Source organism: Chelatococcus reniformis (genome assembly GCF_014640075.1).
GTDB classification, from domain to species: domain Bacteria; phylum Pseudomonadota; class Alphaproteobacteria; order Rhizobiales; family Beijerinckiaceae; genus Camelimonas; species Camelimonas reniformis.
The window spans coordinates 1-54,802 of record NZ_BMGG01000010.1; the positions used below are offsets into that span (position 1 = coordinate 1).

Annotated in this window: 55 protein-coding genes and 1 riboswitch (1 of these 56 cut by a window edge); of the genes, 34 read left to right on the plus strand and 21 right to left on the minus strand. The window is 70.9% G+C overall.

Going from position 1 to position 54,802, the window contains the following annotated elements:
- The 5 genes from IEW34_RS24620 to IEW34_RS24645 all read left to right on the plus strand — a co-directional run.
- Positions 1–422 (plus strand): transposase (locus IEW34_RS24620; RefSeq protein WP_244642194.1); only part of this gene is annotated, 422 nt, incomplete at its 5' end.
- A gap of 187 nt (positions 423–609) precedes the next feature.
- On the plus strand, positions 610–789 hold the full coding sequence (locus IEW34_RS24625) for a hypothetical protein (RefSeq protein ID WP_188611892.1): 180 nt from the start codon (positions 610–612) through the stop codon (positions 787–789).
- Positions 790–938: 149 nt separating this feature from the next.
- Positions 939–1,370 carry a VOC family protein gene (locus tag IEW34_RS24630; RefSeq protein ID WP_188611893.1) on the plus strand — a complete coding sequence of 144 codons (432 nt, stop codon included), beginning with the start codon at positions 939–941 and terminating at the stop codon, positions 1,368–1,370.
- Between the two features lie 444 nt (positions 1,371–1,814).
- Positions 1,815–2,822, plus strand: a complete 1,008-nt coding sequence (locus tag IEW34_RS24640) for a L,D-transpeptidase family protein (RefSeq protein ID WP_188612177.1) — start codon at positions 1,815–1,817, stop codon at positions 2,820–2,822.
- Between the two features lie 193 nt (positions 2,823–3,015).
- Positions 3,016–3,735, plus strand: coding sequence for an extensin-like domain-containing protein (locus tag IEW34_RS24645; RefSeq protein WP_188611895.1), 720 nt, complete (start codon positions 3,016–3,018; stop codon positions 3,733–3,735).
- A gap of 78 nt (positions 3,736–3,813) precedes the next feature.
- Here IEW34_RS24645 and IEW34_RS24650 read toward each other — a convergent pair whose 3' ends face one another.
- A complete protein-coding gene (locus IEW34_RS24650; RefSeq protein ID WP_188611896.1) occupies positions 3,814–4,656 on the minus strand; it encodes an alpha/beta fold hydrolase in 843 nt (280 codons plus the stop codon).
- Positions 4,657–4,821: 165 nt separating this feature from the next.
- Positions 4,822–5,235, minus strand: a complete 414-nt coding sequence (locus tag IEW34_RS24655; protein WP_188611897.1) for a VOC family protein — start codon at positions 5,233–5,235, stop codon at positions 4,822–4,824.
- Between the two features lie 137 nt (positions 5,236–5,372).
- Positions 5,373–5,586: riboswitch (cobalamin riboswitch) on the plus strand.
- A 140-nt stretch (positions 5,587–5,726) separates the two neighbouring features.
- On the opposite strand from IEW34_RS24655, the gene IEW34_RS24660 reads away from it, so the two are divergent.
- Genes IEW34_RS24660 through IEW34_RS24690 form a run of 7 tightly spaced genes read left to right on the plus strand, consistent with a single transcriptional unit; the run spans position 5,727 to position 14,119 of the window.
- Complete coding sequence (locus IEW34_RS24660; protein ID WP_188611898.1) at positions 5,727–6,131, plus strand: DUF1636 family protein; 405 nt, start codon at positions 5,727–5,729, stop codon at positions 6,129–6,131.
- On the plus strand, positions 6,128–7,162 hold the full coding sequence (cobW, locus tag IEW34_RS24665) for a cobalamin biosynthesis protein CobW (protein ID WP_188611899.1): 1,035 nt from the start codon (positions 6,128–6,130) through the stop codon (positions 7,160–7,162). The genes IEW34_RS24660 and cobW overlap by 4 nt, the downstream gene beginning before the upstream one ends.
- Positions 7,163–7,187: 25 nt before the next feature.
- On the plus strand, positions 7,188–10,532 hold the full coding sequence (gene cobN, locus IEW34_RS24670; protein WP_188611900.1) for a cobaltochelatase subunit CobN: 3,345 nt from the start codon (positions 7,188–7,190) through the stop codon (positions 10,530–10,532).
- Positions 10,529–11,914 (plus strand): precorrin-3B synthase, encoded by a 1,386-nt coding sequence (gene cobG, locus IEW34_RS24675; protein WP_188611901.1) that lies wholly within the window; start codon positions 10,529–10,531, stop codon positions 11,912–11,914. Before cobN ends, cobG begins: the two co-directional genes overlap by 4 nt.
- Positions 11,911–12,546, plus strand: a complete 636-nt coding sequence (locus IEW34_RS24680) for a precorrin-8X methylmutase (protein ID WP_188611902.1) — start codon at positions 11,911–11,913, stop codon at positions 12,544–12,546. Before cobG ends, IEW34_RS24680 begins: the two co-directional genes overlap by 4 nt.
- Before the next feature lie 8 nt (positions 12,547–12,554).
- A complete protein-coding gene (locus IEW34_RS24685; RefSeq protein ID WP_188611903.1) occupies positions 12,555–13,346 on the plus strand; it encodes a precorrin-2 C(20)-methyltransferase in 792 nt (263 codons plus the stop codon).
- Positions 13,343–14,119, plus strand: coding sequence for a precorrin-3B C(17)-methyltransferase (locus tag IEW34_RS24690; RefSeq protein WP_188611904.1), 777 nt, complete (start codon positions 13,343–13,345; stop codon positions 14,117–14,119). The genes IEW34_RS24685 and IEW34_RS24690 overlap by 4 nt, the downstream gene beginning before the upstream one ends.
- Here the strand turns inward: IEW34_RS24690 and IEW34_RS24695 are convergent.
- Positions 14,086–14,880: a cobalt-precorrin-6A reductase gene (locus IEW34_RS24695; RefSeq protein ID WP_188611905.1), complete on the minus strand. Its 795-nt coding sequence runs from the start codon at positions 14,878–14,880 to the stop codon at positions 14,086–14,088. The two genes, IEW34_RS24690 and IEW34_RS24695, sit on opposite strands and share 34 nt — an antisense overlap.
- Here IEW34_RS24695 and cbiE point away from each other — a divergent pair.
- Genes cbiE through cobM form a run of 3 tightly spaced genes read left to right on the plus strand, consistent with a single transcriptional unit; the run spans position 14,879 to position 17,297 of the window.
- A complete protein-coding gene (gene cbiE, locus IEW34_RS24700; RefSeq protein ID WP_188611906.1) occupies positions 14,879–16,126 on the plus strand; it encodes a precorrin-6y C5,15-methyltransferase (decarboxylating) subunit CbiE in 1,248 nt (415 codons plus the stop codon). The two genes, IEW34_RS24695 and cbiE, sit on opposite strands and share 2 nt — an antisense overlap.
- Positions 16,123–16,542 (plus strand): cobalamin biosynthesis protein, encoded by a 420-nt coding sequence (locus IEW34_RS24705; RefSeq protein WP_188611907.1) that lies wholly within the window; start codon positions 16,123–16,125, stop codon positions 16,540–16,542. Before cbiE ends, IEW34_RS24705 begins: the two co-directional genes overlap by 4 nt.
- Complete coding sequence (gene cobM / locus IEW34_RS24710; protein WP_188611908.1) at positions 16,539–17,297, plus strand: precorrin-4 C(11)-methyltransferase; 759 nt, start codon at positions 16,539–16,541, stop codon at positions 17,295–17,297. The genes IEW34_RS24705 and cobM overlap by 4 nt, the downstream gene beginning before the upstream one ends.
- A 17-nt stretch (positions 17,298–17,314) precedes the next feature.
- Here the strand turns inward: cobM and IEW34_RS24715 are convergent, their stop codons facing one another.
- Entirely contained in the window at positions 17,315–18,448 is a 1,134-nt protein-coding gene (locus IEW34_RS24715; protein ID WP_188611909.1) for a cobalt-precorrin-5B (C(1))-methyltransferase, read from the minus strand.
- 26 nt (positions 18,449–18,474) lie between these two features.
- Here IEW34_RS24715 and IEW34_RS24720 point away from each other — a divergent pair, with 26 nt between their 5' ends.
- Positions 18,475–19,809 carry a cobyrinic acid a,c-diamide synthase CobB gene (locus tag IEW34_RS24720; RefSeq protein ID WP_188611910.1) on the plus strand — a complete coding sequence of 445 codons (1,335 nt, stop codon included), beginning with the start codon at positions 18,475–18,477 and terminating at the stop codon, positions 19,807–19,809.
- 1 nt (position 19,810) lies between these two features.
- Positions 19,811–20,554 (plus strand): adenosylcobinamide-GDP ribazoletransferase, encoded by a 744-nt coding sequence (locus IEW34_RS24725; protein WP_244642196.1) that lies wholly within the window; start codon positions 19,811–19,813, stop codon positions 20,552–20,554.
- On the opposite strand, the gene cueR is transcribed toward IEW34_RS24725, so the two are convergent.
- Positions 20,531–20,995 (minus strand): Cu(I)-responsive transcriptional regulator, encoded by a 465-nt coding sequence (gene cueR, locus IEW34_RS24730; RefSeq protein WP_188611912.1) that lies wholly within the window; start codon positions 20,993–20,995, stop codon positions 20,531–20,533. The genes IEW34_RS24725 and cueR overlap by 24 nt on opposite strands.
- Before the next feature lie 99 nt (positions 20,996–21,094).
- Here cueR and IEW34_RS24735 point away from each other — a divergent pair, with 99 nt between their 5' ends.
- Positions 21,095–23,500, plus strand: coding sequence for a heavy metal translocating P-type ATPase (locus IEW34_RS24735; protein ID WP_188611913.1), 2,406 nt, complete (start codon positions 21,095–21,097; stop codon positions 23,498–23,500).
- A 51-nt stretch (positions 23,501–23,551) separates the two neighbouring features.
- On the opposite strand, the gene IEW34_RS24740 is transcribed toward IEW34_RS24735, so the two are convergent.
- Positions 23,552–24,670: a CaiB/BaiF CoA transferase family protein gene (locus tag IEW34_RS24740; protein ID WP_188611914.1), complete on the minus strand. Its 1,119-nt coding sequence runs from the start codon at positions 24,668–24,670 to the stop codon at positions 23,552–23,554.
- A 238-nt stretch (positions 24,671–24,908) separates the two neighbouring features.
- On the opposite strand from IEW34_RS24740, the gene IEW34_RS24745 reads away from it, so the two are divergent.
- Positions 24,909–25,130, plus strand: coding sequence for a hypothetical protein (locus IEW34_RS24745; protein ID WP_210324576.1), 222 nt, complete (start codon positions 24,909–24,911; stop codon positions 25,128–25,130).
- A 232-nt stretch (positions 25,131–25,362) separates the two neighbouring features.
- Complete coding sequence (gene olsB, locus IEW34_RS24750; RefSeq protein ID WP_188611916.1) at positions 25,363–26,352, plus strand: l-ornithine N(alpha)-acyltransferase; 990 nt, start codon at positions 25,363–25,365, stop codon at positions 26,350–26,352.
- Between the two features lie 145 nt (positions 26,353–26,497).
- Here olsB and IEW34_RS24755 read toward each other — a convergent pair whose 3' ends face one another.
- The 3 genes from IEW34_RS24755 to IEW34_RS24765 form a co-directional block, all read right to left on the minus strand.
- On the minus strand, positions 26,498–27,385 hold the full coding sequence (locus IEW34_RS24755; RefSeq protein ID WP_188611917.1) for an SDR family oxidoreductase: 888 nt from the start codon (positions 27,383–27,385) through the stop codon (positions 26,498–26,500).
- A gap of 115 nt (positions 27,386–27,500) precedes the next feature.
- Positions 27,501–28,625, minus strand: a complete 1,125-nt coding sequence (queG, locus tag IEW34_RS24760) for a tRNA epoxyqueuosine(34) reductase QueG (RefSeq protein ID WP_308424395.1) — start codon at positions 28,623–28,625, stop codon at positions 27,501–27,503.
- A 23-nt stretch (positions 28,626–28,648) separates the two neighbouring features.
- Positions 28,649–29,341 carry a glutathione S-transferase family protein gene (locus IEW34_RS24765; protein ID WP_188611919.1) on the minus strand — a complete coding sequence of 231 codons (693 nt, stop codon included), beginning with the start codon at positions 29,339–29,341 and terminating at the stop codon, positions 28,649–28,651.
- 464 nt (positions 29,342–29,805) lie between these two features.
- Here IEW34_RS24765 and IEW34_RS24770 point away from each other — a divergent pair, with 464 nt between their 5' ends.
- Entirely contained in the window at positions 29,806–30,609 is an 804-nt protein-coding gene (locus tag IEW34_RS24770) for an undecaprenyl-diphosphate phosphatase (protein WP_188611920.1), read from the plus strand.
- Positions 30,610–30,621: 12 nt separating this feature from the next.
- On the opposite strand, the gene nth is transcribed toward IEW34_RS24770, so the two are convergent.
- Positions 30,622–31,386 carry an endonuclease III gene (gene nth, locus IEW34_RS24775; RefSeq protein WP_188611921.1) on the minus strand — a complete coding sequence of 255 codons (765 nt, stop codon included), beginning with the start codon at positions 31,384–31,386 and terminating at the stop codon, positions 30,622–30,624.
- A gap of 45 nt (positions 31,387–31,431) precedes the next feature.
- On the opposite strand from nth, the gene IEW34_RS24780 reads away from it, so the two are divergent.
- Together IEW34_RS24780 and IEW34_RS24785 are read left to right on the plus strand one after the other, a co-directional pair.
- On the plus strand, positions 31,432–31,944 hold the full coding sequence (locus IEW34_RS24780; protein ID WP_308424396.1) for a DUF2244 domain-containing protein: 513 nt from the start codon (positions 31,432–31,434) through the stop codon (positions 31,942–31,944).
- A gap of 132 nt (positions 31,945–32,076) precedes the next feature.
- Entirely contained in the window at positions 32,077–32,745 is a 669-nt protein-coding gene (locus tag IEW34_RS24785; RefSeq protein WP_280516330.1) for a nitroreductase, read from the plus strand.
- Between the two features lie 105 nt (positions 32,746–32,850).
- Here IEW34_RS24785 and IEW34_RS24790 read toward each other — a convergent pair whose 3' ends face one another.
- A complete protein-coding gene (locus tag IEW34_RS24790) occupies positions 32,851–33,747 on the minus strand; it encodes a crotonase/enoyl-CoA hydratase family protein (RefSeq protein ID WP_188611922.1) in 897 nt (298 codons plus the stop codon).
- Positions 33,748–33,834: 87 nt separating this feature from the next.
- Here IEW34_RS24790 and IEW34_RS24795 point away from each other — a divergent pair, with 87 nt between their 5' ends.
- Entirely contained in the window at positions 33,835–34,473 is a 639-nt protein-coding gene (locus IEW34_RS24795; RefSeq protein ID WP_244642197.1) for a TetR/AcrR family transcriptional regulator, read from the plus strand.
- Positions 34,474–34,565: 92 nt separating this feature from the next.
- On the opposite strand, the gene IEW34_RS24800 is transcribed toward IEW34_RS24795, so the two are convergent.
- Positions 34,566–35,657, minus strand: coding sequence for a MerR family transcriptional regulator (locus IEW34_RS24800; protein WP_188611923.1), 1,092 nt, complete (start codon positions 35,655–35,657; stop codon positions 34,566–34,568).
- A gap of 230 nt (positions 35,658–35,887) precedes the next feature.
- On the opposite strand from IEW34_RS24800, the gene IEW34_RS24805 reads away from it, so the two are divergent.
- Positions 35,888–36,256, plus strand: a complete 369-nt coding sequence (locus tag IEW34_RS24805) for a hypothetical protein (RefSeq protein WP_188611924.1) — start codon at positions 35,888–35,890, stop codon at positions 36,254–36,256.
- Between the two features lie 37 nt (positions 36,257–36,293).
- On the plus strand, positions 36,294–36,584 hold the full coding sequence (locus IEW34_RS24810; RefSeq protein ID WP_188611925.1) for a hypothetical protein: 291 nt from the start codon (positions 36,294–36,296) through the stop codon (positions 36,582–36,584).
- Positions 36,585–36,731: 147 nt separating this feature from the next.
- Here the strand turns inward: IEW34_RS24810 and IEW34_RS30360 are convergent, their stop codons facing one another.
- Positions 36,732–37,415, minus strand: a complete 684-nt coding sequence (locus tag IEW34_RS30360; RefSeq protein ID WP_210324577.1) for an NUDIX hydrolase — start codon at positions 37,413–37,415, stop codon at positions 36,732–36,734.
- A 113-nt stretch (positions 37,416–37,528) separates the two neighbouring features.
- On the opposite strand from IEW34_RS30360, the gene IEW34_RS24820 reads away from it, so the two are divergent.
- The gene (locus tag IEW34_RS24820) at positions 37,529–38,656 is read left to right on the plus strand and encodes a GGDEF domain-containing protein (protein WP_188611926.1); all 1,128 of its coding nucleotides are present in this window, start codon (positions 37,529–37,531) and stop codon (positions 38,654–38,656) included.
- Here the strand turns inward: IEW34_RS24820 and IEW34_RS24825 are convergent.
- The gene (locus IEW34_RS24825) at positions 38,646–39,158 is read right to left on the minus strand and encodes a methylated-DNA--[protein]-cysteine S-methyltransferase (protein ID WP_188612181.1); all 513 of its coding nucleotides are present in this window, start codon (positions 39,156–39,158) and stop codon (positions 38,646–38,648) included. The genes IEW34_RS24820 and IEW34_RS24825 overlap by 11 nt on opposite strands.
- Before the next feature lie 32 nt (positions 39,159–39,190).
- Positions 39,191–40,759: a bifunctional transcriptional activator/DNA repair enzyme AdaA gene (locus tag IEW34_RS30745; protein WP_188611927.1), complete on the minus strand. Its 1,569-nt coding sequence runs from the start codon at positions 40,757–40,759 to the stop codon at positions 39,191–39,193.
- A 337-nt stretch (positions 40,760–41,096) separates the two neighbouring features.
- Here IEW34_RS30745 and IEW34_RS24835 point away from each other — a divergent pair, with 337 nt between their 5' ends.
- Positions 41,097–41,303, plus strand: a complete 207-nt coding sequence (locus tag IEW34_RS24835; protein WP_188611928.1) for a hypothetical protein — start codon at positions 41,097–41,099, stop codon at positions 41,301–41,303.
- A gap of 148 nt (positions 41,304–41,451) precedes the next feature.
- Here the strand turns inward: IEW34_RS24835 and purU are convergent, their stop codons facing one another.
- The 5 genes from purU to IEW34_RS24860 form a co-directional block, all read right to left on the minus strand.
- Positions 41,452–42,303 (minus strand): formyltetrahydrofolate deformylase, encoded by an 852-nt coding sequence (gene purU / locus IEW34_RS24840; protein WP_188611929.1) that lies wholly within the window; start codon positions 42,301–42,303, stop codon positions 41,452–41,454.
- A 243-nt stretch (positions 42,304–42,546) separates the two neighbouring features.
- Complete coding sequence (gene glnT, locus IEW34_RS24845) at positions 42,547–43,854, minus strand: type III glutamate--ammonia ligase (protein WP_188611930.1); 1,308 nt, start codon at positions 43,852–43,854, stop codon at positions 42,547–42,549.
- A gap of 53 nt (positions 43,855–43,907) precedes the next feature.
- Entirely contained in the window at positions 43,908–45,236 is a 1,329-nt protein-coding gene (locus IEW34_RS24850) for an FMN-binding glutamate synthase family protein (protein ID WP_188611931.1), read from the minus strand.
- 58 nt (positions 45,237–45,294) lie between these two features.
- Entirely contained in the window at positions 45,295–45,984 is a 690-nt protein-coding gene (locus IEW34_RS24855) for a protein GlxC (RefSeq protein WP_188611932.1), read from the minus strand.
- A gap of 3 nt (positions 45,985–45,987) precedes the next feature.
- Positions 45,988–46,884 carry a class II glutamine amidotransferase gene (locus IEW34_RS24860; protein ID WP_188611933.1) on the minus strand — a complete coding sequence of 299 codons (897 nt, stop codon included), beginning with the start codon at positions 46,882–46,884 and terminating at the stop codon, positions 45,988–45,990.
- A 239-nt stretch (positions 46,885–47,123) separates the two neighbouring features.
- On the opposite strand from IEW34_RS24860, the gene IEW34_RS24865 reads away from it, so the two are divergent.
- The 5 genes from IEW34_RS24865 to IEW34_RS24885 all read left to right on the plus strand — a co-directional run bounded on the left by IEW34_RS24865 (position 47,124) and on the right by IEW34_RS24885 (position 53,120).
- Positions 47,124–48,365 (plus strand): FAD-dependent oxidoreductase, encoded by a 1,242-nt coding sequence (locus IEW34_RS24865; RefSeq protein WP_188611934.1) that lies wholly within the window; start codon positions 47,124–47,126, stop codon positions 48,363–48,365.
- A gap of 160 nt (positions 48,366–48,525) precedes the next feature.
- A complete protein-coding gene (locus tag IEW34_RS24870) occupies positions 48,526–48,834 on the plus strand; it encodes a sarcosine oxidase subunit delta (protein WP_188611935.1) in 309 nt (102 codons plus the stop codon).
- Positions 48,831–51,725 (plus strand): 2Fe-2S iron-sulfur cluster-binding protein, encoded by a 2,895-nt coding sequence (locus tag IEW34_RS24875; RefSeq protein WP_188611936.1) that lies wholly within the window; start codon positions 48,831–48,833, stop codon positions 51,723–51,725. Before IEW34_RS24870 ends, IEW34_RS24875 begins: the two co-directional genes overlap by 4 nt.
- Positions 51,726–51,729: 4 nt before the next feature.
- Positions 51,730–52,431, plus strand: a complete 702-nt coding sequence (locus IEW34_RS24880; RefSeq protein WP_188611937.1) for a sarcosine oxidase — start codon at positions 51,730–51,732, stop codon at positions 52,429–52,431.
- Positions 52,428–53,120, plus strand: coding sequence for a helix-turn-helix domain-containing protein (locus IEW34_RS24885; protein WP_188611938.1), 693 nt, complete (start codon positions 52,428–52,430; stop codon positions 53,118–53,120). The genes IEW34_RS24880 and IEW34_RS24885 overlap by 4 nt, the downstream gene beginning before the upstream one ends.
- A 58-nt stretch (positions 53,121–53,178) precedes the next feature.
- On the opposite strand, the gene IEW34_RS24890 is transcribed toward IEW34_RS24885, so the two are convergent.
- The gene (locus tag IEW34_RS24890; RefSeq protein WP_188611939.1) at positions 53,179–54,003 is read right to left on the minus strand and encodes a dienelactone hydrolase family protein; all 825 of its coding nucleotides are present in this window, start codon (positions 54,001–54,003) and stop codon (positions 53,179–53,181) included.
- 96 nt (positions 54,004–54,099) lie between these two features.
- Between IEW34_RS24890 and IEW34_RS24895 the strand changes: the two genes are divergently transcribed.
- Positions 54,100–54,802, plus strand: partial view of a GlxA family transcriptional regulator gene (locus tag IEW34_RS24895; protein ID WP_188611940.1) — the 5' portion only. Its footprint extends 320 nt past the window's final position; only the first 703 of its 1,023 coding nucleotides appear in the window; its start codon is at positions 54,100–54,102; its stop codon lies beyond the right edge, outside the window.

Here is a 54,802-nt window from a genome sequence, read left to right on the forward strand (position 1 = left end):
ACACCTGCCCGGGCGGGAAGGAGCTCCACCAGTATCGCCGTCCCTTCAGCATCGACCGCGAGGGTGTCGATCCCGAAGGCTTCATACGCTACCGCGCCAGCAAGTTCGATTGCGACGCCTGCTCGCTGAAACCGCAGTGCTGCCCAAACACGCCGGCCCGCAAGATCCTGCGCTCGATCCACGAGGGCGCCCGCGACATGGCCAGGGACATCGCGCAGACCGACGCATATGTCACCTCGAGGCGCGAGCGGAAGAAGGTCGAGATGCTCTTCGCGCATCTCAAGCGCATCCTGAAGCTCGATCGGCTGCGATTACGCGGACCGAACGGCGCCAGAGACGAGTTCCACCTCGCCGCAGCAGCCCAGAACCTCAGGAAGCTCGCCAAACTCCTACCGAACGGGCCGCAGATCAGGCCCGCATGAGAGGGCCAGCCTCGATCGACCAAATCCGCCACGCGGCGGCTGCGCTCAAATGACCGACTTTTTCAACGACATCGGCGCCGAGCGGCCGGACGTCGATGAGGACGCCTCTATACGTGCGGCCGGTTCGTCCTCCTCACTGCTATAGATGCCGCAAATGGGATATCTCCCGGCAGAGTAGGAGCAGACTATGGCCGAACGATTTGAACGTCACCGCCAAGCCTGGACGCATGAGGAGCTCGAAAAGCTGAAGCTGCTCGCCAAGAAAGGCATGGCACTGAAGGCGATTTCGAAAGCGATGACGCGCAGCGAGGAATCCATCAAAGACCGCGCCAAGCTCGATGGCATCGGCATTGCCAAGCTCCGTTAGGTCATGCTCACGGCACGGTCTTGAGTGCCGCGCCAGGACTGTCTGGGGCGCAAGCCGAACGTCCGTAGTCGGGCGATGATTTCTGCGCCGCTCCTGTCGGATCAGCGCAGGCTGGCGCGTTCTAGGTGAGCGTACCGCGGAGGAATGCCATGCCCCAGACGATTTTCGTGAACCTGCCCGTTGCCGACCTCGCCCGCTCCGTCGCTTTCTACGAGGCCGTAGGCGCCACTCGGCACCCCCGCTTCAGCGATGAGACCGCCACCTGCATGGTTTTTTCCGAGTCCATTCACATGATGCTGATGACCCATGCAAAGTTCGCGGAGTTCTGCCCGCGGCCGATCGCGGACGCGCGTCAGATGATCCAGGTGCTGCTCTGCCTCTCAGCGGCGAGCCGCGCGGAGGTGAACGGCAAGGTCGAGGCCGCGGTCGCTGCCGGCGGCAAGGCCGACCCCAGCAAGATCGACGAGTATGAGATGATGTACGGCCGTAGCTTCGAGGACCCCGACGGCCACCTATGGGGCATCAACTGGATCGACCCCGCCTTGACGGGGAGCCCCCAAGGCGCGGCCGCAGCCGCCTGAGCCCACCCCGTGCTATCGCGACCGCCAACCTTCCTGGCTCGATACATCGGTAGGACGCTTCGCGCCCGCCGTCTGCTATGAGCCAAAATGTCCGCTCGCGGCTTCGAGCCGATGGTCCGCACCTGGCGCATCGCAGACATGAGACCACCTTACTATCCAGCGCGAGCATAGGTTGAAGACCAGGGGCATCTGGGGTCTTGTCGGCCACCCCAGCTACCTCCGCATGATCGTGCTGCCGGTCGCTCGCCTTTCGCTCTGGGCACCGGCGTTCGTCGAAGCTCATGCCGCGTGTCGGGGGTGACCTTGCGGCCGCTGTCCGGGCTTTATTGATCGCTGCCACAGGAGCGCCAGCGCGCCCAGCAGCCGCCGGCGCAGCATTGCCGGGTGAGCGCCGTGATGCAGGAGCGAGGCGGAACAACCCGGGCCGCCGGCCGTCTAAATCTTATGGTCGTGCCCCCGCCTCGAACGCTGCCCAAGTCTCTCCACGCAGCCGCTTCAGCGCTGGTCCTGCTCCTCGCCCTCGCCACCGGCCCCGCTGTCGCCCTTACGGCCGAGGACCTGAGCCGCGCCACCCTCGGCGCCCCTGCCAAGTCCGACAAGCAGCCGGATCCCTTCATCGCCAAGGCCCAGGTGCTGCTCAGCCGGCGCAGCATTTCGCCCGGGGTGATCGACGGCGTCGACGGGGAGAACTACCGCAAGGCCATCGCCCAGTTCCGCCGGCAGAACGGGCTCGGCGCGGGCGAGGAGATGGACGAGCAGACCTGGCAGGCGCTGGGGGGCGAGGCGGCGGGTGATATCGCGACGGACTACACGGTCACGGAGGTCGACGCCGCGACCGACTTTCCCCGCAGGATCCCGCGCGACTATGCCAGGCAGGCGGCGATGAAGCGGCTCGCCTATACCAGCCCGGACGAGATGCTGGCCGAGCGCTTCCACATGAGCGAAGCGCTGCTCGGGGCCCTCAATCCCAAGGCCGACTTCGGCAAGGCCGGGGAGCGGATCCGTGTCATGTCGGTGGCCCGCACGCCGCCGGATGCGGCGGTGGAGCGGATCGATGCGGTCAAGAGCACAGGCATGGTCATTGTCTACGGGCCGGGCGAGCAGATCCTGGCGAGCTATCCCGCCACCATCGGCAGCAGCGAGACGCCGTCGCCGACGGGCGAGTACAAGGTGCAGCGCATCGCGCGCAATCCGACCTACCACTACGACCCGGACAAGAACTTCCGGCAGGGCCGCAATAGAAAGAAGCTCATCCTGCCGCCCGGTCCGAACAATCCGGTGGGCAGCGTGTGGATCGCCTTGTCGAAGCCGACCTTCGGCATTCATGGCACGCCCGAGCCGTCTCAGGTGAGCAAGACGTCGTCGCACGGCTGCATCAGGCTGACGAACTGGGATGCCGAGGAGCTGGCTGGGCTGGTGAAGCCGGGTGTGCCCGTGCGTTTCGTGGAGTAGGGCCCTGTTCTTTGAGTGGATGGATGGCCGGGTCAAGCCCGGCCATGACGAGGCTGGGGCGGGAAAGCCTTTATCCTCGGCGTCGTGGCTGGGCTTGACCGGGCGAGCCATCGGCTCCAGGTCCAAGACCTCACGTGCAGGGTACGCGGCGCGGATGGCGTGTGCGATCGTTGCAGCTGTTGCGCAGGTGGCCGTGGCGCAGGCACGTCCGGTCAAGCCCGCGCCAGCACCTGCCACGGCGCCGCTGCCTCCACCGCGGCCGCCGGAGCTGGCGCCGCGGCCCCGCCCTCCGGACGGCCCCGGCGCAGCGGCACCGGCGGTCGACCCCGCGGCCTTCGCCGCCTGCCTCAAGGATTTCGCGGATCGGGGAGGGGAGGCTGCCGCCCCCAAGCCCACGGACAAGCCCACGGACAAGCCCGCCGACATGGCCGGCGCCTGCGCCATCCCGGCGCCGGTGACATTTGCGCGCCTGCGCCTCTTCGACGGGTCCGTCGTCACGCTCGACAGTGCGGTGACCGTGCGCTGCAGCCTGGCCGTCGAGCTGGTGACTTGGATCCGCGATGATCTGACCGCCATCGCCAGGCGCCACGGCGCAGCCCTGGCGCAGCTGACCGGCGTCGGCGGCCACGCCTGTCGCCCGCGCAACGGCCAGGCCGGCGCGCCGATCAGTGAGCACGCCAGCGGCAACGCCTTCGACATGCGGGCCCTCAAGCTCGCCGACCGGCGCGTCATCGAGCTCACGGACCCGGATGCAGCCACCAAGAGCCTCCGCGACGAGGTGAAGACGAGCGCCTGCGCCCGCTTCACGACCGTGCTGGGCCCGGGGGCCGACAGCGCGCACGCAAGCCATCTTCACGTGGACTTGCGCGAGCGCCGCGGCGGCTTCCGGATGTGCCAGTGGAACGTGGACTGATAGACGGTGCCGGTCCTCGACCGGCACCGGGGGAGGTCTTCAGGCCCGGGCCGGGCCGATCGCTTCCGATCCCACCCGTTACCCCTTGATGAAGGCGAGCAGGTCCGGGTTGAGGACATCGGCATGGGTGGTGAGCATGCCGTGAGGGAAGCCTGGATAAACCTTCAAGGTGCCGTTCTTGACCAGCTTGACCGAGAGGCGGCCGGCAGCGTCGATCGGCACCACCTGGTCGTCGTCGCCGTGCATCACCAGGCTCGGCACGCCGATCGCCTTCAGGTCCTCGGTCTGGTCGGTCTCGGAAAAGGCCTTGATTCCCTCGTAGTGGGCTTTGGCGCTGCCCATCATGCCCTGCCGCCACCAGTTCCAGACGACGCCCTGCGAGGCGGTCGCGCCCGGCCGGTTGAAGCCGTAGAACGGGCCGGAGGCCACATCGAGGAAGAACTGGGAGCGGTTGGCGGCGAGCCCGGCGCGCAGGCCATCGAACACCTCGATCGGCAGGCCGCCCGGATTGGCCTGCGTCTTCAGCATCAGTGGCGGCACGGCGCTGACCAGCACCGCCTTGGCGACGCGGCCCTGCGGCTCGCCGTGCCGCGCGACATAGCGCGCCACCTCGCCGCCACCGGTGGAGTGGCCGATGTGCACCGCATTCCTCAGGTCCAGGTGCTCGGCCACGGCGGAGGCGTCAGCGGCGTAGTGGTCCATGTCGTGGCCCTCGCTCACCTGGCTGGAGCGGCCGTGGCCGCGCCGGTCGTGGGCGACGACCCGGTAGCCGCGCTGGACGAAGAACAGCATCTGGCTGTCCCAGTCGTCCGCCGACAGCGGCCAGCCGTGGTGGAACACGATCGGCTGCGCGTCCTTCGGGCCCCAGTCCTTGTAGAAGATCTCGACGCCGTCCTTCGTCGTGACGAAACCGCTGCTCATGGTGTGCTCCTGTCGCTGATCGTCCGCGATGATCTGCGCGAAGGCCGCAGCGGGAGGCGCCGGGCCACCGAGCCGCGCGGGGCGGGCCGCACCGCGCAGCGGGAGATATAGAGGGAGGGCCCGCCCCTCGCACCTGCCGATCAGCGCCAGCCGCGGGATGCCCGCTCAGACGTCGAGCGAGCCCTCCGGCTCCGGCTGGTGGCAGCAGACGCACAGCTTGTTGCCGTCGGGGTCGCGGAAGTAGGCGCCGTAATAGTGGGGGTGATAGTGCGGCCGCAGGCCCGGTGCTCCTTCGTCCGTGGCGCCCCGGTTCAGCGCCAGCGCGTGGCAGCGGTCCACCGTGGCCCGGTCGCGCGCCAGCAGCGCCACCATCTGGCCGTTGCCGGCCGCGTGGGGGCGCCCGTCATAGGGGGCGCCGATGATGAACAGCGGCCGGTCGGCGTCGGCGGGACGCCAGAAGGCCCAGGCGGTGTCCGGGTCGGCATCGGCCATCGGGTAGCCCAGTTCGCTCATCAGGGCGTCGTAGAAGGCGAAGGCCCGGTCGAAGTCGGTGATCCCGACGGTGATGTGCGACAGCATGGGCAGCGCTCCTCGGCTTGGTCTTGTCGTTGCGATTCCCCCATCATCCCAGCACGTCATGACTGCGCGATGCCAGTGATGTCCCGTAGCCGGGCTCGGCCGTGGGCCGCCATTGACAAGGACCGCCGGCCTATCCCAAGTGGGGGCTTCGCGACGGTTACCTCCACGGCGTGCCGTGGAGTGGGAATGCGGTGCGGCCACGGGCGATCCCGCGCGTGGCCAAGGCCGCAGCTGCCCCCGCAACTGTAAGCGGCGAGCCTGACGCCAATGGCCACTGGACACCCGTCCGGGAAGGCGGCGTGGGCGCTTCAAGCCGCGAGCCAGGAGACCGGCCGTCGCACCCACGGAACCAGCCGCCGGCGGGGCGGCGAAGGAGTTCGCCATGATCCCGATTTCCATCAACGCCGATCGTCGCATGCATCGCCCGTGCCGCACGGGCTGACTGGCATGGCCACGGCCCAGGCCGCCCGCCGCCGCGCCCGGTTCGCCGCGTGAGCGCCGCCCCCGATACCGTCCTCTTCGTCTGCACCACCTGCCGGCGGCCCACGGGCGCGGCGGACGGCGGCTATGACGAGCCCGGCCCGGCGCTCGCCGAGGCGCTCGGCGCGCGCCTCGACGGCAGCGGCGTCACCATCGCGCCGATGCAGTGCCTGTCGGCGTGCAAGCGGCCGTGCGCCGTCGCCTTGAAGGCGCCGGGCAAATGGACCTACGTGGTCGGCGACCTCGACGGGGTGGAGCACCTCGACGACGTCGTTGCGGCCGCGCGCCTCTACCACGCCTCCGCCGACGGCATCGTGCCGTGGCGCGAGCGCCCGCTTCCCTTCCGCAAAGGCGTCGTCGCGCGCGTTCCGCCCCTCCCGGGCGCCGACCGGTCGACGCCGGAGACCCGTTCATGACCGAGCTCGCCCGCGTACCCTGCACCATCGTCACCGGCTTCCTGGGCTCCGGCAAGACGACGCTGATCCGCCATCTCCTCACCCATGCCGGCGGCCGCCGGCTCGCCGTCATCGTCAACGAGTTCGGCGACGTCGGCATCGACGGCGAACTGCTCAAGGGCTGCGGCGACGCAGCCTGCCCGGACGAGAACATCGTCGAACTGGCCAACGGCTGCCTGTGCTGCACCGTGGCCGATGATTTCGTGCCGGCCCTCGACCAGATCCTGGCGCGCGAGCCGAAGGTCGATCACATCGTCATCGAGACCTCGGGCCTCGCCCTGCCCAAGCCGCTGGTGCAGGCCTTCCACTGGCCGGCGATCAAGAGCCGGGTCACCGTCGATGGCGTCGTCGCCGTAGTCGACGGCGCGGCGCTCGCCGACGGGCGCGTCGCCGACGACCTGGAGGCGCTGGCCGCCCAGCGGGTGGCGGACGTTCAGCTCGACCACGACGATCCGGTGGAGGAGGTGTTCGCCGATCAGATCGCCTGCGCCGACCTGATCGTGCTCAGCAAGGGCGACCTCGTCGATGCTGGCGGCCTCGCCCGCGCCCGCACCGAGGTGGAGCAGGCGCTCGGGCGGCCCGTCACCATCGTCCAGGCGGCCCGCGGCGAGGTCGACCCGGCCGTGCTGCTGGGCCTGGGCGTCGGCACCGAGACCGATATCGACAACCGCAAGACCCTGCACGATGACGAGCTCGATCACGACCACGACGATTTCGACAGCTTCGTCGTGGCGCTGCCGGAGGTCGCCGACCCCAAGGCGCTGGCCGCGCGCATCGCCGCGACCGCCGAGGCGCAGAACGTGCTCCGGGTGAAGGGCTTCGCCGCGGTCGCCGGCAAGCCCATGCGCCTCCTGGTGCAGGGCGTCGGCCGCCGCGTCAGTCACCACTACGACCGCGACTGGGGGCCGGGCGAGGCGCGCGGCGGCCAGATCGTCGTCATCGGCCTCAAGGGCCTCGACCGCGCCGCGATCGAGCGCGCATTGTCGGCGTGATCCACCCGCCCGGGGGCGTGCGCCCATGCACCTGATCGCGACGACGACGGCCACGATCGACGACCTGATCGAGCCGGTCGATCTCGCCCAGGCGCCGGGCGACATGGTCGTCGTCTCCTTCACCGACAGCGACCTTGCCGCCCTCGCCGCCGCCTGGCGCCGGGGCGGTGAGCGGTTGCCGAGCCTGCGGCTTGCCCATTTGCGCGACCTGCGCCATCCGCTCTCCGTCGACCTGTGGCTCGACAAGGTGGCTGCGCACGCGCGGGTGATCGTGGTGCGCCTGCTCGGCGGGCTCGACTGGTGGCGCTACGGCACCGAGCGGCTGGCCGAGCTGGCCCGCGCCCGGAACATCGCGCTCGCCGTGCTGCCGGGCGAGGACAGGGACGATCCCGGCCTCGTGGCGCTGTCGACGCTGCCGGCCGCCGAGGCGGAGGCGCTGCTCGGCTATTTCCGCGCCGGCGGCGGCGGCAACATGGACGCGCTGCTGCGCCGCCTCGCCCGCCACGCCGGCGCCGACCTCGCTGCCGAGGCGCCCGCGCCGGTGCCGGCATCGGCCTTTTATCTGCCTGGGGAGGGGCTGGTCGCCGCCGAGACGATGACGGCCCGGCTCCCGCCAAGGGCGGCGCGCGTCGCCGTCGTCTTCTACCGCTCCCTCTACCTTGCCGACGACCTCGCCCCCGTGGACGCGCTGTGCGCCGCGCTGGTGCAGGCGGGCGCCGAGGCGGGCGTGCCGCTGGCGCCGGTGCCGGTCATGGTCGCCAGCCTCAAGGACCCGGCCTGCGCCGCCTTCGTGCGCGGCGCCGTGGCCGAGCTCGATCCAGCCGTGATCGTCACCACCACGGCCTTCGCCCTGGGGGCCGACGACGACGGCGCAGATCCCTTCGCCGGCAGTGACGCGCCGCTGCTGCAGGCCATCGTGGCGACGACGCGTCGCGAGGCCTGGCAGGCGAGCCCGCGCGGCCTCGCCGCCGCCGACCTTGCCATGCACGTGGTGCTGCCGGAGCTCGACGGCCGCGTGCTTGCCGGCGCCCTGTCGTTCAAGGACGCGGTGGCCCCGAACGGCGAGCTGTTCTTCACCGGCTTCACCAACCGGGCCGAACCGGACCGGGCGCTGGCCGTGGCCCGCCGCGCCGCCGCCCTCGTCGGCCTCGCCCGCACCCCGGCCGCGCAGCGGCGCGTCGCCGTCGTGCTGCCCGAGTACCCCGGCGCGGCCGGCCGCGCCGGCTACGCCGTGGGCCTCGACGTGCCCCAGAGCGTGCTGGCGCTGCTCGATGACCTCGCGGACGCCGGCTACACGATCGCCGGGCGCCCCGCCGACGCGCGCGCGCTCCTCGACCGGCTCGATGAGGACGCGAGCTCTTGCCCCGAGCCTGCGGCCGCCCTGTCGCTCTCCGACTACCGGCGCTGGTTTGCCGGCTTGCCGGGGGCCGCGGCGGCGGCCGTCACCGCCGCGTGGGGCGACCCGGCCGCCGATCCGGCGCTGGTGGCGGGCGCCTTCCACTTCCGGGTGGCAGCGTTCGGGCAGGTGCTCGCCGCCTTGCCACCCGAGCGCGGCGCGGCGGCGGACCGCCGCGCCGACTACCACGACCCGGCGCTGCCGCCCCGCCACGCGCTCCTCGCCTTCGGCTGCTGGCTGCGCCGGCACGCCGACGCGGTGGTGCACATGGGCGCGCACGGCACGTTCGAATGGCTGCCGGGCAAGGCCGTGGCGCTCGATGCGGCGAGCTTCCCCGAGTTGCTCCTCGGCCCGCTGCCGGTGATCTACCCGTTCATCGTCAGCAATCCGGGCGAGGCGGCGCAGGCCAAGCGCCGCATCGCCGCCGTCACCTTGGGCCACCTTCCGGCGCCGACCGTGGCGGCCGGGCTCGACGGGCCGCTGGGCGAGCTGGAGCAACTGGTCGACGAATATGCGCAGGCCGACGGGCTCGATCGGCGCCGGCGCGGCCGGCTGGCCCGGCTGATCGTGGAGGTGGCCGAGCGGGCCGGGCTTGGCCCTGGCGCAGGCCGCGACGGTGCCGAAGCCGAGGACGAAGCGCTGACGCGCATCGACGCGCAGCTCTGCGACCTCAAGGACATGGCCGTGAAGGACGGCCTGCACGTCTACGGCCGCGGCGCCTGCGGCCAGGAGGAGCGCGACGGTTTGCTGGCCGCGCTCGCGGGCCGGCGCGTCGCGCCGGGGCCGGCGGGCGCGCCGGCCCGTGGCCGAACCGATGTGGTGCCCACCGGCCGCAACCTGTTCACCGCCGATCCGCGCACCCTGCCGACGGCGACGGCGAGCGAACTGGCGCGCCTCGCCGCCGGCGAGGTGCTGCGCCAATACCGCCAGGCCCATGGGGATTGGCCGCGCAGCCTCGTCATCGACCTCTGGGGCAGCGCCACCCTGCGCACCGGCGGTGAGGAGATCGCCCAAGGCCTCGCCCTGATGGGCTGCCGCGCCACCCGAGATCCCGCGACCGGCCGCGTCAGCGGCGTCGAGGTGCTGCCGCCGGCCGTGCTCGGCCGGCCGCGCGTCGATGTCACTTGGCGCATCTCCGGCCTGTTCCGTGACCTGTTTCCGGCGCAACTGGCGCTGATCGACGCGGCGACGCGGGCCGTCGCCGCGCGCGAAGGGGAGGGGGCCGACAACCCGCTGGCCGAGACGGCCGTCGCCGGCGGCACCGCACGCATCTTCGGCACCGCGCCGGGCGCCTACGGGGCCGGTATCGAAGCGCTCCTGGCGAGCGGCCGCTGGGCCAGCCGCGACGAACTCGGGCGCGCCTACCTCGCCGCCGGCTCACACGCCTACGGCGGCGCCGACAGTGCCGGCCATGCGGCGCCGGCGGCCTTCGCGGCGCGAGTGGCGGGGGCCGACGCGCTCGTGCACGGCGCGGACGATCCCGGCCGCGACCTCCTGGAGGGCACCGCCGACGCCGGTTTCGTCGGTGGCTTCGCCGCGGCCGCCGCGAGCCTGGGCGCGGCGCCGGCTGTGTTCGTGCTCGATACAAGCAAGCCCGAGACGCCGCAGGCGCGGCCACTGGCCGGCGCGCTGGCGCGCATCGTGCGCGGCCGGGCCCTGAGCCCGCGGTTCATCGACGGCCAGCGGCGCCACGGCCCGCGCGGAGCCGCCGAGCTCGCCGAGACCGTCGACCGGCTCATCGATTTCGCCGCCACCACCGACGCGGTGCCGAGCGATCTGATCGACCGGCTGTTCGATGCCTACGTGGCGGACGACGCGGTGCGGGCCTTCCTGCTGGATCAGAACCCGCAGGCCGCGGCCGCCATCGCAGCGCGGCTCGCCGAGGCGCGTCGGCGCGGCCTCTGGCATCCCCGCCGCAACGACGTCGACCGGTGGCTGGCGGCGGCCGAGGGCCGGCCGGAGGCGGCCGAGTGACCGCGGCGTCGAGGCGCGGCGCCTGCCCGGCGCTGACGGCGCCCATGGCGACCGGCGACGGCCTTCTGGTGCGCCTCGCGCTGGATGGCTTCACGCCGGCGGCGCTGACCGGTCTCGCCACCGCGGCCGCGCGCCACGGCAACGGCCGCCTCGACATCACCGCCCGCGGCAACCTCCAGATCCGCGGCCTCGACGCGGGCTCCGCCGCCCGCCTCGCCGAGGACGTGGCGACGCTGGGGCTCATGCCCGCGGAAGGCATCCCCATGGCGCTGTCGCCGCTGGCCGGCCGCGACCCGCACGAGCGCGCCGACCCGAGGCCGCTGGCCGAGGGCCTGCGCCGGGCCGCGGCCGGCACGAGCCTTGCGGCGCGGCTGAGCCCCAAGGTGTCTATCGTGATCGACGGCGGCGGCGCCCCCTGGCTCGACGCCCTCGACGCCGACATCCGCCTGCATGCGCTGGCGCATGATCGCTGGGTGCTGGCGGTCGCAGGCGATGCCCGCAGCGCACACGCTGTCGCCGAAGGTGATTCGACCACCGCTATCGCCGCCGCGCTCGCCGAGCTGGAGCGCATCGCCGCCGCGGGCCCCGCGGCGCGGGCGCGGGATCTGGCGCTGCCTGATGCCGTGCGCGCACCAACGCCCGTCCCGGCGTCATGGCCGCGCTTGACCCGGCCATCCATCCACTCCGGACCGCAACAATCAGGCAGCCCTGACGGGCTGAGGTCGCCTGCTGCGATGGATGGCCGGGTCATGCCCGGCCATGACGCTCCGGTCGGTGACGCGCCTGCTGCTGCGCCATTCGAGCCGCTAGCCTTGCACCGCCTGGCCGGTGGCCTGCGGACGGCAGCGAGCGTTGGCCTGCCCTTCGGCGAGACCGACGCCGACACTCTGATCGCGCTCGCTGCTGCGGCAGAGGCCGCAGGCGCGGGTGAGATGCGGACCGTCCCGGGCCGACTGTTGACGGCCATCGGCCCCGCCGACCGCGTGCCCGCCTGGGTGCAGGCGTCCGCCGCGCTCGGCCTGATCACCGACCCGGCAGACCCGCGCCGCCATATTGCCGCCTGCACAGGCCGGCCGGCCTGTGCGTCCGGGCTGATCGACACCCGCGCCATGGCGCTCGCCCTCGCCGCGCGCTGGCCGCAGGCGGCGCGCGCCGGCGTGCATGTCTCCGGCTGCGGCAAGGGCTGTGCCCATCCGGCCCCGGCGGCCTTGACGCTGGTCGGTGTCGCCGCGGACGTCTGCGCCGTGGTTCCCGGTGGACGCGCCGGCGACGCGCCGACCGAGCGGCTCGACGTCGGCCGCCTGCCGGCTTATTTGGAGCGATTGTTCACCGCACCGCCCGCCGGCGTCAGCCGTGCAGCAGGGCCCGAGGACGGCCGATGAGCCACGCGCTCGACTACATCAAGGACGGCACCGCGATCTACGAGCGCTCCTTCGCCATCATCCGGGCGGAGGCCGACCTCGGTCGCTTCACAGCGGACGAGGCGGATGTTGCCGTGCGCATGATCCACGCCTGCGGCCAGGTGGAGGCTGCCCCCCACTTCGTCTTCGGCCCGGGCTTCGTCGCGGCGGCACGAGAGGCGCTCGGCCGCGGCGCGCCGATCCTGTGCGACGCGGCCATGGTGGCCCAGGGGGTCACCCGCGCCCGCCTGCCGGCGGACAATCCGGTGCTGTGCACGCTCCGCGATCCGGCCGTGCCGGGGCTGGCCGCCGCGTTGGGGACGACCCGTTCGGCGGCGGCGCTGGAGCTGTGGCGCCCGCATCTGGAGGGCGCCGTAGTGGCCATCGGCAACGCGCCGACGGCCCTGTTCCGCCTGATCGAGATGCTGGACGACGGCGCGCCGCGGCCGGCCGCCATCCTGGGCATGCCGGTCGGCTTCGTCGGCGCGATGGAATCGAAGGAGGCGCTGGCCGCCGATCCGCGTGGCGTGCCCTTCGCCATCGTGCGCGGCCGCATGGGCGGCAGCGCCATCACCGCGGCGGCGCTGAACGCGCTGGCGAGGGCCGGGCTGTGAACGGCGGGATGAATGGTCACCGCCCGGGCCGCCTGATCGGCGTCGGCGTCGGCCCGGGCGATCCGGAGCTGATGACGCTCAAGGCGGTGCGCGCCGTCGGCGAGGCAGATGTCGTCGCCCACTTCGCCAAGGCGGGGCGCGGCGGCAACGCCCGCGCCATCGTCACGCCGCACCTGCGGCCGGGCACGCGGCTCCTGCCGCTGCTCTATCCCGTCACCACCGAGCTGCACCGGCACAGCCCGGCCTATCGCGCCGCCATCGCCGCCTTCTTCGACGGCGCGGCCGAGGCGGTCGCGGCCGAGCTCGATGCCGGGCTCACGGTCGCGGTGCTGAGCGAGGGCGACCCGTTCTTCTACGGCTCCTACATGCACCTGCACGTGCGCCTGGCGCCGCGCTACGCCGTCGAGGTCATCCCCGGGGTCACCGGGATGTCCGGCTGCTGGTCGGGGGCCGGCGCCCCCATCGCCCAGGGCGACGACGTCCTCAGCGTGGTGCCGGGCACCCTCGACGAAGCCGAACTCGCCCGCCGCTTCCGCGAGAGCGACGCCGCCGTGGTCATGAAGCTCGGCCGCAACCTGCCCAAGGTGCGCCGCGCGCTCGCCGCTGCCGGACGCCTGGAGGGGGCGATCTACGTGGAGCGCGGCACCATGCCGAATGCCGCCTGCCGGCGGCTCACCGACAAGCCCGACGACACCGCCCCCTATTTCGCGGTCGTGCTGATCCCCGGCTGGCGTTCCGCCGTCGCCGCCACCGCCGTCGAGGCGACCCCGCCGGCGGCAGTCGCCCGGCTCGCGCCATGACCGGCGCCGTGGCCTCCGGCCGGCTGGCGGTGGTCGGCCTCGGGCCGGGGCCGCACGAGCTCTTGGCGCCGCTCGCCGCGACCGAGCTGGCGGCCGCGGCCGAGGTCTTCGGCTACGGCCCCTATGTCGACCGGGTGCCCGAGCGGCCCGGCCAGCGCCGTATCGCCTCCGACAACCGCGAGGAGCTGGACCGGGCGCAGGCCGCCCTGGCGCGGGCGGCCGAGGGCGTGCACGTGGCCATGGTCTCCGGCGGCGATCCCGGCGTCTTCGCCATGGCCGCCGCCGTGTGCGAGGCGGTCGAGCAAGGCCCCGCCGCCTGGCGCGCCCTCGATATCGCCGTCATTCCGGGCGTCACCGCGATGCTCGCCGTGGCGGCCCGCATCGGCGCGCCGCTCGGCCACGACTTCTGCGCCATCTCGCTCTCCGACAACTTGAAGCCCTGGGCGGTGATCGAACGGCGCTTGGTGGCGGCGATCGGTGCAGGCTTCGTCGTCGCCCTCTACAACCCGGCGAGCCGGGCGCGGCCACACCAGCTCGACGCCGCCCTCGACGTGGGGCGCGCCCATCTGCCGGCCGAAACGCCGGTGATCTTCGGCCGTGCCGCGTTCCGCCCCGACGAGCGCATCACCACGGTGCCGCTGCGCGAGGCGCGCGGTGCCATGGCCGACATGGCGACCCTGGTGCTGATCGGCTCGCCCGCCACCCGCGTGGTCGAGCGGCCCGGCCTGCCGCCGCTGGTCTATTCGCCGCGCTCGGCGGAGCCGCTCGCGTGAACGCGCCCGGCCGTGAAGCCGGCGACCCAGGCCGCGGCGGCCTCCACGGTCGCCACCCTGGCGATGCCTGGGCCGTGCGGCAAAGCCGGGCGCGAGACCAGGATCACCTCGATGCCCAGCGTCCGCGCCGCTGCGATCTTGCCGTAGGTGGCCTCGCCGCCGCTGTTCTTGGCGACGATCACCTCGATGCCGTGGGCGATGAGGAGCGCCCGGTCATCCGCCTCGGCGAACGGGCCGCGCGCCACGATATAAGCGGCATCGGGCAGGGCCGGGCGCGGCGCCACCCGGTCGACGCTGCGGATCAGGTAACGATGCTCGGGCGCCGCCACGAAGGCGCCGACCTCCTGCCGGCCCAGGGCCAGGAACACGCGGCGCGGCGTCGGACCGAGGGCCTGCACGGCGCCGGCGACGTCGGCCACTTCGGTCCAGCGGTCGCCCGCCTGTCGGGTCCAGGGCGGGCGGGCCAGCGCGAGCAGCGGCACGCTTGCCGTGACGCTCGCGGCGACGGCGTTGGCGGAGATCCGCGCCGCATGGGGGTGCGTCGCGTCGACCAGCAGGTCGACGGCCTCGCCGACGAGATGGGCGGCGAGCCCCGCGGCCCCGCCGAAGCCGCCGCTGCGGGCGGGCACCGGCTGCGGCACGGGATTGGCGGTGCGGCCGGCGAGCGACAGGGTGATGGCGAGCGCGGGGCTTTCCACCAGCATCGCCGCCAGCCGCCGGGCTTCCGCCGTGCCGCCCAGGATGAGGACGCGGATGGTCATGGCTTCCGATAGCAGGCCCACCGCCGCGAACAAAACGGGCGGCCGCTGGCTCTCGGTCGTCGGCATCGGCGAGGACGGGGCGCCGGGCCTCGGCGCTCGGGCGCGGGCGCTCGTGTCCGGCGCCGATCTCGTCTTCGGCGGGGCCCGCCACCTGGCGCTGGCGGCGGAGCTGATTGGCGGTGAGGCGCGGGCCTGGCCCAGCCCCTTTTCCGAAGGCATCGCCGCCGTGCTGGCGGCCCGGGGCCGCCCGGTCTGCGTGCTCGCCTCGGGCGATCCCATGCTCTACGGCGTCGGCGCGACCCTGAGCCGGCACATCGATGCGGCCGAGATGGAGGTGGTGCCGGGCGCTTCCGCCTTCAGCCTGGCGGCGGCGCGCCTGGGCTGGCCGCTGGCCGAGACGGCGCAGGTCTCCGCCCACGGGCGCGCGCTGGACCTTGTGCGGCCGCAACTCCAGCCGGGCGCGCGCGTCCTCGCCCTCACCTCCGACGGCGCCGGGCCGGCGGCGCTGGCGGCGCTGCTGGTCGAGAGCGGCTTCGGGGGCTCCCGCCTCGTCGTGCTCGAGGCCCTGGGCGGGCCGGGCGAGCGCGTGCGTGAAGCGACGGCGGCGGGCTTTGCCCTGGAAGATATTGGCCCGCTCAACCTCGTCGCCATCGAGGTCGCCGCCGATGCTGGGGCGCGGGTGCTCACCCTCGCCAGCGGCCTCGCCGACGACCTGTTCGAGCACGACGGCCAGCTCAGCAAGCGCGAGATCCGGGCGCTGACGCTGTCGTCGCTGGCGCCGCGAGCGGGCGAGCTCTTGTGGGACATCGGCGCCGGCGCGGGCTCGATCGCCATCGAGTGGATGCTGCGCGGCGCAGGCCTTACCGCCATCGCCATCGAGGAGCGGACCGACCGGGCCGAGCGCATCGTCCGCAATGCCGCCCGCTGCGGCGTGCCCGGGCTGCGTCTCGTCGTCGGCAAGGCGCCGGCGGCCCTCGACGGCCTGCCGGCCCCCGATGCGGTGTTCATCGGCGGCGGTGCCAGCGATCCCGGCGTGCTCGACGCGGCGATCTCCGCGCTCAAGCCGAGCGGCCGGCTGGTGGTCAACGCCGTGACCTTGGAGACCGAGGCGCTGCTCCTGGCCGCCCACCGCGATCGCGGCGGCGCGCTCACCCGGCTCGCCGTCGCCCGCGCCGCGCCGGTCGCCGGCATGACCGGCTGGCGGCCGGCCATGCCCGTTACCCAGTGGCGTTGGAGGAAGCCATGATCGTCGCCGGCTTCGGCTGCCGCAAGGGGGTCAGCGTCGCCCAGGTGAAGGCGGCCTTCGACGTCGCCCTGCTGCAGGCGGCGCTCGATCCCGGGGCGGTCACGCGTCTCGCCGCCCCGGCGCACAAGCGCGACGAGGCGGCGCTCACCGCCTTTGCCGGCGCCATGGCGCTGCCGCTCGTCTTCGTGACGGCATCCGAGCTCGCTGCCACGGCCGATCACGTGCTGAGCGCCTCGGAGCGGGTGGAGGAGGTGCTCGGAGTGCCCTCCGCGTCCGAGGCGGCGGCGCTGGCCGTCGCCGGGCCGAACGCACGTCTGCTGGGGCCGCGGGTCGCCGTCGGTGCGGTCACCTGCGCGCTGGCCCAAATCGATCTCGACGATCGCGACGATGAAGGCCGGGGGGAGCCCATGGAATGACCGTGCATTTCATCGGCGCCGGGCCGGGCGCGGCCGACCTCATCACCGTGCGCGGGCGCGATCTGCTGGCGCGCTGCCCGGTGTGCCTCTACGCCGGCTCGATCGTGCCGCGCGAGCTCCTGGCCCATTGCCCGGCGCACGCCCGGCTGGTGGACACGGCGCCGCTCAGCCTGGACGAGATCGAGGTGGAATACGTCGCGGCCTTCGCCGCCGGCCAGGACGTGGCGCGGCTCCATTCGGGCGACCTGTCGATCTACTCGGCGCTGGCGGAGCAGTTGCGGCGGCTCGAGCGCCGCGCCATCCCCTACACGCTCACCCCCGGCGTGCCGGCCTTCGCCGCGGCGGCGGCGGCGCTCGGGACCGAGCTCACGGTGCCGGAGCTCGCCCAGAGCGTCGTGCTGACCCGGGTGTCGGGCCGCGCCTCGGCCATGCCGCCGCGTGAGACGCTCGCTGCCTTCGGCGCCACCGGGGCGACCCTGGCCATCCACCTCGCCATCCACGCGCTGCCCGGCATCGTCGAGGCGCTCGTGCCGCTCTACGGCGGCGACTGCCCGGTGGCAGTGGTGGGGCGCGCGAGCTGGCCCGACGAGCGCATCGTGCGTGGCCGGCTCGACGATATCGTGAGCCAGCTCACGGACGCCCCGATCGAGCGCACGGCCCTGGTCCTGGTGGGGCCGGCGCTGGCGGCGCGGGATTTCCGCGAGAGCGCGCTCTACGATCCCGACTACCGCCGCCGCTTCCGGGGCGGACCATGACCGGCGCGCGCGCCCGCTCAAGCTGTCGGCGCGAAGGGCGCCCGGCCGACCAGGCGGCCTTCCCGGTCGAACACCGTGATCTCCAGCGCGATGTCCGGGCGGGCGAGGGCCGCCGCCGCCGGCGTCCAGGCGGCGCGCGCCACCAGGTCGCCCAGGGCAAGGCCGCCCGCCGCGGCGTGGCCGAAGGCTTCCGCTACCGTATTGGAGGCCTCGATGGTCGCGACGAGGCCGGGCGCTGCGCCGCCGGTTTGGGCGAGCGCCGCCAGCGCCGGCATGTCGGCCCGGCCGCGCTTGGAGTGCAGGTCGAGGAGCCCTTGCCCCAGCTTGGTCATCTTGGCGACGCCGCCGGCCACGGTGACCCGCGCCACCGGGCGGGCGCGCACGTATTTCAGCATGCCGCCGACGAAGTCGCCCATGTCGATCAGCGCCGTCTCCGGCAGGCCGTGCAGGGCCTGCACCGCCGCCTCCGAGGCCGAGCCGGTGGCGCCGGCGATGTGGCCGAGCCCCATGGCGCGGGCGACGTCGATGCCGCGATGGATCGAGTGGATCCAGGCGGCGCACGAGAACGGGATGACGACCCCGGTGGTGCCGAGCACCGACAGGCCGCCGACGATGCCGAGGCGGCGGTTCAGCGTGCGCTCGGCGAGGCGCCCCCCGTCGGCGATGGCGATTTCGACCTCCGCGTCCGGTGCCCGGCCGCTCGCCGCCGCCACCTCGGCGATGGCCTCGCGGATCATGCGCCGCGGCACCGGATTGATGGCCGGCTCGCCCGGCGCGATCGGCAGCCCCGGCCGCGTCACCGTGCCGACGCCGGCGCCGGCTCGGAACCGTACGCCGCTGCCGGCGGGCGCCGGCCGCACCGTCGCCAGCACCAGGGCGCCGTGAGTGACGTCCGGGTCGTCGCCGGCGTCCTTGACCACGCCGGCCGTGGCCTCCCCGGGGCCGAGGCGCGTCGTCGCCAGGGCGAACGAGGGGTTGAGCCCGCCGGGCAGCGAGATGGGCACCGGGTCGGGGAACGCACCGTCGCCGAGCGCCGCGAAGGCGGCCTTGGCCGCCGCCGTGGCGCAGGCTCCCGTCGTCCAGCCGCGGCGCAGCGGCCGGCCGCCCGGCGTTCCGGGCTCCGGCGGCGGGATGGCGGGATCGTCGCTCATGGCCGCCGTCATAGCAGAGGTCCGCGATGACTGCTGCCGCAGCGTTGCCCCGCGCCCGCGGGATCCTGGTGTCGGCCCCGCGCTCGGGCGCCGGCAAGACCACGGTGACGCTCGGGCTGCTCACCGCCTTCGCGGCCCGCGGCCTTACCGTGCAGGCGGTGAAGACCGGGCCCGACTACATCGATCCCGCCTTTCATGCCGCCGCCACCGGGCGGCCCGGGCTCAACCTCGACACCTGGGCCATGCCGGCGCCGCTCGTCGATGCGCTGGCCGACGAGGCGGCCGGCGCCGACCTCGTCATCGCCGAAGGGGCCATGGGCCTGTTCGACGGCATTCCGGGCCGGCCGGGCCGCTCCGGCGCGCCGGCGGACGTCGCCGCGCGGCTCGGGCTGCCGGTGGTGCTGGTGCTCGACGTCTCCGGCCAGTCGCAGTCGGCCGCTGCCGTCGCTCGTGGCTTTTCGGGCTACGACCCGGCGGTGCGCATCGCCGGCGTGGTCCTCAACAAGGCCGGCAGCGAGCGGCACATCCGCCTGGTGAGCGACGCCATGCGGGCGCTCGCCATGCCCGTGCTGGGGGCGATCCCTCGCGACGCCGGGCTCTCGCTGCCCGAGCGCCACCTCGGCCTGGTTCAGGCGGTCGAGCACGCGGATCTGGCCGAACGCCTGTCCCAGCTGAGGGCGGTGGCCGAGCGTCACCTCGACCTCGACGCCATCCTGGCGTTGGCGGTCTCCCTGCCGGACTTCGCCCAGCCCGCCGCCGTGGTGCCGCTGCCGCCCCCGGGCCAGCGCATCGCGCTCGCCAGCGACGCCGCCTTCGGCTTCGTCTATCCCCACGTCCTCGCCGGCTGGCGCCGCGCCGGCGCCGAGGTCGTGCCCTTCTCGCCCCTGGCGGACGAGCCGCCACCCGACCGGTGCGACGCCTGCTGGCTCCCTGGCGGCTATCCCGAGTTGCACGCGGCCCAACTCGCGGCAGCGGGGCGCTTCCGAACCGGCGTGCGGCGCTTCGCCGAGACGCGGCCCGTGCACGGCGAGTGCGGCGGCTACATGGTGCTGGGCCAGGCGCTCGCCGACGCCGACGGCACCACCCACGCGATGCTGGGGCTGCTCGGCCACAGCACGAGCTACGCCCGGCGCAAGCTCAACCTGGGCTACCGCGAGGCGACGCTGCGCGCCGCCGGCGTGCTCGGGCCGGCCGGCGCGGTCGTGCGCGGCCACGAGTTCCACTATGCCGTCGTCGCCGATCCCGGCGCCGATGAGCCGATGGCCGACCTCCTCGACGGCGAGGGCCGGCCCCTGGGGCCGGCCGGCGGCCGGCGCGGCCAGGTTTCCGGCACCTTCTTCCACGCCATCGCCACGGCCTGACATGCGAGCCCTCGCCGACGCCAGGCTCTGCCTCGGCTTCTTCACCCGCCTCCCGGCCGGCGCGCCGGCCGGGAGGCCTCTGGCCGACGCGATCTGGGCGGCGCCCATAGCCGGCGGGGCCGTCGCACTCCTGTCCGGTTTCGCGCTGCTCGCGGCACACGCGGCCGGCGCGCCGCCGACGGTCGCCGCAGCGCTCGCGCTGGGCGCCGGCGTCCTCGCCACCGGGGCGCTGCACGAGGACGGGCTCGCCGACGTGGCGGACGGCTTCGGCGGCGGCACGACCGCGGCGCGCAAGCTGGAGATCATGCGCGACAGCCGTATCGGCACCTACGGCGTGGTGGCGCTGGCGCTCACGCTGCTGTTGCGCTGGTCGGCGCTCGCGTCCGTTCTCGCCAACGACGGCCCTGGCGTCGCGGTGCTGGCGCTCCTCGCTGCCCACGCGGCGAGTCGCAGCCTGCTGCCGGCGATGATGCGGGTGCTGCCGCGGGCCCGCGGCGACGGTCTCTCGGTCCGGGCCGGCTCACCGGGCGCCGGCACGGCGGCGCTGGCGCTGCTCCTCGGTGCCGCGGCCCTGCTGCCGCTGGGCCTCGCTACCTCGCTGATCGCCGCAGGTCTCCTGGTGGGCTGGACATCCGTGCTGGCCTGGCTCGCTCTGCGCCATATCGGCGGCCAGACCGGCGACGTGTTGGGCGCCCTCCAGCAGGGGGCCGAGGTGGCCGTCCTATGCGCGGCAAGCCTCGTCTGAGCCCTTCTCGCCTGAGCCCTTGTCGCCTGAGCCCTTGCCGCTGGCCTGGGGGCCGAGCCCCTCCAGCCCGTCGATGATCGGGCAGTCGGAGCGGCCGTCGCCTTCGCAACTGTCGGCCAGCCGGCGCAGCACCCGCAGCATCTCGTCGAGACTGGCGCGCTGCGCCTCGAGCTCCGTGACATGGGCGAGCGCGATGGCCTTGACCTCCGTATTGCTGCGGCCGTCGTCGCCCCAGAGCGCCAGGAGAATACGAATGCGCTCGAGAGGGAAGCCGAGGTCGCGGGCGCGGCGCACGAAGCTCAATCGGTGCACGTCGCTCACATCGTAGTCGCGATAGTTGCTGTCGCGCCGCGCCGGCGCCGGGATGAGTCCGATCGCCTCGTAATAACGAATCATCTTGGCGGACACGCCGGAGCGGGTCGCAGCCTGGCCTATGTTCATGACGGGTACTCGTACAATGGGCTTGACCTTCCCATGATGGGAAGGCCCAAGGTTCGTTGCAAGAGAACCGCAAACGAACCGAATGAAAACGAGGGCCCCATGGCCGACCACAGCTGTTGCGGCGGGCACGCCGCGCACGCCGCTGCGCCTGCGCCCACGCCGGCCATGACGGTCGATCCCGTCTGCGGCATGAGCGTCGACCCCGCGACCGCGAAGCATGCCGCCGAGCACTGGGCGCAGACCTACCATTTCTGCTCTGCCGGCTGCCGCACCAAGTTCCTGGCCGAGCCGGAGCGCTATCTCGCGGCGGGCTGCGAGCACGGCGCCGCGGCGGGGCATGGCCGTCACCACGGCCACGCCCATCGAGGGCCGGCGCCCGGGGCCGTGCCGGACGGGTCCATCTTCACCTGCCCGATGCACCCGGAGGTGCGCCAGGTCGGCCCCGGCTCCTGCCCGATCTGCGGCATGGCGCTGGAGCCGGAGATCGTCTCGCTGGACGATGAGCCCAACCCGGAGCTGGCCGACATGAGCCGGCGCTTCTGGATCGGCCTGGCGCTCACCCTGCCGGTGTTCGTGCTGGAGATGGGCGGCCATCTGTTCGGCTGGACCCATGCCATCGGCGGCACCCTGTCCAACTGGGTTCAACTGGTGCTGGCGACGCCGGTGGTGCTGTGGGCCGGCTGGCCCTTCCTGGTGCGCGGCTGGGCGTCGATCGCCTCGCGCAACCTCAACATGTTCACGCTGATTGCCATGGGCACCGGAGCGGCCTGGGGCTACTCGCTGGTGGCGACGCTGGCGCCCGGCCTGTTTCCGCCGGCGGCGCGCGGTCACGACGGCAGCGTGGCGGTGTATTTCGAGGCGGCCGCCGTCATCACCGTGCTGGTGCTGCTGGGCCAGGTGCTGGAGCTCCGGGCGCGCGAGCGCACCGGCGGAGCGCTCAAGGCCTTGCTCCAGCTGACGCCGAAGACGGCCCGGCGCCTCGCCGCCGACGGCAGCGAGGCGGATGTGGCGATCGAGGCCATCGCCGTCGGCGACCGGCTGCGGGTGCGGCCGGGCGAGGCGGTGCCCGTCGACGGCGACGTCGTCGACGGCCGCGCCGCCGTCGACGAATCCATGCTGACCGGCGAGCCGATGCCGGTGACCAAGGCCGCCGGGGACACGGTCACCGGCGGCACCATCGCCCGCAGCGGCGGACTGGTCATGGCGGCGACCCACGTGGGCCAGGAGACGATGCTGGCGCGCATCGTGCAGATGGTGGCCCAGGCCCAGCGCAGCCGCGCGCCGATCCAACGCCTCGCCGACCGGGTGGCCGGCTATTTCGTGCCGGCGGTGATCGCCGTCGCGCTTCTCGCCCTCGGCGCCTGGTTGATCTGGGGGCCCGAGCCGCGCCTGAGCTACGCGCTGATCGCCGCGGTCGCCGTGCTCATCATCGCTTGCCCCTGCGCGCTGGGGCTCGCCACGCCGATGTCGATCATGGTCGGCGTCGGCCGCGGCGCCGCCGCCGGTGTGCTGGTGAAGAGCGCCGAGGCGCTGGAGCGGCTGGAGCGGGTCGACACGCTGATGATCGACAAGACCGGTACGCTCACCGAGGGCCGCCCGGCGCTGACCGAGGTCGTCCCGGCGCAGGGTTTCACCGCCGACGAGGTGCTGCGGCTGGCGGCCAGCGTGGAGCGGGCGAGCGAGCACCCGCTGGCCCGCGCCATGGTGGAGGGCGCCGAGGCTCGCAAGCTTGCGCTCGCGCCCGTGGCCGGCTTCGAGGCGCCGGCCGGCAAGGGCGCGCTCGGCACCGTCGCGCAGCGCGAGGTCGCGGTCGGCAGTGCGGCCTACCTCGCTGAACGCGGCGTCGACGCCGCCCCGCTGGCCGCCGCGGCGGACGGGCTGCGCCGGGAGGGTGCCAGCGTGGTCTTCGCGGCCGTCGATGGCCGGCTCGCCGGCCTGATCGCGGTCGCCGATCCAGTCAAGCCGACGACACCGGCCGCGCTCGCGGCGCTCAAGGCCGAGGGCATCCGGGTGGTCATGCTGACCGGCGACCATCGCGCCACCGCCGAAGCCCTGGCGGCGAAGCTCGGCATCGACGAGGTGGAGGCCCAATTGCTCCCGGCCGACAAGGCGGCGGTGGTGAGCCGGCACATGGCTGCCGGCCAGGTCGTCGCCATGGCTGGCGACGGCGTCAACGACGCGCCGGCCCTGGCGGCGGCGGACGTCGGCATCGCCATGGGCTCGGGCACAGACGTCGCCATCGAGAGCGCCGGCATCACCTTGCTCAGGGGCGATCTCGCCGGCATCGCCAAGGCCCGGCGGTTGTCGGAGGCGACCATGCGCAACATCCGGCAGAACCTGTTCTTCGCCTTCGTCTACAATGCGGCGGGCGTGCCCATCGCGGCCGGCGTGCTCTATCCGCTCTTCGGCCTGCTGCTGTCGCCCGTCCTCGCTGCTGCCGCCATGTCGCTGTCGTCGGTGAGCGTCATCGCCAACGCCGCCCGCCTCGGCCGGCTGAAGCTGTAGCAGCAACGTCATGGGCGAGCCCGACCATGACGTTCAACGCCGGGCGACCGGTCACTCGAACTCCGCTCGCAGCGCTTCGCCGTTCTCGTCGAGCGCCGGCACGCCGTCGGCGGTGAGGACGGCGCCGTCGTGCAGGGCACCTGGTGCCAGCATGCGCACCGGCCCGCCGGGGGTGGCGATCTCGACGAAACGCGCCTGGGCGTGCTCTGCCAGATCCGCCAGCGAGTTGATGCGCCCGTAGGCGATGCGCGCCCGCTCCATGCGCTCGACCACGTCCTGGCGATCGAGGGCCGACAAAACTGCGTCGATCTCGACGTCGAGCGCCGGGCGATTGGCGACCCGCAGGTTGTTGTCGGCAAAGCGCGGGTCCTGCGCCAGGCCCGGCTTGCCGAGCACGTCGCTGCACAGCTTCGCCCATTCCCGCTCGTTCTGGATGGAGAACAGGATCGCCTGTCCGCAGCGGCAGGCATAGGCGCCGTAGGGCGCGATGGTGGGGTGGTTGAGGCCCATGCGGGCGGGCGTGTGGCCGCCGTAGGCGAATTGCAGGAACGGCACGTTCATCCAGTCGGCCAAGGCGTGGAACAGCGACACCGATACGTGCCGGCCGACACCCGTGCGCGCGCGGCCGATCAGCGCCTGCTGAATGCCGTTGAGGGCCGTCATGCCGGCGGCGATGTCGCAGACCGATACCCCGACGCGGCCGGGGCCCGCCGCATTGCCGGTGATCTCGGCGAGGCCCGTCTCGCCCTGCACCAGCAGGTCGTAGGCCTTGAGATCTTTGAGCGGGCCGTCCTCGCCGTAGCCTGTGATGGTGCAGGTGATCAGGCGCGGATCGGCGCGGCGCAGTTCGACCGGATCGAGCCCGAGGCTGGCCATGACGCCCGGCGCGGCGTTCTGGATGAAGATGTCCGCGGTTCCGATCATGCGCCGGAGCAGGGCGATGTCATCCGCCTCGCGCAGGTCGACGGCGATCGACTGCTTGCCCCGGTTCAGCCAGACGAAGTAGCTGCTCTGGCCTTGCGCGTAGCGGTCGTAGCCGCGGGCGAAATCGCCGTCGCGGCGCTCGACCTTGATGACGCGCGCGCCGGCGTCGGCCAGGCGCGAGGACGCATAGGGCGCCGCAACCGCCTGCTCGATCGAGACCACCAGGATGCCTTCGAGATCGCGCATGGGCCCTCTTCCGCTCGTGCTGCCCCAGAACAGAAATCGCGAGGCTCGGCGGCGAGCGAGTGCCCTCCTGTCCCCCCGGCCCGCATGCCACGCGACCGTGGCCGCGTCAAAGCGCTGGGTGCCGCGGAGGCGCGTCAAAACACTGCAAGCCGCAGAAAAACTGGTGTAGACTATCGCCGCTTTTAAATCCGTGAGGGACATCGTGCATATCATCAGGCTCTTGGCCATGGGGGCCGGCTTGGCGCTGCTGCCGCACGCGGCGGTAGCACAGAGCAATCCGAGCGCTCCGCCGGTCAACAACGGCCACTTGCAGCCGACCCGGGGGTCGGTGCTCGAAGCGGAGCGCGCCGACAACATCAACGTCAAGCGCAGCAATACGCAGCAGCTCAACCAGATCGACAAGGAGAGCGCGCGAATGAAGCGCCTGATGGGCAGCATCTGCTCGAATTGCGACAACTGACCGGCCGCGGGCGACCGCGTCGGGCATTCCAGATGATGGACATGGGTCAGAGAGCGTCGGGCGCCGGCGCTCTCTTTTTATTTGCCGGCAAGATGGGGCGCCACGCCTGACCTGGCCTTGGGCGGCCGCATTGTCATAAAAGCTTTGGACGCTTATGCTTCCGTCCAACTTTAGTCAGTTAACCAGGGTCCCGGCCACCACCGTGCGAACGCCCAGGGAGCAAACGCCTGCAATGCGCGACAATTGGCGTGAGAGCTGGCCGCCAGCGGCGGCAAGGCCCATGATCAACCGCTTCAAGCCGTTGCTGCTTCCCTCCATGCTGCGGCCGGCGCCGCGGGCCGGGGCGCCGATTCGACTGCTGCCCGGGCTCATTCCACTGCCGAATCGGCTGCCGGACCAAGGGGGGCTCGACCCCTGCCTCGGGCGGCTCGGGTCGCTCGAGGTGCGGCTGGCCACCAGCAGGAAGGAGATCAAGCGAGCCCAGCGGCTGCGCTATCGGGTCTTCTACGAGGAGTTGTCGGCGCTGCCGAACGCGGCCTCGATGCTGGCGCGGCGCGACATGGATGATTTCGATCCGATCTGCGACCACCTGCTGGTGCTGGACCACGCCGCCGATCGCACGCCGTTCGCTCCGCGCAAGCCCAAGGTGGTCGGCACCTATCGGCTGCTCCGTCAGGAGGCCGCCGACCGCAACTTCGGCTTCTACACCACGGGTGAGTTCGACCTGCAGCCGCTGCTCGACCGTCACCGCGGCCTGCGCTTCCTGGAACTCGGCCGCTCCTGCGTGCTGAAGCCCTACCGCAACAAGCGCACCGTCGAGCTGCTGTGGCGTGGGGTGTGGACCTACGTCCTGCATCACCGCATCGACGCCATGTTCGGCTGCGCCAGCCTGGAGGGCACCGATCCGGCGGCGCTCGCTTTGCAGCTCAGCTTTCTGCACCACTATGCGCGGGCGCCCGAGCCCTGGCGCATGAGCGCGCTGGGCGACCGCTACGTGGCGATGGATCGGCTGCCCAAGGAGGCGATCAGCATGAAGCTGGCGATGCAGTCGCTGCCGCCGCTGATCAAGGGCTATCTGAGGCTCGGCGCCAGCTTCGGCGACGGCGCGGTCATCGACCGCCAGTTCGGCACCACCGACGTGGCCGTCGTCCTGCCGGTATCGGCGATCAGTCAGCGCTACATCAACCACTTCGGGCCGTCGGCCAACCGTCACGCGGCGTAGAGCATGGTCTCAAGGAGCGGATGGCGCTCTGCGGATGCGTTCATGCTCAAAACATGGGTCCAGAGCTGGATGATGATTCAACGAGACATCATCCCGCTTCAAGGCAAGTCGGGTCGGCGCTGAGCCTTGCACCGGCGAGGCGGCGTCAGCGGCCCTCGCCCGCCGTGGCGAGCGCGTCCAGCCCCTCGCGGTAGGTGGGATAGGCGAGGGCGACCTTGAGGTCGCGGCGCAGGCGCCGGTTCGACACACGCTTGTTCTCACCCCAGAAGCTGCGCGCCATCGGCGTCAGATCCGCTTCGGCGAACGGCACCTCCGGCGGCGCCGACATTCCGAGCAGGCCGGCCGCATAGGCGATGACGTCCTGCGGCGGGCCGGGCTCGTCGTCGGTGACGTTCCAGACGGCGCTGGCCACCTCGCCGTCCCAGGCAGCGGTGATCGCGGCGGCGATGTCGCGCACGTGGATGCGGTTGAACACCTGGCCGTCCTTCACCAGGCGCTGGGCCCTGCCGTCGCGCAGCTTGACCAGCGCGTTGCGGCCCGGCCCGTAGATGCCGGCCAGGCGAAAGACCTGAACGGACCTTCCCGTGGCGGCGCCCAGCGCCAGCCACTGCCGCTCCACTTCGACCCGGCGAGCGTTGCGGGGGCTGGTGGGGGCCAGCGCGGCGTCCTCATCGATCCAGGCCCCCCCATGATCGCCGTAGACGCCAACCGTCGAGAGATAGGCGATCTGCTTGAGGCGCGGCGCCGTCGAGATGGCGTCGGCATAGAAGCGCAGCACCGGGTCCCCCGCCTGATCCGGCGGTGCCGACACCAGCAGGAGGTCGGCCGCGGCGAGGTCCCGGCCGATGGCGGGATCGAAGCGCGTCGCCGCGTCGCTGCCGTCGAACAGGTGGACGTCGTCTGCCGGCCGGCCGGTATGCCCCGCCCGGGCGGCGGATCGCACCGTCCCGGCGATACGGTCGAACGAGGCGCGGGCGTGGGCCGCGTAGGCTTGAGCGGTGTAGCCGAGGCCGAAGACGAAGAGCTGGGTCATGCGTGGCGATCAATCCTGGAGCCTTCGGCGCCTTACCCAGGCGCGATCCCCGTCCATCTGCCAAGAAATACCGGGCAAGAACAGTTCCGCCGCCGCCAGCTGGCCTGCGGCGAGGTCAAGCCCGCTCATGGCGCGGCTCGGGACAATCCGCGACCGCGTCCCACTCGGCCCGCACCGACGCGTCGGCCTCGGTTCCCCGGCGGGCGGTCGCCGCCGCGGCGACGGCCGCGCCCGGCGCCAGGCGCCCGAAGGCCCACACCGCCGCGCCCCTGACCAGAGGGGAGGGGTCATCGAGCAGCCGGCCCACGGCGGCCAGCAGCCCGGCGCTGCCTGAGTTCCCGGCCGCGATCAGCACGTTGCGCAGGAAGCGGTCGCGGCCGGTGCGCCTGATCGGCGTGCCCGCGAAGCGAAGGCGGAAGGCCGCCTCGTCGAGGCCGAGGAGTTCTTCGAGCGGCGGGGCGTCGAGGTCTGACCGCGCGGCGAGCTTGGCGTCGCGGCCGTCCTGCGCGAACTTGTTCCAGGGGCACACGGCCAGACAATCGTCGCAGCCGAAGATGCGGTTGCCGATGGCGGACCGGAAGGCGGGCGGGATCGGCCCCGCGTGCTCGATGGTGAGGTAGGAGATGCAACGCCGGGCGTCGATCTGGTAGGGGGCCGGGAAGGCCTGCGTCGGGCAGGCGTCGAGGCAGCGGCGGCAGGTGCCGCAATGGTCGCCCTCGCGCTCGTCGGGCGGCAATTCGGCCTCGCAGAGGATCACGCCGAGGAACAGCCAGTTGCCGAACTCGCGTGAGACGAGCACCGTGTGCTTGCCCTGCCAGCCGAGGCCGGCCGCGGCGGCGAGGGGCTTTTCCATGAGCGGCGCGGTGTCGACGAACACCTTCACGTCGGCCCCGCTCTTGGCCGCCAGCAGGCCGGCGACCTGCTTCAGGCGGCCCTTCATCACCGCGTGGTAGTCGCGCCCGCGCGCGTAGACGGAGAGGGTGGCGCTGAGGGGATCGGCGAGGCTGGCCAGAGGATCGCGCTCGGGGCCGTAGTTGAGGCCGAGCACCACGGCGGACCGGGCCTTGTCCCACATGGCTTTGGGGCTCGCCCGCCGCTCGGCGGTGTCGGCCATCCAGCTCATGGTGCCGTGGTGACCGGCAGCGAGCCAGGCCGCCAGCCGTGGCCCGGCCTCCGGAATGGCGTCGGCGGGCGCGACGCGCACCACATCGAAGCCCTGCTCGTGGGCGCGCGCCTGCACGGCGCGCTTCAGCGCTGCGCCGTTCAGAAGTCCAGGTCGGCGTAGATCGCCGCCGGCGCCATGCCGGGGACCGTGTCCTGCAGCAGCGGCCGGAACGACGGCCTCGACTTCACCCGCGCGTACCATGCCTTCGCCGCTTCGTCTTCGCTCCAGGGGACGTCGCCGAGATAGTCGACGCAGGACAGGTGCGCCGCCGCCGCCAAGTCCGCATACGTCAGCGTCTCCCCCGCCAGGCAGTGACGCCGCCCGAGCAGAAAGCCGATGTAGCGCAAATGATAGCGCACGTTGGTGCGGGCCGCACGGATGGTGTTCATGTCCGGAGGGCCGCCGCCCAGATCCGCTGCCATGAAGCGCTTGTAGATCTTCTCGGTGACGAGGTAGCTCGACACCTCGTCGAAGAATTTGCCGTTGAACCAATCGAGCAGCCGACGGACCTCGACGCGCCCCGCTACATCGTCGGGCAGCAGGCGGTTCCTGCCGAGCGCCAGCCCCCGCGTCTCGTCGAGATATTCGCAGATGGGGCCCGGGCCGGGAACGACGAAGTCCTGCTCGTCCACCAGCACAGGGGTCGCACCTGCCGGATTGAGGGCCAGGAACTCCGGCCGACGCTCCCAGGCGCGCACCTCGGTCAGTTGCGCGTCGCTACCCATCTCGCCCAGGGCGAGCCGGATGAAGCGGGAATGGGGACAAAGCGGGTGGTGGTGAAGCGTCGCCATGCGGGCCGGGCTGGACTACGTCCATGCGGACGGACCCACAGGGCCCATCGGCATCAACGCCATCAAATCCAAGGGATGGGAGCACGATGTGGTCAATGAGCCGTTAATCGTCTTCTGCGCATCGCGATCGGGGTCGGGGGTGGCACGCAGCCGGTGGGCTGGCCCGTCGCGATGTGCAGGACGGGCGTCAGAAGCGTGCGCGGCCCGTATAGGCCCGCAATGCCTCGCCGACAACCGAATTTGCGGCCGGCAGACCTGCGCCGGCCGCAGCCGCGGTGAAGCGCCGCGCCCCGCCGGGGGCCGCTCCGCGCGCATGATTCTCCGCCGCGGGGTGATCCTTCGGCTGGTGCTAACCATGCGTTGATCTCTGCTTCGGTAGGAGTAGAAGGCGTGGGCCCTTCCACGCGCGCGCCCAAGCCCACCGGCGTGACCCGGCCCAGGCACAGGCGCTCCGGAGCCTCTCGATGAACCTGTCCGACGCATTCGAGGCGATGGTCCTCGGCCTGGTCGAGGGCCTGACCGAGTTCCTGCCGGTCTCGTCTACCGGCCACCTGCTGCTGCTCGGTCACTTCATGGGCTTCGAGTCCAACGGCAAGACCTTCGAGGTGTTGATCCAGCTCGGCGCCATCCTCGCCATCCTGTCGGTCTACGCCAGCAAGATCATCGCCATCCTGACGGCGTTGCCGCACGATCCTGCGGCCCGCCGCTTCGTCCTCGGCGTCCTCGTCGCCTTCCTGCCGGCCGCGCTGCTCGGCGCGCTGCTGCACGGGTTCATCAAGACCGTGCTGTTCAATCCCTGGGTGGTGTGCGTGGCGCTGATCGTCGGCGGCCTGGTGCTGATGATCATCGACAACCTCGACCTGGAGAAGAAGCACGATGACGCCCTGCACTTCCCGTTGCCCATGTACCTGGGCATCGGCGTGGTGCAGTGCCTGGCCATGATTCCCGGCGTGTCGCGATCCGGCGCCACCATCGTCGGCGCCATGCTGATGGGCGCGAGCAAGCGCTCGGCGGCGGAGTTCTCGTTCTGGCTCGCCATGCCGACGATGACCGGCGCCTTCGCCTATGACCTGTTGAAGAGCTACAAGGACCTGAGCCTGCACGACGGCGCGCTGATCGGTATCGGCTTCGTCATGGCGTTCATCTCGGGCCTGGTGGTGGTGCGCACGCTGCTCGACTTCATCTCCCGCCATGGCTTCGGCATCTTCGCCTGGTGGCGGATCGTGGTTGGCGCGGCCGGCCTCGCGGGGCTGCTGGTCTTCGGATGAGGCGGGCCCCGGTCACCGCGCGGGCGCGCGGCCCTCGCCCGGCGGCGGCGTCTTCGGCGTGAAGCGGCAGATGTCGTCGATCAGGCAACGCCAGCAGTCAGGCTTGCGTGCCTTGCAGATGTAGCGTCCGTGCAGGATGAGCCAGTGGTGAGCGTGCAGTTTGTAGCTCGTCGGCACCACGGCCTCCAGTCCGAGCTCGACCGCCAACGGCGTGCGGCCCGGCGCCAGCGGAATCCGGTTCGAAACGCGAAAGAGATGCGTATCGACGGCGATGGTCGCTTCGCCGAACGCGATGTTCAGCACCACGTTCGCGGTCTTTCGGCCGACCCCGGGAAGCTCCTCCAGCGCCTCGCGCGATCGCGGCACCTTGCCGCCGTGCGCGGCGAGCAGGCGTTGCGAGAGCGCAATCAGATTGCGCGCCTTGCCGCGGTAGAGGCCGATCGTCTTGATCAGGTCCCGCACCCGCTCCTCGCCCAGGGCGACCATCCTGGCCGGCGTGTCGGCGAGCGCAAACAGCGCAGGCGTCGCCTTGTTGACGCCGGCGTCGGTCGCCTGCGCCGACAGCACCACCGCGACCAGCAGCGTGAACGCGTTGATGTAGTGCAGTTCACCCACGGGCTCGGGGTTAGCGGCGGCAAAGCGCCGGAACACCTCCTCGATCTCCGCCGGCGCGAGAGCCGCGGTACGACCGGCGGGGGCGGGGACGGCCTTGGTGTCGGCGGACGCCCTGCGGCCCCGCCTTGGGCCCTTCGCGGCGACCGCCGCGGCTGCCGCCATTTTCCGCAGGCCAGGGGACTTTTTTACCGTCATCGGAGCGTTATGATGAACGCCATGTCGAGCCGCAAGCAGGAAGCCGGCGAGGACGAGCGTGTCTTCGCCGCGACCATCACGCCGCATCGCTCGCTCGGAGCCAACGCCTTCCGGCTGGTGATGGGCCTGATGCTGCTGGCGAGCGTGGTGTCGAGCCTGCCCTTCGTCATCATGGGGGCGTGGCCGGTGGCCGGCTTCTTCGGCCTCGACGTGCTGGCGCTCTATATCGCCTTCCGGGTGAGCTTCCACCGCTCCCGCGCCTTCGAGGAGGTGATCCTGACGCGTGTGCAACTGCTGTTGCGCAAGGTGTCGCCCAAGGGCACGGCTGCCGAATGGCGCTTCAACCCGGTGTGGACGCGGCTCGACCGCGCCAACGACCCCGAGTTCGGCCTGCTGCGCCTGGCGGTCGTCTCGCGCGGCGAGCGCGTGCCCATCGCGCAAGCGCTGTCGGCAGGTGAGCGCGAGAGCTTTGCCGACGCCCTTGGACAGGCGCTGGCCCAGGCCAGGCGTGGCGAAATCCGATAGCGCTTTGCCAGTGGCTTGGATGAAGCGGCGCGTCAGTCAGCTCCGCGGCCGCGTGCGGCCGCCCTCCCCACCTTTCTCATCGCGCGCGTTGCGCCGCGCTGACCCGACACCACGATGGAGCCTACCCCAACCATGACCATGAACGTCTCGGCGGCCGTCGCCGCCCGCATCTCCATCCGCGCCTTCAAGCCCGATCCGGTGCCCGCAGCGTTGGTCCGTGAGATCCTGGTGGCCGCTTCCCATGCGCCGTCGGGAGGCAATCTTCAGCCTTGGCGCGTCTGCGCGCTGGCAGGCGAGCCGTTGGCCCAGCTGAAGCGGCAGGCGGTGGCGAACCCCGCCGGCGAAGAGCCCGAATACGACGTCTACCCGCCCAACCTGTGGGACCCGCTGCGCACGCGGCGGTTCGAGTGCGGCGAGGACCTCTACGCCACCATCAATATTCCGCGAGAGGACAAGCCGGCGCGCCTGCGCCAGCTCGCCCGCAACGGCGAGCTGTTCGGCGCGCCGGTCGGCCTGTTCTTCTGCCTCGACCGTCGCGTGGGGCCGCCCCAGTGGGGCGACGTGGGCATGTATATGCAGACGGTGATGCTGCTCGCCGTCGAGCGCGGCCTCGACACCTGCGCCCAGGAATATTGGGCGCGCTATCCCAAGACCGTCGCGGCGGCGATCGGCCTGCCGGACGATCACATGGTGTTTTCCGGCATGGCCCTGGGCTACCGCGACAAGAGCGCGCCGATCAACACGCTGCGCACGCGGCGCGACGGCTTCGAGGTCTGGGGCGAATTGCGCGGCTTCGACTGACCTCGGTCGAGCCTCGATCGGGCTCGGTCCCTCGATCGAGGCCCAGGTCATGGTATCTGAACGCTTCTCCGCGATCGGGTGGTTTCACCCGATCGACAGACGCGCTTATCCGGGCTGGCCGAGGCGGCGTATTTCCTCGCGCGCGTCGTCGCCCTCGGGAATCGGCCGCCCGCTGTCGCGCCATTCGATTGCCGCCTTGAAGCCGTGGCTCTGCGCGTAGCGCCGAAACCAGAGCCCCTCCGGGTTGTGGCGCGTGATGCCGTCGAAGAGGGTGGCGATCGTCTGGGTCTGCTCCAGCCCCATGGTCTGCATGACCTGGTTGACCACCATCTTGTGCATGGCGAGGTGGCTGCGCGGCACACCCGCGATGCGCGCGGCGAGCTTCATGGCGGTGCCGTCGAGCTCTTGCGCGGGGACCGACAGGTTGATGAGCCCCCACTCGGCCGCGGTGCGGCCGTCGATGATATCGCCGGTGAACATCAGTTGCTTGGCGCGCACCGGCCCGAGCTTGAAGGTCCACATGGCGGTCGTCGGGCATCCCCAGACGCGGGTCGGCATGTAGCCGATCCGGGCATCGTCTGCCATGACGACGAGATCGCAGCACAGGGCGATGTCGCTTCCGCCCGCGACCGCAGCGCCATGGATCTTGGCGATGGTGGGCTTGGGGCATCGCCACAGGCTCATGAAGTCGTCGGTGTTGCGCTTCATCGTGGAGAAGTCGACCATCGGATCCCACGGAAAGCTCTCCTGCTGGCAGGGATGGTCGATCATCTGTTCCGCAGACGCATTGAGATCGTAGCCGCCGCAGAACCCCTTGCCGGCCCCCTCGACGACGATGACGTGGATGTCGTCGTTGTCCTGAGCCCACTCGACGGCCTGTCGAATTTCGCGCGGCATGGCGTCGGTGATCGCGTTCATGCGCTCGGGCCGGTTCAAGGTGAGACGCGCGACCCGCGCGTTGGCGGTGTCGGGGGCGATCGTCAGGGTCGAAAAGTTCGGCATGGGTTCCTCCCGCGTGAGATTGTCAGTCAGCGTTGACGGTAGCCCTCCGAAGGGTACAGTCAACGCTGACTGTCATGGAGGCGTCTGGTGGAGCCGAAGCGGAAGGCAGTCGGAGGCCAAGAGGTTGGCGGTTCGAGCGTCGTGCGCGAACGGCTCCTGGGTGCCGCGGTCGATTGCCTGATCGATCTTGGCGTCGCCGGCACGACGACGCTCGCGGTGCAGCGGCGGGCGCAGGTGAGCAGGGGCGCGTTGCTGCACTATTTTCCAAGCCGCGCCGCGTTGCTCGCCGCAAGCGTGACCGAGCTCGTGCGCCGCAACGAGCAAGCGGTCGCGCTGTCCCTCGCCCAGTTGGCCAAGCCGAAGGACCGGCTGGAGGCGGCCGTGAACGCGCTCGCCTTTGCCGCGCGGCAGCCCGCCTATCTCGCCGAGCTCGAGCTTTGGGCGGTGGCGCGGACCGATGCCGCGCTCAAGCATACGCTGATCTTGGCGGAGCGCACGGCACGGCGCGACATCGAGCGGGTTTCGGCCGAACTGTTCGGCATGTGGGCGGAGGCCGAGGCGTATACCGAAATGATCGCCCTGACGCAGCACTTCATGCGGGGGCTGGCCATTTCGGAGAATCTCGGCAGCTCGCCAGCGCGCCGCAAGCGCCTCATCGCCGCCTGGACGCAGGCCATGCGGCTGATGCTCGGGCGGCGCGCCGGGGCAAGTCGCGCAACGGGATGAGGAGCGTCAACCGCAGAGTGCATGCGAATCGATCCCGGATGCGTGCCGGGCATGCGCGCTCGCGGCCCTCCTGCGGCCGATCGCGCCGGCTGTCAGGGCACCGGGCGCCACGCGATGACGCCTTCGGTCCGGGCCCTGACAGCGGGCATCGCAAGGCACGTGGCGACGGCTTCATAGCCCTCGGCGCCGGGACGCGGAGCGACGTGCATCGGCGGTCCGTGATTGGCGGGACACAGGATGATCGCCTCGTCCGCGCCCACGGCGGCGAGGTCCAGGATTGCGCATGAGCGTGTCATCAGGAAAAGCGGTCGCGCGCGGGAGCCGCGGCGGCGCAGATGTGCGGCCAGCGCCTCCTGGGTGGCGTGGTCGAGGCCGTGTTCGACCATGTCGACGACGAGGATCGCGGGACGCTCGGCCTCCAACCCGACGATCAGGACGAGCAACCCATCCGACGCCGTGCCGCCGTTCTCGACAATCGATGTGAGGGCCCGCTGCACTCGCGCCATGAGCGCCGGGTCGGCCTTAAGCCGGGCCCGGGCTGCGGCGGTGCCGTCCGCCATCCGCTCGAGGCCGAGGAAGGCCGCGTCGGGTAGCATCTCGGCGATCCGCATCGCCAGCCGGGTTTTGCCGCTGCCCAACGGGCCGACGATGTAGTTCAGCGGCCTGATGACCCGCAGCTCGAAGCGTTCGCCGCCCCAGGGCCAGGGAAGCGCGAAGCTCGCACGCGCACCGACGGCCGACGCAGGCGTGGCTCCGGACGCCGCTGCGCTCATTCGACCGGGATGGCGGGCGCCGACGCCGCCGGATCGGACGGCGTCCTCTCCCGTGGCCGATGACGGGCCACGCAGCAGGTCGGCTCTCAGGCGACGGACCTTTTCCACGGTGTCGACGACATGGCGGATCCGCTCTTCGAGCGCCGCCTGATGAGCGGCCAGTGCGGGCCCCAGATGCCGGCGGTCGCCCTTCAGCGCCTGCGCCACCTGGGCGAGGCTGAAGCCGAGCCCGCGCAGGAGCGCGACGTCAGCCGCGCGGCCCATGTCGTCAGGACCGTAGGCACGCCATCCCGCCGACGTGCGCAGCGGGGTGACCAAGCCGTGCTGCTCATAGATCCGCAGGGCCTTGACGGAAATTCCCAGCCGCTCCGCAGCCTCGGACGGGCCCAGAAATGGGGCGGACGCGCGCACGACTCACCTCGTTGTTCATTGGTCGCCCTCTGTTGTGAAGTCGGTCCCTGGGGCCGGGTCAACAGTCGTTTGTCAGGCCTCGCCCGGGCCCGCCGCGCAAGTCGCGCCCCACACTGTCGTCACATTGGTTCCACCGAGGGAACGCATTACCAACAGATGATTTTCAGATTTCGATAGCATCGTCGGTCCGCCGCCCCATTGATCATCCACCAATACGGAGAGGAAAGATCATGCGCGTCCTGGCAATGTTAGCCGTAGGCACGGCTATTGCTTTAACTCCCCCAATATATGCCCATGCTCAAGGCTCGCAGCCGCCATCGGCGTCGGAGCAGGCCCCGAATGACGCCTTGGCCAAGCGCGTTCGCAACGTCAAGATCGTGGACATCGCCAGCCTGTCGCCGGGGGCCCAGTCGCAGATCGCCATCGAACTCGCCCGAATCAGCGATGAAGAGCTGAAGACGCTGCGCCGCACGGTCGATGCGCTGCCGCCGGCTTCGTCGGCGCTACGGGAAAAGGGCCTCGACACTTCGAAGGTGGTCGCAGCCGCCCTCGGTGACGACGGCACGCTGACCCTTGTCACCAAGACGTCCGGAGCCTGACCCCGGCAACTGCCGAGTCAAAAAAGAGGAGGATGACATGAAGCTGGCATCGAAGCATGTCGACCAGACCCTGAGCCAATTCGAGGCTCAAGTGATCCCCGACGGCCACCCGCTGACGCAGACGTTGAGCGACATGTTCGGCGAGCACACCTTTTTCCTCAGTGCGAACGGCCTCAACATCATCGAGCCCGATGGAGCCGGCGAAGCCGGAGATGCGACGGGCCGCGTCGTCAGGATCGCCAGCTGGAGCAGCGAGCGCCACGACTCCCTGGCGCCGCACCAGCCCGAATTCACGGGTATCGTTGTCGAGCTCGACAAGGCCGCATAGGGCGTTCGTGTCGGCAAAAGGATGTCGTCGTTGATTCGATAGCGCCTTTCACCGGTCGGGTGGCTCCGCCCGATCGGCTATCACGCGGGCGACACTGGATTGCGATCCCGCTCGGTGGCTTAGGCCATATCCTGGCCGTCGGGGCGTTCAATCGGCCTTGGCGCGGGCCGCCGGCGGTCGGGAGGGTGCCGTTGCGGACGGCGAGCCGGCGGCGCGGACGGACATCGTCCGCGGCGCTTCGGGCGCTTGGTCGGTCGAGGCCGGCGGGGCGCCTTCCTGATCCGGGACGCTTGCCTGATCGAAGCTGGATTCGCCGGCGTCCTGCGACCGCGGCGCCTGCTTGCCGTCGCGCGAGGCGGCGCGGTCGCGAGGCACCTTCGCGGAGCGCTTGCTCGTGCCGACGTGCTGGTCCGCGAAGCGGGCGACCAGTACCTTCAGGCCCTCGTCATCCAGCAGTTCGTGTGCCACTGCCGGTGAGGTCCATCGCGCTTCGCGCTCATCCGCCTCCGGCCAACTCTTGAGATCCCGCCGCACCGCCAGCGCGAACACGGTGACCTCGCAGGGCACGACGAGGCCGCTCTCGCCGAGCCGCTTCTCATAGACGAAGCGTCCGATCGACTTGGGATCGATGCGCCCTTTCACGCCGGCCTCCTCGAAGGCTTCGCGGGCGGCCACTCGTGCCGGGGGCAGCCCCTTCATCGGCCAGCCTTTCGGGATGATCCAGCGCTTCGTGTCGCGGCTGGTGATCAGGAGAAGTTCCAGCGAGGCGTCCTTGCGCACGCGATAGGGCAGCGCACCGTACTGGATGCGAACTGCTTTGCCTTTCGCCATGATCGGCTATTCTCCTTACCCCGCTGTGGAACGCGGCCGGCAGCACGCGCCCTCGAACAGAAAGAATCCAGTCTAGTGCGGTCTCGTGACAGTGTGGCGTAAGCGGTCGAGCCATGGATATCGCTTCGCTCATGGCCTTCCTCAGCGCCACCTGCGCCCTGCAAGGCGGTCTGCTGCTGTCGCTGCGCATCGTCGAGCCCGGCCTACGCTGGTTCGGCCTGGCCTACCTGGCCTGCGCCGCCGCAATGGTACTCTCCCTCGCGCGGGCCTCCGGAGCCCCGCCGATCCTGACGATCGTCGCTTCCAACGCCCTTCTGATCTGGTCGTTTGCGTGCGTTTGGCAAGCCCTGCGGTATTTCGACGAGGGCCGGGCGCCCCTGTGGCCGACGCTCGTCGGCTCCGCCGTCTGGCTGGCAGCCTGCACCAACGACATGTTCCTGGCATCGCTGCAGGCGCGGGTCGCGCTCAGTGCCTGGCTTTGTGCGGCCTACGCGATCCTGACGGCGAGGCAGGCCTGGATCGGTCGCCACGAGCCGCTGCCGTCGCGCCGCGTCGCCCTGGCTGTCGCGATCGCCTTCGCCGCGGCCTCGCTGACGCGGGCGGCCTTCAGCCGCTACTTCACCTTTCCGGCCGACATCGCGGCGCAATCGACTGCGCATCCGCTCTGGTATCTGCTCGTGCTGTCGCTGGTGCTGCTGACTGGGGCGTCGCTTCTCGCCGTTGCGCTGGCCTACGAGCGCGATGCCGCGCGGCGCCTGCGGAGCGCGCTGGCCGCATCGATCGGCGCGCTGACATCCGTCCACGACTTCGAGATGTGGGCCGATCGCCTGTTGAGTTCCGCGGCGGGCGACAGGCATCCCATGGGCATGCTGGTGATGCGTCTCGACCGGCGCACGACCCTGAGCAACTGGCGCGACAGTCAGAGTGATTATCGCCTGGTGCGGCGGCTCGGCGGCTGGCTTGCGGAGCGTGTCGAACGCGACGGCGTCGTCGGTCTGTTCGGGGATACCGCCATCGTCTGGCTGCTGCCGAGGACGGATCAGGCGGAGTTGCGCCGACTCGCCGACGATATGCGCACCGCCTGTCTCTTCATGAAGGGGGGCGCCGCCACAGCGTCGTCGGGCATTGTCATGCGGGTGGGGCTGGCCTGCTCCACACAGACGGGGCCGTCGCTCGGCGCACTGCTCGCCAGGGCCAATGCTGCGCTGCTGCAAGGCACCCATGATGCGTTCAAGTGCTGACCGCCTTCAGCCAGCGCTGTTCATGGTCCAGCAACCAGCGTTTGCGTTCGATGCCGCCGCCATAGCCGGTCAGCGAGCCATCGGCACCGATCACCCGATGGCAGGGCACCACGATGGCGACGGGATTGCTGCCGTTGGCGTGGCCAACGGCGCGGGATGCCCCGACGCGGCCGATACGCGTCGCCAGCTCGCCGTAGCTGATCGCTCCGCCGGGCGGGATCTGGCGGAGCGCCCCCCAGACACACTGCTGGAAGGCGGTGCCGCCGGTGGCCACGCCCAGGGCCGCGAGCGCATCGATCTCGCCCGAGAAATAGGCGTCGAGCGCGTGTGCGACGCCGAGCGGCGCCGCCCGCTCGAGCAGTTCGTAGCCGCTGTAGTGGAGCCTCAGCAGCCGGTGCATGCGCGCCTCGTAGTCGACGAAATCCAGCGCGCGCAGGGCGCCGCTGGCGTCGGTGACGATCAGCACGGTGCCGAGCGGGGACTCGCGCCGTTCAAGCTGCATTTGCAAGGGCAGGCTCCTTTTCGTGGCACGCGCTAGGGCATTTCCGCGTTTCTTCGAATCGCCGAAATGCTACGCGCGGCAATGCGTTGAACATGGGTCGCCCCGTCCGCGATCCGCTGTCTCGGGCCTGCCACTGGGCTCTCCGGGCGCGCCCGCTCCGTCGACATCAGATGAAGCGCAGCGTAGGCGCGCCACGGACGCCAGGCCTCGGCCCGGGCGCGCAGGGCGGCCGCGTCCTGCGCCATGCCGTGGCTTGCGGCGGCCGCGCGGAAGGAGGGATCGGCGAGCGGCAGGACATCGCACTCGCTGACGCAGTGCACGGCCATGGCGCGCGCCGCATCGGCATCGACGCCGGGAAGCTGCCCCAACCGCAGCGCTGCGGTGTCGACCGCGCCGTGCGGGCCGAGCAGGTCGGGATCGTCGGCGGCGATGCGAGCGAGCTGCGTCAGCGCGTGCGCCGTCGTCGTCGGCAGCCCCAGGCTGGCAAGATCCGCGACCGCCAGCCGAGCGGGCTGCGGAAAGGCGTGGCGCAGCCCGCCTGCCCTTAGATTCTCCGGCAACGGCGTGCCGAGGGCCGCGGCCAGACGTCCGGTGGCAGCTGGCGTTGCCCCGTCGCCAAGCGACCGCTGGAGCAGGCACGCCACGGCTGCCTCGAAGCCAAACCAGGCGCCGGGCACGCGCAAGCCCGGCCGTGTCGCCAGCAGCGGGGCGAGCAGGCGGTCGCGTCCGAGCTCCGCGGCGATGACCGCCGGGTCAGTCGCCAGATCGAAAACGTGGCGGATGGCGGCGATCAGGGACGGCAGGCCGCCAAGGCTCGGAAGCTGCAGGGTGGCACGCAGGGCACCTCGGTCGCGCACATCGCTCACCGCTATGGTGCCGACGCATCCCGCGACCTCGACGCTGCGCCGGTAAATGGCGCGGTCCACCTCCTCGACGCCGGGCGCGGCGCGGGTGGCGAGGGCGGCGAGCATCCCCGCCCAATCGTAGGGTTCGCGATAGGCGAGCAGCAGCTCGACAGTGCCGGCGGCCGGGCCCTCCGCGTCGGTCCGCCGCCGCAACGCGCCGGGGCTGCGTGCAAACAGCTGTTGGAACGTCTCGTTGAAGCGACGGATGCTGCCGAAGCCACTCGCCAGCGCCACATCCGTCATCGACAGGCTGGTCTGGTGCAGCAGCTGCTTGGCCAGCAGCACGCGCCGCGTCTGCGCCACGGCCACCGGCGAGGCGCCCAGGTGGTGGCGGAACAGGCGGCGCAGATGCCGCTCGCCGACACCGAGGCGGCCGGCGAGCGCCTCGACCGGTCCGCGGTCGAGCGCTCCAGCCTCGATCAGCTTCAGGGCGCGGGAGACCGTGGTCGAGGTGCCGAGCCAGATGCCGAGGTCGGGCGAGCTCTCCGGCCGACACCGCAGGCAGGGCCGAAAGCCGGCGTTCTGGGCCGCCGCGGCGGTCGCTACGAAGATGCAGTTGGCGAGCTTGGGCGGCCGCGCCGGACAGATCGGGCGGCAGTAGATGCCCGTCGACGTGACGCAGGTGAAGAAGCGTCCGTCGAAGCGCTTGTCGCGCGCCAGGATGGCGCGATAGCAGGCGGCCGGGTCGAGATCCATACGTGGAGTTTAGCCGGAGCGCCGCGAAAGTCTGGCGGTTTTCGGACCAGATGGGCGGCACCGGGACGCGCCGCCCTTAAGGGTTGAAGACGTCCGTCCAAGCATTGACACGGCTTCCGCTTCGCGGCCGGCGGCGGAAATGAGGCTGGCCGGCCGCGCGCGGCCTTTTTGTTGCCCATCGAAGGCGCTCCTGTGCGACCGCGCACACGGTAAACGTCTCCGGTCCGGTATCGACGGGTGGAAGGGCGCCCATGGCGCTGTCGCAAGCTCGCTACCGGGACGCCAGGCCGTCGCACCCGGGACGCAGAAGGCCGCCCCTTTCGAGGGTTCAGAAGCGATGACACACGATTTCGCCGACACGCTGCTAGCCGTCGCCCTGGGCCGCGCCATCGCGGCCGACCTGTCGCCGACGACGCGAGAGCCGCTGCCTGAGGAATGGCGTGCCCTGCTCGAGCGCATGGACGCGATGGAGCGGCCTGACGCGACCGAAGCGTCGTCCGACGACGAAGCGATCGCCGAGCGCAAGGTCGTGCTCCGCTCATAGAGCCGATTGGGTCTCCCGGCGGGAGCGCATACGCGTGGAGTGAGGCCTAGAGCATTTCCGCGTTTCTTCGAATCGCGGAAATGCTCTATCTGTTTGATTTGTCGCGTTTTCTTCACGCGAACCGGCGCCCACTTCGCTCGAAAACGCTCTAGAACACGACGGTCTTGCGGCCGTTGATCAGCACGCGCCGCTCCAGATGCAGTTTCACCGCCCGTGCCAGGACGCGCGACTCGATATCGCGGCCGACGGCCACCAGATCGTCGGTGGAGAGCGCGTGCGTCACCCGCTCGGTCTCCTGCTCAATGATCGGTCCCTCGTCCAGATCCGGCGTGACGTAGTGGCTCGAGGCGCCGATGATCTTCACGCCGCGCTCGTAGGCCTGGTGGTAGGGCTTGGCGCCCTTGAAGCTGGGCAGGAACGAGTGGTGGATGTTGATGACCTGCCCGAACAGCTCGGTCGACAGCTCGTTGGACAGGATCTGCATGTAGCGGGCGAGGACGACCAGCTCGGCGCGGCGCTCGCGATAGAGCTCCAGGAGCTTCGCCTCCTGCTCGGCCTTGTTGTCCCTGGTCACCGGCCAGACGTGGAAGGGGATCCCCATCGCTTCGGCCGCGCCCTGGCTCGCCTCATGGTTGGACACGATGGCGACCACGTGCGCCTTCAGCCAGCCGACGCGGATCTGGTAGAGCAGATGCTCGAGGCAGTGGTCGAACTTCGAGACCATGATGATGATGCGCGGCAAGTCCTCGGCAGCGTTCAGCGTCAGCGTCAGGTCGAACTCGGCGACTGCCGGCGCGAGCACGCCGCGCAGCGTCCGCTCCTCGACCGCCTGAGGCGTATCGAAGGCGATGCGCATGAAGAAGCGGCTCTGCGACGAGTCGCCGAACTGTGCGCTCTCGGAGATGTTGGCGCCCACGTTGGCAATGGCGGTGGTGATAGTGGCCACGATGCGAGGCCGATCCTGACAGGAGAGCGTCAGAATCCAGGTACGGCGGGTCATCGGTCGGTCCAGCTGCGTTGGCGGGTCCGCAGCGCGGCCGTCTTTTCGGATGAACTCATTCGAAATGACGGCAGCGCCTTAGGCCCGTAAATGTGATCGCGAGGCCGCGTCCTGAGCGGGTGGAACCACCCGCTCAGGACGCGCTCCAGATTCAAGGGCTTGGGAGCATGCGATTCGATCAGGTCTATCTGATCGAGACCTGCTCGGGGGCAGCGCCGCTGTCGGGCGCGCCCTAAGCGTTGTTCAGATGTCGAGGCTGTTGTCCCGCTCCCATTGCGTGAAGTGGGACGCATAGCTCGTCCACTCCTGCTCCTTCAGCCGGATATACGCGGTGGAGAAGGCATCGCCCAAGGTCTGTTTGAGGGTAGCGTCCTTGTCGAAGGCGCGGAGTGCGTCGAGCAGGTTGAGCGGCAGCTTGGGCGCATCCTGGACGGTGTGGCCGAGCGCGTACATGTCGATGTCGTAACGCTTGCCGGGGTCAGCCTTGCTGACGATGCCGTCGAGGCCCGCGGCGATGATCACTGCCTGCAGCAGGTAGGGGTTGGCGGCGCCGTCCGGCAGCCGCAGCTCGAACCGGCCCTTGCCGGGGACGCGCACCATGTGGGTGCGGTTGTTGCCGGTCCACGTCACCGAATTGGGCGACCAACTGGCGCCCGAGACCGTCCGTGGCGCGTTGATGCGCTTGTAGCTGTTCACCGTCGGGTTGGTGATGGCGGCGAGCGCCTCGGCGTGCTTCATGATGCCGCCGAGAAAGTAGTAGCCGTCGCGCGACAGGCCCATCTCGTCGCCGTCGTCGTGGAATCGGTTGGCGGCGCCGGTCTCGTCCCACACCGAGATGTGGGCGTGGCAGCCCGAGCCGGTGAGATTGGCGAAGGGCTTGGGCATGAACGTCGCGCGCAGCCCGTGCTTTTCGGCGATGGACTTGACCATGAACTTGAAGAAGGAGTGCCGGTCGGCGGTGACCAGCGCGTCGTCGAAGGCCCAGTTCATCTCGAACTGGCCGTTCGCGTCCTCGTGGTCGTTCTGGTAGGGCTGCCAGCCCAATTCCAGCATGCAGTCGCAGATCTCGGCGATGATGTCGTAGCGCCGCATCAGGGCCTGCTGGTCGTAGCAGGGCTTGATGGCGTTGTCCTTGGCGTCCGAGATGGCGTTGCCGTCGGGCTCGATCAGAAAAAATTCGGGCTCCACGCCGGTCTTGACGCGGAGCCCTCGTTCGGCCGCCGTGGCGACGAGTTGCTTCAGGACGTTGCGGGGCGCCTGGGCGACTGCTGCGTCCTCCATCGCGAGGTCGGCGGGGACCCAGGCGACCTCGCGCCGCCACGGCAGTTGCACCACCGCCTTGGCGTCGGGAATGGCGAACATGTCGGGATGGGCCGGGGTCATGTCCACCCAGGTGGCGAAGCCGGCGAAGCCCGCGCCGTCCCGCTGCATGTCGGAAATCGCCGCCGCCGGCACTAGCTTGGCGCGCTGCGCGCCGAACAGGTCGGTGTAGGAGATCATGAAATAGCGGATCCCCTTCTCCCGCGCGAGGCTTGCCAAGTCCTGGGACACTGCTCCGTCTCCGTCGTGAGTGCTGCTGCGTTGTCGACCCGGGTGGTGGTGGTTCAGAAGCCGCCGTTGCCGGGAATCCAGCTCGTGCCGGCGAGCGGCACGCGCGCCATGGCGGCGGCCTCGACGGTCAGCGCGCACAGGTCTTCGGGCTCGAGATTGTGCACGTGATTCTTGCCGCAGGCGCGCGCGATGGTCTGCGCCTCGAGCGTCATCACCTTGAGGTAATTGGCGAGCCGGCGGCCGGCGAGCTCGGGGTCGAGCCTGCCCATCAGCTCCGGGTCCTGGGTGGTGATGCCGGCCGGGTCCCGGCCTTCGTGCCAATCGTCGTAGGCGCCGGCGGTGGAGCCCAGCGCCCGGTACTCGTCCTCACGCGCCGGATCGTTGTCGCCGAGGGCAACCAGCGCGGCGGTGCCGATGGAGACGGCGTCGGCGCCCAGCGCCAGCGCCTTGGCGACGTCGGCGCCGTTGCGGATGCCGCCGGAGATGATGAGCTGTACCTTGCGGTGCAGGCCGAGCTCCTGCAGTGCCTGCACCGCGGGGCGGATGCAGGCGAGCGTCGGGATGCCGACATTCTCGATGAACACCTCTTGCGTCGCCGCGGTGCCACCCTGCATGCCGTCGATGACCACCACGTCGGCGCCGGACTTCACCGCCAGCGCCACGTCGTAATAGGGGCGCGAGCCGCCGACCTTGACGAAGATCGGCTTCTGCCAGTCGGTGATCTCGCGCAGCTCCATGATCTTGATCTCGAGATCGTCCGGCCCGGTCCAGTCGGGATGCCGGCAGGCGGAGCGCTGGTCGATACCCTTGGGCAGGGTGCGCATCTCGGCCACCCGGTCGGTGATCTTCTGTCCGAGCAGCATGCCGCCGCCGCCAGGCTTGGCGCCCTGGCCCACGACGATCTCGATGGCGTCGGCCTTGAGCAGGTCCTCCGGGTTCATGCCGTAGCGCGACGGCAGGTACTGGTAGACCAGCATCTTGGATTGGCTGCGCTCCTCGCGCGACATGCCGCCGTCGCCGGTGGTGGTCGAGGTGCCGGCGGCGCTGGCGCCGCGGCCCAGCGCGTCCTTGGCGTTGGCCGAGAGCGAGCCGAAGCTCATGCCGGCGATGGTGATGGGGATCTTGAGCTCGAGCGGCTTGCTGGCGAAGCGCGAGCCCAGCACGACATCGGTGCCGCAGCGCTCGCGGTAGCCCTCCAGTGGATAGCGCGACATCGATGCGCCCAGGAACAGCAGGTCGTCGAAATGCGGCAGCCTGCGCTTGGCGCCGGCGCCGCGGATGTCATAGATGCCCGTGCTCGCCGCCCGCCGGATCTCCGACAGCGTGTAGTCGTCGAACGTCGCTGACTTGCGCGGGACCGTCGGAGGATTGGTGTAGGTCATGGATCTGCCGGATCAGGGGAGGGGCCGCGGGGCGGGCGGTCGACGAGGGGCGAACGGCTCAGCCGTAGCTATCGGCGTTGTCGACGCTGAAGTTGTAGAGCTTGCGGGCGGAGCCGAAGCGCTTGAAGCTCGTGGGATCGATGCCGTCGAAGCCGGCCTTGCCGAGCAGCTCGCCGAGCAGCTTCAGGTGCTCGGGCCGCATCTCCTTCTCGATGCAGTCGGCGCCCAGGCTCTTGACCGAGCCGCGCACGAACAGCCTGGCTTCGTAGATGGAGTCGCCCAGCGCGTCGCCGGCGTCGCCACAGACGACCAAGTTGCCCGCCTGGGCCATGAAGGCCGACATGTGGCCGACGTTGCCGCGCACCACGATGTCGATGCCCTTCATGGAGATGCCGCAGCGGGACGAGGCGTTGCCCTCCACGACCAGCAGCCCGCCATGGCCCGTGGCACCGGCATACTGGCTGGCGTCGCCCTTCACTCGCACTTGGCCCGACATCATGTTTTCGGCCACGCCGGGGCCGGCCGAGCCGTCGACGACGACTTGGGCCTCGCGGTTCATGCCGCCGCAGTAATAGCCGACGCTGCCCTTGATGGTGACGGTGACCGGGGCGTTGAGACCGACGGCGACCGCGTGCGCGCCGTGCGGGTTGAGCACCTCCCAGGCGGTCTCGTTGCTGCCGGGCGCTTGGTGGTGCAGAGCTTGATTGAGCGTCCGCAGCTCCGCCGTGGCGAGGTCGACGACCGGCATGTCTCAGCGCTCCCAGAAATAGACGGTGGCGGGTTCGGGTTCCCAGACCTTCGCCGTCTCGATGCCGGGCAGCGCTGCCAGCGCCCGGTACTCGGAGCCGAAGGCCACGAACCGGTCGGTCTCGGCCAGCACCGCCGGCTTGCAGGCGATCGGATCGCGCAGCACGCCGAAGCCGTTCTTGGTGCCGACGACGAAGGTGAAGAAGCCGTCGAGATCGTCGAGGCCCTTCTCCAGCGCCTCGCCCAGGCTGCTGCCCTGGCCCATCTGCGCGGTGAGGTAGGCCGCGGCGACCTCCGAGTCGTTCTCGGTCTCGAAGCGGATGCCGTCGCGCGCCAGCGTCCGCCGCAGGTTGTTATGGTTGGATAGCGAGCCGTTGTGGACCAGGCACTGGTCCGGGCCGGTGGAGAAAGGGTGGGCGCCGAGCGTCGTCACCGCCGATTCCGTGGCCATGCGGGTGTGGCCGATGGCGTGGGTGCCGGCCATGTTCGCCAGGCCGAACACCGCGGCCACCTCGGTCGGATAGCCCACCTCCTTATAGATCTCGATGGCGTCGCCGGCGCCCAAGACGCGCACCGTGCCGTGCTGGTCGCGGATGTGGTCGCGGACGGCCTCGAGCCGGTCGGCGGGAACCGTCAGCACCGCATGCGAGCCGCGCCGCTCGATCGCCACCTCGGTGCCGACGGCCCCGCCGACGGAGGCGGCGAGGCCGGAGAAGGCCTCGTCCGGCGCCGGCGACTGCACCGTGACCTTGGCGAGACCCGACCGCGGGGTGCCGTAGACGGCGAAGCCAGCACTGTCGGGGCCGCGATCGCACATGGTGCCCAGCATCTGCGCGAGCATTGCCCCGAGCTGCGGCTCGAGCGCCTTATCCTTCAGAAATAGCCCAACAATTCCGCACATGGCAGCGACCCCGGTGAGTGAGCGGACGCTAGCAGCGCGTTTTCATGAAATCAACTGGCAAGAATTAAATTTTCATGCAAAGAAAACTGGCAGATGGCGCGCCCGGCAGCGCAGGCCCCGCAGGGGCGTCACGTCGGCGCGTCGTCCGCGGCGCCGCCGTCCTCTTTAACTTGAGGAAAAAAACTTGCCTATAGGGGGTGGCGCCCTTATGAATCGCCACCGTTCGCCGGAGACCCGTCGTGCCGCTTGCTCTGCTGAAACATGGTCTGTCGTCCGGCCGCGTGGAGCCGCCGCATCTGCGCTGGCAGCCCGATCTCAAACGCACCTATGACGTGGTGATCATCGGCGCCGGGGGACACGGCCTCGCCACCGCCTACTATCTCGCGACGCGCCACGGCATCACCAACATCGCCGTGCTGGACCGCGGCTGGCTCGCCGGCGGCAATACCGCCCGCAACACGACCATCGTGCGCGCCAACTATCTCACCCCCGAGGGCGTCGCCTTCTACAAGGAATCGGTGGAGCTGTTCCGGGGTCTGTCGACCGAGCTCGATATCAACATCATGTATTCCGAGCGTGGGCACTTCACCCTCGCTCACACCGACGCGGCGATTCGCACGGCACGCTGGCGCGCCGAAGTGAACAAGCACATGGGGGTCGACTCCGAACTGATCGACGCCGCCGAGGTGGCGCGGCTGTGCCCGGTGCTCAACACGTCGGACGAGGTGCACTATCCCATCCTGGGGGCGCTCTACCATCCGCCCGGGGCCATCGCCCGCCACGACGCGGTCGCCTGGGGCTACGCCAAGGAGGCGATGGCGCGCGGCGTCGAGGTGCATCCAGCAACCGAGGTCACCGGCATCCTAGTGGAAGGAGGCCGCGTGAGGGGCGTCGAGACCAGCCGCGGCACCATCCACGCCGACAAGGTGGTGCAGGCGGTCGCCGGCTCATCCAGCCGCGTCGCCAAACTCGCCGGCCTGCGCCTGCCCATCAAGAGCATCCCGCTCCAGGCCTGCGTCTCGGAGCCGGTGAAGCCGATCCTCGACCAGATCGTCGTCTCCGGCTCGCTGCACGTCTACATTTCGCAGTCCGCCCGCGGCGAGATGGTGATGGGCGGCGTCACCGATCCCTACGGGCTCTACCAGACGCGCTCGACCCTCGACTTCAAGGAGGGGCTGATGGCGCACATGCTCGAGCTGTTCCCCTTCATGGCCGATTTGCGGGTGCTCAGACAGTGGGCCGGTACGGCCGACATGACGCCGGACTTTTCGCCGGTGATGGGGCTCACGCCCATCGACAACTACTTCATCGATTCGGGCTGGGGTACCTGGGGCTTCAAGGCGACGCCCGTGTGCGGTTTGCGCATGGCCGAGTGCATCGCCACCGGCCGCCAGCCGGAGATGCTCAAACCGTTCCTGCTCGACCGCTTCCGCACCTTCGATCTGGTGGGGGAGAAGGGCGCCGCATCGGTGGGACACTGATCATGTTGCACAGGGAATGTGATGTTCCGGCCGGTCGGCCGAGGGCGAGGGGCGATGCAGCCGCAGACGTCTCCCCGCGAGCGGGGAGCGGGGGCGGAACTGCGCCGTCGGCGCCGATGCATCGAAACGTCCGTACGGGGCTATCAGGGACAGCGCGGACATGAAGATCATGGTCTGCCCGCTCAACGGGCCGCGCAACATCACCGAATTCGTCTGCGGCGGCGACGTGAAGGCCGTGCCCGATCCGGCCGCTTGCAGCGATGCCGAATGGACCGACTACCTGTTCATCGAGGACAACATCGCCGGTGAGGTCGACGAATGGTGGCTGCACACGCCGAGCAACACCTGGTTCATCGCCCGCCGCAATACGCTCACCGATGAGATTCTCGCCACCATGACCGTCGCCGACTACTTCGACAGCAAGCGTTCGGCAGCGGATGCCGTGGCCGGCGCGGGAGGCGCGGCATGATCCCCGGCGCCCGTCTGGACGGCCCCGGCTGGGGCCTCTTCATCGACCGCGCCAAGCCGGTCGACTTCAGCTTCGACGGCCGGCCGCAGCGCGGTTTCGCCGGCGACGTGATCGCCAGCGCCATGCTGGCCGGCGGCCAGACGATGCTGTCGCGGTCGTTCAAGTATCACCGCCCGCGCGGGCCGCTCACCATGGCCGGCCATGACGTCAACAGCATGGTCCAGGTCGGTGCCGAGCCCAACGTGCGCGGCGACCGCTATCCGATCGCCGCAGGCCTCGCCGTCACCTCGGTCAACCGGCTCGGCCCGCTCGAGCGCGACGCGCTGGCGGCGATCGGCCTGTTCTCGCGCTTCCTGCCGGTGGGCTTCTACTACAAGACCTTCTTCCGCCCCCGCGGCGCCTGGGCCTTCTTCGAGAAGCCGATCCGACGGCTGGCCGGGCTGGGTACACTCGATCCCAAGGCCCGCCACGGCCATTTCGACAAGGCCTACCTGTTCTGCGACGTCGCCGTCGTCGGCGGCGGCCCGGCAGGACTTGCGGCGGCCATCGCCGCGGCCGAAAGCGGAGCGGACACGCTGCTGATCGACGAATGGCCCGAGCTCGGCGGCTCGCTGCTGTTCGGCCGGCTCGGCGGCAGCCGCGCGGTGGCCGAGGAGGCGCGCGCCGCCCTCGTGACGCGCGCCCACAGCCTGCCGGGCCTGCGCATCCTGAGCGAGACCGCCGTCACCGGCCTGTTCGCCGACAATTGGCTGGCGGCGCTCACCGGCAATCGTCTCCTCAAGATCCGTGCCAAACAGACCGTGCTGGCCACCGGCGCCTACGACCAGCCGCTGGTGTTCGCCAACAACGACCGCCCGGGCATCCTGTTTGGCGATGCGGTGCAGCGATTGCTGCGCCTCTATGCCGTGAAGCCGGGGCAGCGCGCGGTGGTCGCCACAGCCAACCGCTTCGGCTACGACACCGCGCTCGATCTCGCCGATGCGGGCATCGAGGTCGCCGCGGTGGTCGACCTGACGGCCGCTCCGGACGCCGCGGCGGCTGAACCGGTGCGGGCTCGCGGCATCCGCGTGATCTCTGCATCGATGCTGGTCGACGCCCGTGGGCGGGACCGCGTCTCCGCCGTCGCTGTGGCGCCGCCGACCGGCGGAGCCGCTCCCGAATGGATCGCGTGCGACCTCGTCGCCATGACGGTCGGCTACACGCCGGCGCTCAACCTGGCGAGCTATGTCGGCGCCAAGGTCACCTACGACGAAGCGGTCGCCATGCACCGGGCGAGCGACCTGCCGCCCTGGCTGGCGCTCGCCGGGTCGGCCGGCGGGATGTGGTCGGACGACGTGGTCCGCGACGACGCTGCGCACGTCGGCCGCCTGGCGGCGCAGGCCGCCGCCGGCGGGACGGTCGAGGGGCCGGCGCGGCCCCGCGATCCCGCCACGGCGCGCATCACCCACCCCTGGCCGATGACGCTGGCCGCCCGCGGCAAGGACTTCATCGATTTCGACGAGGATCTTGTCAGCCGCGACATCGTCCAGTCGGTCGGCGACGGCTATGACGATATCCAGCTGGTGAAGCGCTATTCGACGGCCGGGCTCGGGCCCAGCCAGGGCCGGCATGCCAACGTCAACACCATCCGCATCGTGGCGCGCGAAACCGGGCGTAGCCTCGACAAGGTCGGCACCACGACGTTCCGGCCGCCGCTGCTGCCGGAGAAGTTCGGCCATCTGGCCGGCCGTAGCTTCGAACCCCGGCGGCTGAGCGCCCTGCACGGCCGCCATGTGGAGCTCGGCGCGCGCATGATGCCCGCCGGTCTCTGGTTGCGGCCCGCCTACTACGGCGACAAGGCCGGCGCGGCCGGGGCGATCGCTGCCGAGGTGAAGGCGGTGCGCGAGGGCGTCGGCCTGATCGACGTGTCGACGCTGGGCGGCCTCGACATCCGCGGGCCGGATGCGGCGGCGTTCGTCGATCGCATGTATACCTGGGCCTATGCCAAGCAGCCCGTCGGCCGAGCCCGCTACGCGCTGATGACCGACCAGACCGGCGTGGTGATCGACGACGGCGTCGCCTGCCGCTTCCATGAGCAGCACTTCTACGTCACCGCCACCACCAGTGGAGTCGACGCGGTCTACCGCCAGATGACGTGGTGGAACCAGCAGTGGCGCATGGACGTCGACGTGGCCAACGTCACGGCGAGCTATGCGGCGGTCAACATCGCCGGCCCGCGCTCGCGCGAGGTGCTGGCGAGGCTTGACTGCGACATCGACCTCTCGCCCGAAGCCTTCCCCTATATGGGGGTGCGGACCGGCCGTCTCGCCGGCATACCCGTGCGGATGCTGCGGGTCGGCTTCGTCGGCGAGCTCGGCTTCGAGATCCACTGCCCGTCGAGCTTCGGCGAGGCCCTCTGGGACAGGCTGTTCGAGGCGGGCCAGGCGTCCGCCATCAAGCCGTTCGGCGTCGAGGCGCAGCGCGTGCTGCGGTTGGAGAAGGGGCACATCATCATCGGCCAGGATACCGACGGCCTCACTCACCCGGTGGAGGCGGGCATGGCCTGGGCGCTGGCCAAGACGAAGCCGTTCTACGTGGGCAAGCGCGCCGTCGACATGCAGCTGGCCAAGGGGCTCACCCGGCAGCTCGTGGGCTTCACGCTGCGCGATCCGGCCGCTCCCTGTCCGCTGGAGAGCCATCTGGTGATCGAGGACGGCGCCATCGTCGGGCGCGTCACCTCCGCGGTGCGCTCACTGGCCGCGGGCGGAGTCATCGGGCTGGCCTATGTGCCCCCGGCCAAGAGCGCCGTCGGCGCCCGCTTCTCCATCCGCATCGACAAGGGGGCCATGGTCGAGGCCGAGGTGGTGCCGACGCCCTTCTACGACCCCGACAACAAGCGCCAGGAGCTGTGATCCCGTGAGCGTCGATCCACAGAATGCCTTGCAGCGCTCGCCGCTCTACCGGGCGCTTGCAGTCCACGGCGCCGTGACCTGGACGGAACTGCCCGGCGGGGCCGTGGCGGAGCGGGTCGGCACCGCAAACGCGGGTGGGCTCGCCATCGTCGATCTATCGCCGCTGCCGCGGCTCGGCTTCAAGGGACGGGAGACGCTGGCCGCCATGCAGGCGCGCGGCGTCGTTGTCGAGAACAAGCCCAACCGTGCCTTCCGCCAGCCGGATGGTGGGCTCTGCCTGGTGCTGGCCGCGAGCGAGGTGATGCTGCTCGGGCCGCTCACGGGCGACGGTACGCGGCTCGCGGCGCTCGAGGCGGAGTGGGACATCGATGCCGGCGTGCGCACCTATCCGCTGCCGCGGCGCGACAGCCACGCCTGGTTCGCTGTCGCCGGAGCGGCTGCGCCCGAGATGTTCGCCAAGCTCTGCGGCGTCGATCTCAGGCTCGCGCACTTTCCCGATCTCGCCGTCGCGCAGACCTCGGTGGCGCGCCTCAACGCGGTCGTGGTGCGCGCCGACGAGGGCGGCAGGCCGGTCTTCCACCTGCTCGCCGACAGTGCTGCGGCCATCTACCTGCTAGACTGCCTGGTTGACGCAGCCCAGGAGTTCGGCGGCCGCATCGCCGGGCGCGCCTTGCTCGGCGCACTGGCAACGGGGGAGTATGGATGAGGAAATCATCGGGAGCACGGCTCGCCTCCACCGACGCCGCCGCCAAGGAGGCGTTGATCGCGCCTGATGTCGGTGGCCAGGATCCGCATGCGCTGACCGGTGCCCGCGACAACCTCCTGGAGGTGGCGATCGGGCGTGAGGTGCGCGCCTTCCGGACCAAGCTCGGCTTGACGGTGGCGGACCTCGCCGCGGCGACCGGGCTGTCGCTGGGGATGCTCTCGAAGATCGAGAACGGCGCCACCTCGCCGTCGCTGACGACGCTGCAGGCGCTGTCACGGGCGCTGGGCGTGCCGGTCACCGCCTTCTTCCGGCGCTACGAGGAACGGCGCGGCGCCGTCTTCGTCAAGGCGGGCACGGGGCTCTCGATCGAGCGGCGCGGCACCCGCAACGGCCACCAATACCACCTGCTCGGCCACACCGGCGACCGCTCCTCGCGCGTCGTGGTGGAGCCCTACATGATCACGCTGACCGAGGAATCAGACGTCTTTCCGCTGTTCCAGCACTCGGGCCTCGAGTTCCTCTACATGCTGGAAGGCGAGGTGGTGTACCGCCACGCCGACAGGCTCTACACCATGCAGCCCGGCGACAGCCTGTTCTTCGACGCCGACGCCCCGCACGGCCCCGAGGAGATGCGCAAGCTGCCGATCCGCTTCCTGTCGGTGATCTCCTACCCGCGCCTCGACGAGTAGAGACCGCTTGCCGGGCAACAGGCTGCGGCGCGTTGCGGACGAACGTGCGGCGCTCTCTTCAGTCCTTCGGTCGAAGCCGTCCGGCGAAGAATGCCAGGATCTCGTCCCGCGCCGCCGTGGTCGGCTGTCCCGCCTCGTCGATGAGGTGGACGGTCACGACGCTGTGGGGCGTCTGCACCGCCTTGGCGAAGAACTCCGGCACATCTGGGTTGGCCGCGCTGTCGGGCAGCACGCGGCCGATGAAGCGGTCGCCGAGAGCCGCCTGGTAGGCGGCGAAGCGCTCCGCCCTGCAAAAGCGGTCGCCGGCGAAGCGATAGGCGAGGACCGTCAGATCCTCGGTGTCGAGGCGCCTCTTGACCGCCGCGAGCTCGTCGGCGGCAATCTCCAGCCCGGCCGGCACGTCGAGCGGGAGCGACGGCTGCGACAGCACAGGGGCGAGCAGCGAGGGCTCGAGCATCATGCTGAGCGCGAAGTTGCCGGTGAAGCACATGCCGATGGCGCCCACACCGGGACCCGGGCACTCCTCATGGGCGAGGCGCGCCAGGGCCCGGAGCCAGCGGGTCACCGGGCTGGAGCGTCCCGCCCCGAGGGCATGGAACTCGGCGCTGATGCACGCGCGCTTGAAGATCGCCTGCGCGGTGTCCAGGTCGGGCAGTCCCCCATCGCGACCGAACAGGGACGGCATATAGACCGTAAACCCGGCGTCGCGGACCCAGCGCGCGAAGCGCGCCACGTGAGGGCTGATCCCCGGCATCTCGGCCATGACGACGACGGCCGGTCCCTCGCCCGCCACGTGGACCATCTTGGTGAGGCCGTCGAGCGTGATCTTGCGTGGCGCAAAATCCTCGAGCGGATCGTACTGATCGAGATCCCTGCTATTCATCCGTCTGCCCTCGGCGAAACTGCGACGGCTCATTTGACAGTCGGGGAGCGATGCGATCGAGTGTCCGAATGGACATTATTCGAGCCTAATCGGTCAGTGTTCGATTTTACCATCCTTGCCCTGTCCGGTGCCTTCGCATCCGGCGTCGGCGGCACCTTGGACATTCTGGCGAACGCCGCGAGGCTCGCCGAGAAGGCCGGTTCCGCGGCGCCGCGCTGGCGCGTGGTGTCCACGCGCGCAGCCGTCGACCTCAGCAACGGGCTGAAGGTTGCCGCCGAGCCGCTGCCCCGCGGCGCCCGGGCCGACCGGTCGGTCTGGCTGGTCCCCGGTCTTTGCGTCGACAACGCAGACGCGATAGCCGACCGCCTTGCGCGGCCGGATGCCGTCGACGCCATCGGCCACCTGACCGCTCACGCGAAAGCGGGCGGCACCGTCGCCGCCTCGTGCTCGGCGGTGTTCCTGATCGCCGCCGCCGGTCTGCTCGGGGGCAGACGGGCGACCACCAGCTGGTGGCTCGGCGGACTGCTGCAGCAGCGCGAGCCGGCCTGCGTCGTCGACGTCAATCAGATGGTCGTCGCCGATGGCCCGGTCGTCACCGCAGGGGCGGCCTTCGCCCACATCGACCTGGTGCTCCACCTCCTGCGTGGTCGCTTCACGCCGGGGTTGGCGCAGGCCGTCTCGCGCACCCTGGTGGCCGACGGAAGACAATCCCAGGCGCGCTTCATCATGCCGGCGGCGCTGGCCAGCGGCAGCGAGCTCGCCGGGCGGGTGGTGACGCGGCTCGAAGCCGCGCTTCCCC

What these genes read in the sequence shown, in the direction of transcription:
- IEW34_RS24860 (WP_188611933.1), bottom strand. Translation starts at nt 46,884, where the DNA reads ATGTGCGGAATTGTTGGGCTATTTCTGAAGGATAAGGCGCTCGAGCCG.
- IEW34_RS24855 (WP_188611932.1), bottom strand. Translation starts at nt 45,984, where the DNA reads ATGCCGGTCGTCGACCTCGCCACGGCGGAGCTGCGGACGCTCAATCAA.
- IEW34_RS24785 (WP_280516330.1), top strand. Translation starts at nt 32,077, where the DNA reads ATGACCATGAACGTCTCGGCGGCCGTCGCCGCCCGCATCTCCATCCGC.
- IEW34_RS24825 (WP_188612181.1), bottom strand. Translation starts at nt 39,158, where the DNA reads ATGCAGCTTGAACGGCGCGAGTCCCCGCTCGGCACCGTGCTGATCGTC.
- IEW34_RS24735 (WP_188611913.1), top strand. Translation starts at nt 21,095, where the DNA reads ATGGCCGACCACAGCTGTTGCGGCGGGCACGCCGCGCACGCCGCTGCG.
- IEW34_RS24890 (WP_188611939.1), bottom strand. Translation starts at nt 54,003, where the DNA reads ATGAATAGCAGGGATCTCGATCAGTACGATCCGCTCGAGGATTTTGCG.
- cobW (WP_188611899.1), top strand. Translation starts at nt 6,128, where the DNA reads ATGACCGAGCTCGCCCGCGTACCCTGCACCATCGTCACCGGCTTCCTG.
- cobN (WP_188611900.1), top strand. Translation starts at nt 7,188, where the DNA reads ATGCACCTGATCGCGACGACGACGGCCACGATCGACGACCTGATCGAG.
- IEW34_RS24715 (WP_188611909.1), bottom strand. Translation starts at nt 18,448, where the DNA reads ATGAGCGACGATCCCGCCATCCCGCCGCCGGAGCCCGGAACGCCGGGC.
- IEW34_RS24685 (WP_188611903.1), top strand. Translation starts at nt 12,555, where the DNA reads ATGAATGGTCACCGCCCGGGCCGCCTGATCGGCGTCGGCGTCGGCCCG.
- IEW34_RS24765 (WP_188611919.1), bottom strand. Translation starts at nt 29,341, where the DNA reads ATGGCGACGCTTCACCACCACCCGCTTTGTCCCCATTCCCGCTTCATC.
- IEW34_RS24820 (WP_188611926.1), top strand. Translation starts at nt 37,529, where the DNA reads ATGGATATCGCTTCGCTCATGGCCTTCCTCAGCGCCACCTGCGCCCTG.
- IEW34_RS24705 (WP_188611907.1), top strand. Translation starts at nt 16,123, where the DNA reads ATGATCGTCGCCGGCTTCGGCTGCCGCAAGGGGGTCAGCGTCGCCCAG.
- IEW34_RS24810 (WP_188611925.1), top strand. Translation starts at nt 36,294, where the DNA reads ATGAAGCTGGCATCGAAGCATGTCGACCAGACCCTGAGCCAATTCGAG.
- nth (WP_188611921.1), bottom strand. Translation starts at nt 31,386, where the DNA reads ATGGCGGCAGCCGCGGCGGTCGCCGCGAAGGGCCCAAGGCGGGGCCGC.
- IEW34_RS24790 (WP_188611922.1), bottom strand. Translation starts at nt 33,747, where the DNA reads ATGCCGAACTTTTCGACCCTGACGATCGCCCCCGACACCGCCAACGCG.
- cobM (WP_188611908.1), top strand. Translation starts at nt 16,539, where the DNA reads ATGACCGTGCATTTCATCGGCGCCGGGCCGGGCGCGGCCGACCTCATC.
- IEW34_RS24850 (WP_188611931.1), bottom strand. Translation starts at nt 45,236, where the DNA reads ATGACCTACACCAATCCTCCGACGGTCCCGCGCAAGTCAGCGACGTTC.
- olsB (WP_188611916.1), top strand. Translation starts at nt 25,363, where the DNA reads ATGCGCGACAATTGGCGTGAGAGCTGGCCGCCAGCGGCGGCAAGGCCC.
- IEW34_RS24680 (WP_188611902.1), top strand. Translation starts at nt 11,911, where the DNA reads ATGAGCCACGCGCTCGACTACATCAAGGACGGCACCGCGATCTACGAG.
- IEW34_RS24870 (WP_188611935.1), top strand. Translation starts at nt 48,526, where the DNA reads ATGAAGATCATGGTCTGCCCGCTCAACGGGCCGCGCAACATCACCGAA.
- IEW34_RS24770 (WP_188611920.1), top strand. Translation starts at nt 29,806, where the DNA reads ATGAACCTGTCCGACGCATTCGAGGCGATGGTCCTCGGCCTGGTCGAG.
- IEW34_RS24885 (WP_188611938.1), top strand. Translation starts at nt 52,428, where the DNA reads ATGAGGAAATCATCGGGAGCACGGCTCGCCTCCACCGACGCCGCCGCC.
- cueR (WP_188611912.1), bottom strand. Translation starts at nt 20,995, where the DNA reads ATGAACATAGGCCAGGCTGCGACCCGCTCCGGCGTGTCCGCCAAGATG.
- IEW34_RS30360 (WP_210324577.1), bottom strand. Translation starts at nt 37,415, where the DNA reads ATGGCGAAAGGCAAAGCAGTTCGCATCCAGTACGGTGCGCTGCCCTAT.
- IEW34_RS24780 (WP_308424396.1), top strand. Translation starts at nt 31,432, where the DNA reads ATGAACGCCATGTCGAGCCGCAAGCAGGAAGCCGGCGAGGACGAGCGT.
- IEW34_RS24650 (WP_188611896.1), bottom strand. Translation starts at nt 4,656, where the DNA reads ATGAGCAGCGGTTTCGTCACGACGAAGGACGGCGTCGAGATCTTCTAC.
- IEW34_RS24625 (WP_188611892.1), top strand. Translation starts at nt 610, where the DNA reads ATGGCCGAACGATTTGAACGTCACCGCCAAGCCTGGACGCATGAGGAG.
- IEW34_RS24630 (WP_188611893.1), top strand. Translation starts at nt 939, where the DNA reads ATGCCCCAGACGATTTTCGTGAACCTGCCCGTTGCCGACCTCGCCCGC.
- IEW34_RS30745 (WP_188611927.1), bottom strand. Translation starts at nt 40,759, where the DNA reads ATGGATCTCGACCCGGCCGCCTGCTATCGCGCCATCCTGGCGCGCGAC.
- IEW34_RS24720 (WP_188611910.1), top strand. Translation starts at nt 18,475, where the DNA reads ATGACTGCTGCCGCAGCGTTGCCCCGCGCCCGCGGGATCCTGGTGTCG.
- IEW34_RS24805 (WP_188611924.1), top strand. Translation starts at nt 35,888, where the DNA reads ATGCGCGTCCTGGCAATGTTAGCCGTAGGCACGGCTATTGCTTTAACT.
- IEW34_RS24640 (WP_188612177.1), top strand. Translation starts at nt 1,815, where the DNA reads ATGGTCGTGCCCCCGCCTCGAACGCTGCCCAAGTCTCTCCACGCAGCC.
- IEW34_RS24755 (WP_188611917.1), bottom strand. Translation starts at nt 27,385, where the DNA reads ATGACCCAGCTCTTCGTCTTCGGCCTCGGCTACACCGCTCAAGCCTAC.
- IEW34_RS24690 (WP_188611904.1), top strand. Translation starts at nt 13,343, where the DNA reads ATGACCGGCGCCGTGGCCTCCGGCCGGCTGGCGGTGGTCGGCCTCGGG.
- purU (WP_188611929.1), bottom strand. Translation starts at nt 42,303, where the DNA reads ATGACCCGCCGTACCTGGATTCTGACGCTCTCCTGTCAGGATCGGCCT.
- IEW34_RS24740 (WP_188611914.1), bottom strand. Translation starts at nt 24,670, where the DNA reads ATGCGCGATCTCGAAGGCATCCTGGTGGTCTCGATCGAGCAGGCGGTT.
- IEW34_RS24655 (WP_188611897.1), bottom strand. Translation starts at nt 5,235, where the DNA reads ATGCTGTCGCACATCACCGTCGGGATCACCGACTTCGACCGGGCCTTC.
- IEW34_RS24725 (WP_244642196.1), top strand. Translation starts at nt 19,811, where the DNA reads ATGCGAGCCCTCGCCGACGCCAGGCTCTGCCTCGGCTTCTTCACCCGC.
- IEW34_RS24835 (WP_188611928.1), top strand. Translation starts at nt 41,097, where the DNA reads ATGACACACGATTTCGCCGACACGCTGCTAGCCGTCGCCCTGGGCCGC.
- cbiE (WP_188611906.1), top strand. Translation starts at nt 14,879, where the DNA reads ATGGCTTCCGATAGCAGGCCCACCGCCGCGAACAAAACGGGCGGCCGC.
- IEW34_RS24875 (WP_188611936.1), top strand. Translation starts at nt 48,831, where the DNA reads ATGATCCCCGGCGCCCGTCTGGACGGCCCCGGCTGGGGCCTCTTCATC.
- IEW34_RS24695 (WP_188611905.1), bottom strand. Translation starts at nt 14,880, where the DNA reads ATGACCATCCGCGTCCTCATCCTGGGCGGCACGGCGGAAGCCCGGCGG.